The following is a 57,671-nucleotide window of genomic DNA, read 5'->3' on the forward strand; positions in this document are numbered from 1 at the left end:
CATGGCGCGCTGGTCCGGCAGTTCATGCAGGTGGCCGTGGCCCAAGTGCAATTGCTCGCGGCGGTTGGTGGTGGAGATCACCAGCATCGGCACCGAGTCGGCGTACGCCTGGCCCATGGCCGTGAGGATGTTGCTCATCCCTGGGCCGGTGATGATGAAACACACCCCGGGCTTGCCGCTGGCCCGGGCATAACCGTCGGCCATAAAGCCCGCGCCCTGCTCGTGCCGCGGGCTCACATGGCGCAAACGGCTGCCGTGCAGGCCGCGATACAACTCGACGGTGTGCACCCCGGGAATCCCGAACACGGTGTCTACGCCATAACCTTCGAGCAAACGAACCAGGGACTGGGCACAGCTGATCATCGACGAATCCTCTTGTTCTTTTGGGTCGAACGCCAGCCTGGGTTCGACGACTTTCAAGGGACCTTAGTCGTTAGGCGCAGCACCGAACAATCGAAAAAAATCCGCACGACTGCGCAATAAAATTCACGCTTTGCCGCCACGCCGAGGTTCCGGGTGCAAGCGGGTGATGCCATGCAACTGGGATTTGACCCACTCACTGAAGGCCTGCACCACCGGGCGCTCGGCCTTGAGCTGATCGGCCACCAGGTAGTAGCCGCGATTGGATTCGATGGCGGTTTCAAAGGGCTGCACCAGCAGCCCCTTGGCCAGGGCCTCGCCACTGATCAGGTTGTCGCCCATGGCGATGCCCTGGCCGGCGATGCAGGCCGACTGCACGAAGTGCGCATCGGCGAACACGATACCGCGACGGACCTCGACATTGGGCGCCCCGGCCGCCGCCAGCCAGACCCGCCAATCGGAATAGTCGAGCATGTGCAGGAGCAGCGCGCTGTCCAGGGCCTCCAGGCTGTTAAGGCCGCCCATGGCGTTCACCAGCCGCGGGCTGCACACCGGGAAATAGCGCAGGGAAACGATTTTCTGCACGTGCTGGTTGGGCCAGTCGCCCATGCCGTAGGCGACGAACAGGTCGGCGCTGCTGTCGCTGGTGTCCCCGGGGGTACGCGGCGATATCAATTGCAACTCGATCTGCGGGTACAGCGCCTGGAATTCGGCAATGTGGGTGCACAACCAATAGGTGGCGAAACCCGCCGGGCTGCTGATGCACAGCCGGCCGCTGACTTGCTGGCCATCGGAGCGCTGGCCGGCTTCGAGGATATTGGCCAGCAACAGGTGAATGTCCCGGGCGTAGCGCTCGCCCTGGTAGGTGATGCGGATGCTCCGGCCCTGGCGTTCGGTCAGGGCGAACCCCAGGGTCTGCTCCAGGCTCTTGATCTGGTGGCTGATGGCGCTGGGGGTGAGGTTCAGCTCGTCGGCGGCCTCGGCCACGCTGCCCAGGCGCGCCACTGCATCCAGTGCACGCAACGCTGTCATGGAGGGATAACGCATCACCGATCAAACCTCGAATAGCCGGAAACCAGGCCCGCACGATAGCCGCAATCGGCCCCCGGACAAAGCCTGGGGATTTTTTGATCACGGGCCTGATTGCTGAAAAAAATTACCGGGTCCGGCTAAAAAACCTCGATTGACCCCTCGCCCGCCATGGCTAATTCTCAAGCCCTGTCCCCGGCCAGCTCCCCCCGGCCATCGCACAATAACAAGAGGGTCGAGCCTTGCAATCGCAGCCCAATTCCGTCAATCCCGTGGTGGCGATCGACGCTCTGCACAAGAGCTACGCCGATCACCATGTGCTCAAGGGCATCGACCTGCGCGCCAATGAAGGTGAAGTGGTGTCGCTGATCGGCTCCAGCGGCTCGGGCAAAAGCACCCTGCTGCGCTGCATCAACCTGTTGGAAATTCCCTGCAGCGGCAGCTTGCGCATCAATGGCGAAGAGGTCCGCCTCAAGCACGACCGCGCCGGTAACCCACGGGTGGCCGACCCGGCCCAGGTCGCACGCCTGCGCACCCAATTGAGCATGGTGTTCCAGAGCTTCAACCTGTGGCCCCATCGCAGCGTCCTGGAAAACGTCATCGAGGCCCCGGTCTACGTGCTCGGGGAAGACCGCAAGGACGCCATCGCCCACGCCGAACACCTGCTGGAAAAAGTCGGCCTGGCCGACAAGCGCCACGCCTTCCCGTCCTTCCTCTCTGGCGGCCAGCAACAGCGCGTGGCCATTGCCCGGGCCCTGGCCATGCGCCCGCAAGTCTTGCTGATGGACGAGCCGACTTCGGCCCTGGACCCGGAACTGGTGGGCGAAGTGCTCAAGGTCATCCAGGGCATTGCCGAGGAGGGCCGCACCATGATCCTCGTGACCCACGAAATGGCCTTTGCCCGGGACGTCTCCAGCAAAGTGATGTTCCTCCACCAAGGCCTGGTGGAAGAAGAAGGCCCGCCGCAACAGGTGTTTCTCAACCCCAACAGCGAACGCTGCCGGCAATTTGTCATGGCCCAGGACAACCGGGTCTGAAACGCCGCCGTACGCCGTGATAACAACAACTTCGATAAAGGGTAAAAACCATGAAAAACCTGCTCAAGGTCCTCGCCACGGGTTGCCTGTTCAGCGCCCTGGCCAGCCACGCCGTGGCCGCCGACAAGATTGTTTTCGGCATTGCCCTGGAACCCTACCCGCCGTTTTCCATGAAGAGCGGCAACGGTGACTGGAGCGGCTTCGAGCCGGAACTGATCAAGGCCCTGTGCGAGCGTATGCAGGCCCAGTGCCCACTCAAGGAAGTGGCGTGGGACGGTTTGATCCCGGCCCTGCAATCGAGCCAGATCGACGTCATCCTCAACTCCCTGAGCATCACCGAAGAACGGCAGAAGGTCATCGATTTCTCCGAGCCCTACTACCAGACCCCGGCCATGTGGGTCGCCGATAAGAGCCTGGAACTGGTCACCACCCCCGAAGGGCTCAAGGGCAAGCTGATCGGCGTGCAGGGTTCTACCTCCAACGCCACCTTCGCCAAGGCCTACTACGCCAAGGGCTCGACCCTGCGCTACTACGCCACCCAAGACGACATGATCGCCGACCTGCAAAGCGGCCGGATCGACGTGATGCTGGCCGACGCCCTGACCATCGAACCCATCCTCAAGTCGACCGCCGGTGCGGGCCTGGCAGACAAGGGCCTGGCGCCCAAGGACCCGCTGTTCGGCTCGGGCATCGGCGCGGCCATGCGCAAGGGTGACAGCGCCCTACAACAGCGGATCAACACGGCCCTGGCCGCCCTCAAGGCCGACGGCACCTACGACCAGATCCGCAGCCGCTATTTCAGCGTCGACATCTCCGCCAACTGAGGCACCCGGCGAGCCCGCTGTGGCGGGCTCCTGGCCGTGACTGGATAGCTCATGATCGCTTTGTCCGACCTTTCCCAACTGTTTATCGCCGACGGCTGGCTCGGTGCCCTGGCCCAGGGCGCCCTGGTGTCGCTGCAGATTTCCGCCGGCGCCTTCGTCCTCGGCCTGGGCATCGGCCTGCTGGTGGCGATGATCAAGCTCAAGGGCCCGCGTTGGCTGGTGAACCTGGCCAACGTCTACACCACCCTGTACCGGGCGATGCCGGAGCTGCTGCTGATCCTGCTGCTCTACTACGCCGGCACCGACCTGTTGAACCTGGCGATGGCCGCCATGGGCCAGCCCAGCGTCACGGTCAACGGTTTTATCGCCGCGGTGCTGGTGCTGGGCATTGTCCAGGGCGCCTATTCGGCGGAGATCATCCGGGGCGCGATCCTGGCCATTCCCTACGGCCAGATCGAGGCCGCCCGCGCCTACGGCATCGAACGCTGGTTGCTGCTGCGGCGCATCCTGCTGCCGAGCATGCTGCCCTACGCCATGGCCGGCCTGACCAACCTGTGGCTGGTGCTGGTCAAGGACAGCGCGCTGATCAGCATCGTCGGTTACAGCGAACTGCTCTCGGTGGGCAAGCAGGCTGCCGGCTCCACCAAGCATTACCTGGTGTTCTACCTGGCGGTGGCGGCCTTCTACTTCGTCATCACCCTGGTCTCCGGCGGCGTGTTTCGTCTCCTCGAGCGTCGCACCAATCGCTGGCTGCCCCAGCACTAGGAGGCTGTGATGGATTTTTCCTGGATTCACGGTTTTGCCGGCGAGCTGGTCCACGGCCTGGGCATCACCCTCAAGCTCTTGGCCCTGAGCGGCCTTTGCGGGTTTGCCCTGGCGGTGCTGGTGGGGCTTGGGCGCATGTCCCACAACCCGCTGATCAGCGCGCCGTTGCGCTTCTACATCAGCGTGTTTCGCGGCACCCCGTTGCTGGTGCAGATCTACATCCTTTACTACGGGGTGGGCAGCCTGTTCGCCGCCTACCCGCCAATTCGCGGCAGCATGCTCTGGCCTTACCTGCGCGAAGGCTTCTGGTACGTGGCCCTGGCGCTGACCCTGAGCGTCGGCGCCTACGTCGGCGAAGTGCTGCGCGGCGGCCTGCGTGCGGTGCCCCGGGGCGAACTGGAAGCCGCCCGCGCCTACGGCATGGGCCGCTGGCTGGTGCTACGGCGGGTCTGGCTGCCCCGCGCCCTGGAGCTGGTGCGCCCGACCCTGGTGGGCGAATGTGTGCTGCTGCTCAAGGCCACCGCCCTGGCGTCCACCGTGGCGGTGACCGACCTGCTGGGCGCCGCCAACCTAGTGCGGGCGCAAACCTTGAACGTCTATGAACCCTTGCTGGCCGTGGCCCTGATCTACATCGTCCTGGCCTTTGTCATCGAAAAACTTTGTGCACGCCTGGGCCAGGTTCCACAGCGCCAGGCCTGACTTTACTTAGCGACGCGGGCCCTGACGCCCGTGAGGAGCACACATGCGTTACTCACCTTTTGTCCAGCGCATCAGCGGCGAATCCGTCAGCGCCTGGGATATCCACTACGCCGCCATCGACGCCCGCGGGCGGGGCGAGGATGTGATCGTCCTCAGTGTCGGTGACCCGGACTTCGCCACCGACAGCCGCATCAGCGCTGCGGCCACCGCGGCCCTGGAGCAAGGCGACACCCACTACACCCACGTGCTGGGCCGGCCGTTGCTGCGTGAAGCCATCGCCGCCAAGCAGAGCGCGTTGCTGGGGCTGCCCGTCACGGCCGACAACGTGGCCCTGGTGGCCGGTGCGCAAAACGGTCTGTTCGCCACCTCGTTGTGCCTGTTCGACCAGGGCGATGAAGTGCTGGTGCCAGAGCCGATGTACCTGACCTACGAGGCCTGCATCCATGCGTCAGGGGCGCGTATCGCCTGTGTCGAACAACCCGCATCTGGGGGCTTTCGCCTGACCGCCGGGGCCCTGGAAGCGGCCTTGAGCGACAAGACCCGGGGCATCGCCCTGGCCACGCCGTGCAACCCCACCGGCAACGTCTACAGCCGTGAAGAGCTGGAAGCGGTGGCGGCAGTCGCACTCAAGCACGACCTGTGGGTGATCTCCGATGAAGTCTATGGCCAGCTGACCTACGACCGCCCGCACCTGAGCATCGCCTCGTTGCCGGGCATGGCCGAGCGCACTGTTGTCCTCAACAGCCTGTCGAAAACCCACGCCATGACCGGCTGGCGCGTCGGCTGGGTCGTTGCGCCGCCAGCCCTGGTCGGGCACCTGGACAACCTGCTGTTGTGCATGCTCTACGGCCTGCCGGGGTTTGTTCAGGAAGCCGCGCTCAAGGCCCTGGAACTGGATGAAGAGGTGGTCAGCGAGGCTCGCCGGATTTACCGCCGGCGCCGCGACCTGGTGGTGGCGGGCCTGAAACAGGTGGCGCTGCTGGACTGCCGGGAGCCTGAAGCCGGGATGTTCATGCTGGTGGACGTACGCCGTACCGGCTTGTCGAGCATGGACTTCGCCTGGCAGTTGTTCCGCGCCACCGGGGTTTCGGTGCTCGACGCCCAGGCGTTTGGCAGCAGCGCCCAGGGTTTTGTGCGGATCTCCTTCACCGTCGCCGACGAAGTGCTCAAGGACGCCTGCCAGCGCATCGCCGCCTTTGTCGAGGGCCTCGGCGCCCCACGCTGATTCAATCGCGAGGGAGCCCGCTCCCTCCACGGTCGCACCCCGACCCCTTATAAAAATACTGTTGCGCCTGACTTTTTCGCCCCCTTTTGAAGGGTACCCCTGCTTGAGAGGTTGACCCCAGTGACTGCTTCCGACCAATTCACCTCCACCCACAGTGCCCTGGATCAGTACGCTGAACGGGTGCTGCACAACGGCCGCTTCTACACCCTGGACCCGGCGCAACCCTGGGCCGAGGCCGTGGCGATCCGCAATGGCCGTTTGCTGGCCGTGGGCAGCCGCCAATCCCTCGCCTCGCTGATCGGCCCCAACACCCACGAACTGGATTTGCACGGGGCCTTTTGCATGCCCGGGCTGCACGACATGCACACCCACCCGGACCTGGCCCTGGCACCGCGCTACGCCGACGATTTGGACGTGGGTATCGAAGACCCGACCCCGGAACAGCTGGCGGCGGCGATCCACGCCTACGCCGACAGCCACCCGGGGGACGGCTGGATCTATGGTCAGTACTGGGTGCGCTACACCTTCCGTGAAGCCGGCCTGACCCCGGGCCGCGACTGGCTCGACAGCGTGATGCCGGACCGTCCGGTGGCCCTGCTGGACCGCATGTGGGGGACCATGATGGTCAACTCCAAGGCCCTGGAGCTGGCGGGCATCGACCGCCACACCAGTGACCCGCGCAACGGTTACCTGGAGCGTGACGAACTGACCGGCGAGCCCAACGGCCTGATGATTGACGGCGCTTACGCACTGATCCATGCCGCCATGCCGCCGACGCCCGTGGCGGTGCTGCGCCGTGCCTACCGCGATGGCGTGCACTTCCAGACGTCCCGCGGGGTCACTGCCACCAAGTACGTGCACGTCTGTGAAAACCGCCTGCAGGCTCTCAAGGAACTGGACGATGCCGGTGAACTGACCTTGCGGGTCGAGGCGGCCATCAGTTGGCAGGACGACATCTTCCCGGTGCGCCGACGCTGGGAACTGCTGAGTGGCGAGCGACATTTCTATCGCAGTGCGCGCTTGAACGCCAACGCGGTGAAATTCCACTTCGACGGCACCGTGGAACCCAAGTCCTCGTACCTGTTGACGCCCTGGCCACAAGAATCTAGCTGGCGCGGCAAGCTCAACCTGACCCCGGAGCACATCACCGACATGGTGGTGGACATGGACAAGCGCGGCCTGCGGGTGATTGCCCACTGCACCGGCGACGGCGCCTCTGATGTGTTCCTCGACGCCGTGGCCGAGGCCCGGCGGCGCAACGGCTACAGCGGCATCCGCCATCAGTGCGCCCACAGCACCCTGCTGCACCCGGGCAACCTCAAGCGTTTCCAGGAACTCAACGTCATCGCCGAGTTTTCCCCGGCGGCCTGGTACCCGACGCCCTTCGCCAGCGGCGCACGCTCCGGCTACGGCCAGGAACGCCTGAAACGCATCTACGACTTCAAGGGTGTGCTGGCCGCCGGTGGCATTGCGGTGATGGGCACCGACTGGCCGGTGGCGTCCATCGACCCCTGGCTGGCCCTGGAAACCATGGTCACCCGGCAGAACCCGTGGAACCAGGAACCCGAGACCTTCGGCGAGCCCATCAGCCTGGAGCAGGCCCTGCAAGTGGCGACCCTCAACGGTGCCCACGCCATGGGCCTGGAGCACCTGACCGGCAGCCTGCAAGCCGGCAAGTCGGCGGATCTGATCGTCCTCGACCGTGACCTGTTCGCCCAAGAGCCGCGCAACTTTATCCACCGCACCCAGGTGGAGCTGACCTTTATCGAAGGGCAACTGGTCTATGACCGCCAGGGCAGCTTTGCCGACACACCGTTGCAAGCGGTGTGGCAAGGCGAGCCGCCAGTGATCGAGAGCACTCCATCATGAGCAGCCCGAACAGCATTCCGGTCACCGTGGTCGCCGGCTTTCTCGGCGCCGGCAAGACCACCCTGCTCAACCGCATGGTGCAACGCGCCGATGCCGGGCGCATGGCGGTGATCGTCAACGATTTCGGCGAGCTGAACATCGATGCGGCGATCATCGCCGAGGTCACCGACGCGGTGTACAGCCTGCAGAACGGCTGCATCTGCTGCACTGTGCAGGAAGACTTGCTGGCGCAACTGGTGAGCCTGTCGAAACTGCGTCCGGCCCTGGAACGCATCGTCATCGAGTGCAGCGGCGTGTCCGACCCGCAGCGCATCGTGCAAACCATCGGCTACCCGCAACTGCGCGGTCGCCTGCACCTGGACGCCGTGGTGACCCTGGTGGACGCCAGCGGCTACAGCCAGCTGGAAGGCGAATTCGCTCGCTTGTCCCGGGCCCAGGTGGCGTGCGCCGATTGGGTGCTGCTGAACAAGGCCGACCTGGTCAGCCCGGAACAGTTGCAGAGCATCCGTGCCGGCATGGGGCGCGGCGCCCAGGTGTTCGAGACCGTGCAAGCGCAATGGCCCGACGACGTGTTGCTGTCGGCACCGGAGCGCTCCAGCGAGGTCTTGTTCCGGGCCCTGCCCCAGACCCACGACCAGTTGTTCGAAAGCTGGGTCTGGACCGGCAACCGGCCGCTGCCGGCCAAGGCCCTGCGCGACTGGCTGGCGCAATTGCCACCGGAGCTGCTGCGCCTCAAGGGCCTGGTACGCCTGGAAGGCAACGAACAACCCTACTGGCTGCAACACGTGGGCAGCCGCAGCCAGTTCAGCCTGGCCACTGGCCAACCCATGGAACAGGCCGCGCAATTGGTGTTCATCGCCCGGCACGGCAGTGAGCTGCGGGCCGATCTGGAGGCCGGGCTCAGGGATCTCCAGGCGCTGTAACTTGGAGCATTGGCAGTGCCCCCCCTCTCAGTCAGCGCCTGGCGCTGGCGGGGTCGAGGGCTTCCAACCGAGCAGGGCCAGCAGCAGCGAGAGCAACTGGAAGCCGATGATCAGCGCCACGCAACCTGGCCACCCCCAGTGGTTCCAGAGCACGGCCGGCAGCACCGCACCGACACTGCCCCCCAGGTAATAGCAGGTCAGGTAAATCCCCACGGCGCCGGCCTTGTTGTGGCGGGCGGTGGCGGTGGTGAACGCGCTGGCGGCGGCTTGGGCAAGGAAGACCCCGGTGGAACTCAAGGCCAGGCCGAGCACAATCAACCACAACGAGGGCAGCAAGGTCAGCAGCGAACCGCTGACCCCGAGCAAGGCCGCCAGCCGCAATAACTGCGACTGCGGCCGGGCCTTGCTCAAGCGCCCGGCGATGGGGATCACCACCAGGGCCAGGAGGAACACGGTGTAGATCGATCCCAGCGCTGCCGTGCCCAGCTCAAAGGGCGCCTGGCTGAGGTACAGGCCCGCGTAGGTGAAGGTCGCGACTTGCGAGAACAGCACGCAGAAACCTACGCCATAGGCCGCCAGCAAGGGTGGGCTGCGCAGTTCTCGGGCAGCGGCTCGCGGCGCCACTGGCGCTGGCAGCGCTCGGGGTGGATTGGCCGGCAGCAGCCCGTAAATTCCCAGGCTCAGGAGCAGACTCAGGCCGGCCAACAGCTCAAAGGCCATGTGCCAGTCGGCGTACTCGGTCATCACCCCGGTGATCAAGCGCCCGGCAAACCCACCCAACACCGTCCCGGCCACATAGAGACTGGTGACTTCGGTCACGCTACCACCGCTCCAGCGTTCGCCGATGTAGGCCACGCTGGTGGCAAACACCACGGGGATCAGCAAGCCAATTACGAAACGCCACCACAACAGCTCGCCAAAACTGCCGGCATGGGCCGCCAGCAGAGCCGGCAGGGCCAGGGCCAAGGCGGCACCGGTAATCACCTGTCGCTGCGGCAGATGCCCAAACACTCGGCTGACAAAGGGCGCGCCCAGCGCCACCCCGAGCGTGGTGGCCGTGATGCTCCAGCCGGCCTCACGGATGCTCACCTGAAAGCCGCTGACAAATTCCTGGAGAATGCTCTGGGTCGAGTACAGATTGAGAAACGCCGCACAGCCGCAGAGAAACAGGGCGATGCGGGCAGAGCCGGCACGGGGACGCATAAAACCACTCGTTGAAAGACCAAGCGCCTTTATAGAATGCAGCGGTTGTGGATCACCAATACCGAATTCGGACCGATCAATACCACAGGGATCAGCATGCTCGACTTACGCCGCTTGCGTTACTTTCTGATGGTGGCCCAGGAGCTGCATTTTGGCCGCGCGGCCCAGCGGCTGCACCTCGCGCAACCGCCCCTGACCCGGCAGATCTCGGCCCTGGAACACGACCTGGGGTTTCGCCTGTTCGATCGCAGCAGCCGTGCCGTGACCCTCACCGCCCAGGGGCGCTGCTTCCTGCCCTACGCCCGGGCGGTGCTGGAACAGGTCGAGCAGGCCAGCCACATGGCCCACAAGCTGGCCGCCGGAACCGCCGGCCAGCTGACCCTGGGCTACGCCAGCTCGATCGCCCTGGCGGACGGTTTCAGCCAGGCATTGCAGGTGTTCGGCCAGCGCTTTCCGGACGTGCAATTGCGCCTGGTGGAAGGCGCCTCGGCAGGCCAGTGGTCACAGATTCTCGATGGCCGCATCGACATCGGCCTCAGCCGCCTGCTGCCCCCTGGCGAGCAGAACGAGGTCCAGGTACTGACCCTGGAAGCAGAACCCCTGTTGGCGGCGCTGCCTGCCGATGACCCCTTGGCCGGGCATGGGCCACTGACCCTGGCCCAGCTCAGCGAACGGCCCTTGATCCTCTACCCTGCCGACTACGGCTCGGGCTTGAACCAGTCCATCGAAACACTCTTCCAGCGCGCGGGCCTGACGCTGAAGACTGGCCCCCGTGGCTTGCAGATCACCTCGATCATCGCCCTGGTCGCCGCCGGCCAGGGCGTGGCGCTGGTGCCGGCATGCACCCAGGCCCTGGCGAAGGCCGGCGTGGTCTACCGCCCCGTGGCCGATCAGGCCGCCGTCGCGCCCTTGTTGGTGCTGACCCGAGCCCGGGAACGCAGCGTGCTGGTGGAGGCGTTCCTGGCGGTGATCGAGCAGTGCCTGGGCGCCCACTGAAGCCTTGCGCCATGGGGGCTGCCGGGCATGCTGGCCCCTTGACCCGGCGCGGCCCTCCATCATCCATTTCCCCGGTTGTCCTGTTGCTCCGTGACAACACCGTCCCCGTCCAATAGATTAGGCGCCCGAAAATGCCCCCGGGCTTTTCGTGCCTTACACCTGGTTAAACGAAGCAGTGGATTTTCAATGCCTGACTCCAACATCGATGCATCCGTAAGCGCCCTGTCGAACAAGGCCGAGTACGAAAACGCAATCAACCTTTCCCAGCACGTGCCCCAGGCCAAGACCATCAGCGAGATGGTCCTCGACGCCTTTCACAGCACCAAGGAAAGCGAGCAGATTCGCGAGCTGCGCGCCGCGATTCGCCAGGCCCACGACAGTTTTGACGACGACACCGCCTATGACCTCATGGGCCAGCTGAAACAACTCAAGGACGCCGAAGCCTCGGACATCGCCGCCCTGGAGAACCTCAGCAGCCAGTTCCCCATCAGCCGCATCCTGTCCAGCTACAAGGACGACCCGGCCTTCCAGGAACTGGTCTACGGCCTGGCCCTGAAAGTGCTGAACCAGACCCACCAGGCCATCAGCAACCCAAGCGGCAGCAAGGGCAAGGCCGCACGGCCGAAGAAAGAAATGGAAGTGTTCGCCATCAGCAAGGACGGCATCAGCGTCACCCTGCCGATGCGCCCGCGCTCCAAGGCCAACGTGGACCGTGAAGCCTACGAGTTCCTCGGCTTTGCCTTTGTCGGCGAAGGCGACGAAGCGGAACTGGAAAGCGAAGTGTTCTTCGACAAGGACGGTAATGAACAGCCGGCCACCCGCAAGGCCATCGTCACCGCGATCCAGCAGCAGACTGCCTTCGAAGGCTATAGCGCCGCCCAGCAGTAAGCCCCGCGAGCAGCAACCGACCCCGAACTTCCTTGCGAAGTCGGGGCTCGGCCTCGCACCTCAACGCTCCCCGTAATCCGCGATGGGGTACATCGCACACAAGGCCTCGGTCTGTCGGCGGAACTGCGCCTGCACGGCGGGCTCCAGGCCGTGCTTTGGCTCGCTCTGGGACATCACCTGGTCCAGAATCCGCGCAATCAGCTCGACGACCTGGCGGCAACCCTGGGGATCGATACGACGCTGGGCCAAGGAGCCCGTACCGATGCACAAGCCATTGGCGACAAACGACGATCGGTTTTCCCCGGGTGCGCGCTTTTTTTCCACGATGATGCCGCACCCTTCCAATGCCGCCTGCGCAACGGAACCGGTGATGCCCCCACGCAACCGCAGCACAATCGCATGGTTCTCCGTGCCCCCTCCCACCACCTCGTAGTCCTGCGCCATGAACGCGCGGGCCATTTCATCCGCGATGGTCCGCACCCGCTCCATGTCGGCATCGAACGCCGGAGACAGGGCGTACCCAAAGGCAGCGGCCTTGGCAGCAATCATGTTGACTGCCGGCGCCCCCTGCATTCCGGGAAATACCGCTTGATCGAGGATGCGACTGAAGGTCGACCGCAAACCGGGCACCTTGGTGTGGGCGTCCCGCCCCGAAAGAATCAGGCCACCGCGAGGCCCGGCGAGTTGCTTGTGGGTGCAGGTGATCGTGACGTGCGCCAGATCGATAGGGCTCGGATGCCGCCCCGTGGCCACCAGCCCCGCGATGTGGGAGATGTCCGCGAGCAGGATCGCCCCTGCCTCATCGGCAATCCCACGCAAGCGCTGGAAATCCACGGCCCGCGAATAGGCCGTCGCACCGCACATGATGATGCGCGGCCGATGGGCAAGCGCCAGTTCGCGCACTTCGTCGTAGTCGATGACGCCCTGAGAGGTGGTGCCGTAGCGGATCGCCTTGTAGTTGGCTCCCGTAAACGCAAGAGTGCTGCCATGGCTAAGGTGCCCGCCATGATCAAGGGCCATGCCCAGAACCGTATCCCCAGGCTCTAGCAGGGCGCCCAGCACCTGGTAATTGGCGCTTGAGGCCGAGTGTGATTGCACGCCCGCGTATTGCGCAGCAAACAACTCTCGCGCCCGGCGGACAGCCAGGGCCTCGACCCGATCAACGTTCTCGCAACCGGCGTGATTGCGCCTGCCGGGAGTGCCCTGCGCGGTGACATTGACCAGCGCCGAGGCGGCGGCGGCCAGGGTTCGGGGGCTGGCCGCGCAGGAAGATGAAACCAGTGACAGCGTGCCGTGTTGACGCGTCACCTCAGCGTCCAGGATCGTTGCCAGTTCGGGGTCTTCTGCTTGCAGATCGGCCAAGCCACGCCGCAGCAGGTTGGCCTGGTTCCTGAGTGGTTCAGTAGGGGGGGTCATTATTCTGTGTTCCGTCCTTGTGTCTTGCGTGCCACGAACGACAGCACGCTTCCTGGGTTTCACGTTCGTTGATGCAAATCAGGCTGAGCCGAGCCTTGGCTCAGCCTGTATGAGGCGCAACAGAATTAATCAAAAAATTAAACACAACACAAATTAAATGATGCTTTTCTTTGAAGCGGAGCAACATTTACCCTGTGTTGTCGCTGAACCTTCACCAGCGAAACCATGAAGACCAGTGCCTGGGGCTTTATTGTCATGGCTGGCGCATGCAACACTTATCCGCCTCGGCGCCCCCCCCAATCGGCCTCCCCACGAGTTGAGTGCCCAACATACCGACAGCGACATATCCCAGGACGGATATCGGCTGGCTAAAGGAGTAGCAGCGAGTGGCTAAACACAACGAAAACGCCTGACAAACTCTTGTCGCAATGTTTGAGCTATCGGCCCTGAGTAGCTGAATGCCATGCACGGCACCCTCGTGATGAACGACTGAATGCGTAATGACTATAAGGAAGTGGTGAGCATTTTATGCACAGAAGAGAAAGGACAGCGTATTTAAAGAGCAATATTAAATACCTGATAAAAAGTCGCGGTGAAACGCAACTGTCTTTATGCAACGCCAGTGGCCTGACCAGAACCACCATCTACAACATTCTGGAAGGCAAAGTTACCAATGTGCAGCAATCCACCATTCGCAAAATCTCTGACTTCTTCGGTGTGTCCTACGGAGAAATAGAAACCGTCGACTTTGAAGAGAAAGAGATTATCGAGAGCAGTATTTCTCCTCAAGGCAACATGAACCCCGCGGCCGTCCCGATTATCAAGGAAAGCCTGTTGATGGCCAACATGGACAGGCGGATTGGTGAACTGGCCACGCTGTACCCATTGACCTATTACTTCGGCACCTGCTGCAACTTGATAGCAGTACTGCTGGAGAACGACATCAGCGATGTGAATGAGCCTGGTGATCTGTTGATCGTTCAAAAAGGTTCGTCGACGGATGACAGAGAAAAACTGGCTTACGACAGACTGACGAAGAAACTGATCATCATGAATACGCCGTGCTCCGACTCTGATCGCATGTGTGTAGTGGGCGATATCATCGAGGAGCGATTCAATGACAGCGTATGAAGGCGAGTTCGAGAACAGCAAATACAAACTGCTGGGTTTTGAAAACAATAAAAACCTGGCGGTGATCATGGTCATCGCCACGGGCAAGGTCATCAAAATCAAGCTACGCGAAGTACTGAACAGCGAAATAATGGACAATTTGAATAAAGCGGAAATCAAGAATCTGTATAAAAAGTTTTATTCCCAGGGAGGGGCTCTGACCGCTTACGACCTGAACGACCGCCACGAAAACTCATGGATGATTTACATCATCCTGAACCTGCTGCTGTTTACGTTTTATATTTTCACCAGCATTGCTGCGACCAAACCGATTTACCTGGAGTCGCTTGATATCATTATCACTCCGGGCACCTTTCTGTATCCCTTGACCTTTCTGATCGTTGACTTATTGAACGAGAACTTTGGACTCAGGCTTGCAAGAAAGGCCATTTTATTTGCATTTGCAAGTAACGCCATGATTATCATCTTGCTCTACGGCTCGACGTTTCTTCCCGGTTTGCCAGGCTGGAAACTCGACACGCCTTATAACGACGTGATCCTCCATGTGTCTTCTGTTTTGGTCGCCTCTTCGGTCTCTTTTCTCGTTTCTGAAAATATAAACTCATACCTGTTGTGCAAGATAAAAGAGCTGACCAACTCCAGGTTCCTCTTCCTCCGAATATTCTTGAGCACTTTATTTGCGGTCATCATCGACAGCTTCCTGTTTTGCTACATCGCTTTTTATGGCGCCATGCAAAACAGCGATATCCTGAACATGATCTATGTGCAGATTGCCATCAAAGTGTGCTTCGCGTTTTTCAATATCTTGCCAGCCTACGGTGCAAGGTCGTTGTTCAGACGCTACATCACAGACGGCCAGACAAAGTAATACGACGTAATCACCCTCCTCAACACTCGCCTGCCAGGCAGGCGCAGTGTTGAACTCCATCAACGCGCCATAAACCCTTACTTCAGCGCCAGCTTGTCTTTCAAGCTGTTCAGGGTCTCGGATCGGCTTTCAAGATACTGATTCAAGCCTTTCATTCGAAGGTTGCACGCATCGCAGTTGCCGCAGCCGCTGCCCATGATGCCGTTGTAGCACGTCAGCGTCTGCTCACGAATCAAGTCCAACTGGCCGTGGTAATCCGCAAGCGCCCATGTCTCTGCCTTGTTCAGCCACATCAGCGGCGTCTCAAGGCGCAGTTTGTATTCCATGCCCAGTTCAAGGGCCTTGTTCAAGGCTTTTACAAACTCATCCCGGCAATCCGGATAACCCGAGAAGTCGGTCTCGCATACACCGGTAATGACGCTTTCAGCCTTTACCTGATAGGCATAAATAGACGCCAGCGTCAGAAACAGAATATTTCTTCCTGGCACAAACGTACTGGGCAAGCTTTCGCCGGAGCTGTTCACCGTCGGAACCGGAATATTGTCCCGGGTGAGGCTGCTGATCGCCAATTCGTTCAGCAACGAAGCATCCAGTACCTTATGGACGGTCGCCCCCAGGTGTTTTGCAAGCCGCTGGGCTGTTTCTATTTCCGCGTGGTGACGCTGACCATAGTCAAATGTAATGCAGTGCACCTCGTCGTAGAGGGGCAATGCGTGAATCAGGCAGGTGGTCGAGTCCTGTCCGCCACTGAAAACAATCACGGCTTTTTTCTTCATCATCGTGCTTCCTGCATCTCTAGAGCCATTTGAATAACGTAAACAGCCCACGGATGGGCTGCTCATAAAATACCCCGCACCTCTCTCGAAGGCGGGGCTTTTTTGTCCTCGGGCGACAGGCTCAGGCCTTCGAAGCCCGGCCAGCCATGCGCAGGAGGATCTGCCGATCACCCTTGACGCAGTGCAGGACCACCGCGCCAATGTGGCCGACGATCAGCACCAGCAGGGTCCAGCCCAGCAGGCTGTGGAAGTTGCTGCCCAGGTCGATCATCCACTGCACTTTCTCCCCCTCGAACCCCGCCATCACCGGCAGGCCGAACGCCGAAAACGCCCGGCCCGAGCCGTACTGGCGCAACAGCCCGAGAAACGGGATGGCGAACATAAAGCCGTACAGCACCAGGTGCCCCAAGTGGGCGCCGAGGTTGATGCTCGGTGGCCGGCGGTGCCGGTTCAGCAGGCTCCAGACCACGCGCAGCACCAGCAGGCCCATCAACAGCAGGCCCACTTGTTTGTGGGTCGGCCAGAGGAACTTGTCCAGCGCCGAATCGGAGAGCAGGTAATGGGCGCAGGTGGTGCAGTAGATCCAGGTAAAGGCCAAGGCCATGGCCCAGTGCAAGCTGCGACTGACGACGCCGTAGCGGGCCTTCGAGTCGGTCATTTCAACGCTGTTGTCCATTGCATCCACTCGGTTTTCAAACTCAAGGCCGCAATTTTACGGGAGCCGGGTAGGTGCTTGGGAGCTAAAAGATATAAATGATGTAAACCCCAGCAGGCTCACGATTCAACCAAGGAGCTGGCAAGGGGACAAAAAACGCGCAAAAAAAACCCCGCACTTCTGTCGAAGGCGGGGTTTTCATCGGCCGGTGCAGCTTAAGGCGCGTAGGTCAGCAGCAGTTCAGTCGGTACCTTGAAATCCAGGGACATCATCACGCTCAGCGCGGTGATGGTGAAAATCGAGAAGACGAAGAGCTTGCGGGCCCAGACGGTGTCATCCACCGCCTTGTAGCCGGTCCAGGCCATGTACAACCAGTACATGCCCATGGCGGCTGCCACAGCCAGGTAACTCATGCCGGCGTAACCACTGAAGGTCAGCATCAGCGTGGCAATCAGGAACGCCAGGATGTAGAGCAGGATGTGCTTCTTGGCCACCAGGATGCCGCGCTTCACCGGCAGCACCGGAATCGATGCGGCCAGGTAATCGTTGAAGCGGAAGATCGCAATGGCATAGGAATGCGGCATCTGCCACAGACTGAACATCACCAGCAGGGTCAATGCCGCCATGTCGAAGCTATTGCTCACGGCCACATAACCGATCACCGGTGGCATCGCCCCCGACAGACTGCCCACCAGCGTGCCGTGAACCGACTTGCGCTTGAGATACAGGCTGTAGAAGCCGACGTAGATGACAAAACCGATGACCGCGAACAGTGCGGCCAACGGATTGGCCACGCGGTACAACAAGACCACGCCAGCGATGCCCAGGATGGTCGCGTAGACCAAGGCCAATTTCAGGGAGATAAGGCCCTGGACCAGCACCCGGTTCTTGGTGCGTTCCATCTTCAGATCAATGTCGCGGTCAATGCAGTTGTTGAACACGCAACCAGAAGCGACGACCAGGGACGTGCCGATCATTGCAGCCAGGAAAATGGCCAGATCGACATGCCCCTTGGAGGCCAGGAAGAAACCGCCTGCCACAGAAAGCACGTTACCGAAAATGATCCCCGGTTTGGTGATTTGGATAAAGTGCTTGAGCGACATCGGTTCTTACCTCACTTCGCCATCATGTAGGTGTGGATGCTGAACATGATCCACAACGACAGGCCAACCAGCAGGACGATCACAATGGCCGTGAAGACAAACGCAATCACGTTGTTACGCTGAGCCTGGGAACGGTCCAGGTGCAGGAAGTAGTACAGGTGAACAACCACCTGGATCACTGCGAACAACAACACGATGGCCAGAGTGGTGGCCTTCGGCAGGGTCGGGTACATCACCAGGCCGAACGGGATGATCGTCAGGATCACCGACAAGATGAAGCCGATGGCGTAAGACTTTACGCTGCCGTGGCTCGCATCATGGCTGTCATGGGAGTGTGCATTAGCCATTACAGAGTCCCCATCAAGTAGACAACGGTGAAGACGCAGATCCAGACCACGTCCAGGAAGTGCCAGAACAGGCTCAGGCAGCTCAGGCGGGTCTTGTTGGTCGACGTCAGGCCATGCTTGTTGACCTGGTACATCATGATCGCCATCCAGATCAGACCCGCACTCACGTGCAGACCGTGGGTACCGACCAAGGTGAAGAACGCCGACAGGAAGCCGGAACGGCTAGGACCGTAGCCCTCGGAGATCAGCAGGTGGAACTCGTTGATCTCCATGGCGATAAAGCCAAGGCCGAGCACGAAGGTCAGGCCCAACCAGGTCAGGACGCCCTTCTTGTTACCCCGGTAGAACGCCAGCATGGCGAAGCCGTAGGTGATCGAACTGAACAGCAGCAAGGCGGTTTCGCCCAGTACGTAAGGCAGTTCGAAGATGTCGTGGCCCGACGGGCCACCCGCTACGTTGTTTACCAGTACCGCGTACACCGCGAAGATCGACGCAAACAGGATGCAGTCGGTCATCAGGTAGAGCCAGAAACCGTAGACGGTCATCTCGCCCGCGTCGTGGTGGTCATCGTGCCCATGGTCATCGACATGGGCGTGTCCAGCATTGGTCACTAAGTTCGACATGGTTTAAGCCTGTTCCAACGAGGTTTCAACACGGTTGGCCGGAATCTTCTTCTCGGCTACCAGGCGAGCGTGCTGCTCGGCTTCGATGCGTTCGATCACGTCGACCGGCACCATGTAGCCTTGATCATCACGAGCCGCGTGGATCACGAAATAGATCACGGTGCCTGCCAGGCTTGCGATGGCCAGCCACCAGATGTGCCAGATCATGGCGAAACCGAAGACCGTCAACAGAGCGCCCATGACCACACCGGTAGCGGTGTTGTTTGGCATGTGGATCGGCGAGTAGCGAGCCGGTTTCTGGTACGCGGTACCGTCTTCCTTGGCTTCGGTGAACGGGTCGATCGTGGTGGCTTTCGGCAGCACGGCGAAGTTATAGAACGGCGGTGGCGACGAGGTCGACCATTCCAGGGTGTGAGCATTCCATGGGTCGCCCGACACACATTCGTTCTGCTTGCGGTCACGGATACTGACGTACAGCTGGATCAGCTGGCAGGCGATACCGATAGCGATCATCACCGCACCGAACATGGCGACGTACAGGTACGGCACCCACTCAGGGTTGGTGGTGGCGTTCAGACGACGGGTCATGCCCATGAAGCCCAGTGCATAGAGCGGCATGAACGCGACGAAGAAGCCCGAGATCCAGAACCAGAATGCAGCCTTGCCCCAACCTTCGTGCAGCTTGAAGCCGAACGCTTTCGGGAAGTAGAAGCTGAAACCTGCGATGTAGCCGAATACCGCGCCGCCGATGATCACGTTGTGGAAGTGAGCGATCACGAACAGGCTGTTGTGCAGTACGAAGTCAGCACCCGGGATGGCCAGCAGTACGCCGGTCATGCCGCCGATAGCGAAGGTCACCATGAAGCCCAGGGTCCACAGAACCTGGCTGGTGATGCGCAGGCGGCCGTGGTAGATGGTGAACAGCCAGTTGAATAGCTTCACCCCCGTCGGGATCGAAATCAGCATCGTCGCCAGGCCGAAGAAGGCGTTGACGCTAGCCCCCGAACCCATGGTGAAGAAGTGGTGCAGCCAAACCATGAAGCCCAGTACCGAGATCGCGCCGGAAGCGTAGATCATCGAGTGGTGGCCAAACAGACGCTTGCCGGAGAAGGTCGAGATGACTTCGGAGAAGATCCCGAACGCCGGCAGAATCAGAATGTAAACCTCAGGGTGACCCCAAGCCCAGAACAGGTTGACGTACATCATTGGATTGCCACCAAGTTCATTGGTGAAAATGTGGAAATCCATGTAACGGTCAAGCGTCAGCAGTGCCAGGGTAGCGGTGAGGATCGGGAACGAAGCCACGATCAGCACGTTGGCCCAGGTGCAGGTCCAGGTGAAGATCGGCATGTCCATCAGCTTCATGCCAGGGGTACGCATTTTCAGCACGGTGGCCAGGAAGTTGACCCCCGTCAGCGTTGTCCCTAGACCCGATAGCTGCAGTGCCCAGATGTAGTAATCCATCCCCACGCCCGGACTGTATTGCAGCCCCGACAACGGCGGATAGGCGACCCAACCGGTCTTGGCGAATTCGCCGACGCCCAGGGACAGGTTGATCAGCACGACGCCGGAAACCAGCAGCCAGAAGCTCAGGGAGTTGAGGAATGGGAACGCAACGTCACGCGCGCCGATCTGCAGCGGCACTGCCAGGTTCATCAGGCCGGTGAAGAAAGGCATCGCCATGAAGATGATCATGATCACACCGTGGGCGGTGAAGATCTGGTCATAGTGTTCAGGCGGCAAGTAGCCCGGCGAACCCTCGGTGGCCATGGCCAACTGGGTACGCATCATGATGGCATCGGCAAAACCACGCAGCAGCATGATCATGGCGACGATGATGTACATCACACCGATTTTCTTGTGGTCGACCGAAGTCAGCCACTCGGTCCACAGGTAGGTCCACTTCTTGAAGTAGGTGATTGCCGCAAACAGCGCCAGACCACCCAGCGCGATCATGGCGATGGTCACCATCACGATCGGCTCGTGGAACGGGACCGCTTCCCAACTTAATTTACCAAACATCGTTTACTCCTCTGCCCCGGCAGCTGAATGCGAATTTGCGTCCGTCCCTTCCACAGCAGCCACTTCTTTCTTCTCGTGCTTGACCGGCGTGCCTGGTTTCATCCCTTCATACTTATCGATGATTTTCTGAAACAGGTCCGGCGCGTACGAGGAGTACAGCTCTACAGGGTTGTTCTGGCTTGGCTTGGCAAGGGCTTCGTATTCAGCTTTTTCAAGCTGTTTTGGTGAGCTCTTGGCTTCTTTTACCCAGGCGTCAAACTCTTCCTGGGTGGTGGCGATTGCTTTGAATTTCATGCCGGTAAAGCCCGCGCCACTGTAGTTGGCGGAGATACCATCAAGCTCGGCGTTCTGGTTGGCAATCAGGTGCAGCTTGGTCTGCATGCCCGCCATCGCGTAGATCTGGCCACCCAGGCCCGGGATGAAGAACGAGTTCATCACGGCGTCGGAAGTGACTTTGAAATTGATTGGCGTGTTGGCCGGGAACACGATCTTGTTGACCGTGGCGATCCCTTGCTCGGGATAGATGAACAGCCACTTCCAGTCCAGCGCGACCACTTCAATGGTGACCGGCTTGACGTCGGAATCCAGCGGACGGTAAGGGTCCAGGGCGTGGGTCGACTTGTAGGTGATGTAACCCAGGGCAATGATGATCAGCACCGGAACCAGCCAGACCGCAATTTCGATCTTGGTGGAGTGCGACCACTTAGGCGCGTAGGTGGCGTTGGTGTTGGACGCACGATACTTCCAGGCGAACGCGAAGGTCATCACGATCACCGGAACCACAACCAACAGCATCAGCAAGGTGGCAGTGATGATCAGGTTGCGTTGATCCAGACCGACCTGGCCCTTTGGATCGAGCAAGGTCCACTTGCAACCTCCCAGCAGCAACAGCATGCCGGCCAGAGGCAATAAGCCTAGTAATCGGGTGTACCTGTTTTTACTCATCTCACGACCTCTAAAGCAGCTTGCGCAATGCAGTTGGGTTTTGATCGCCAACACTTCACCCTGCCAAGGGTTGGCATTTCTCTTCGATTGAATAAGGGCCTGCCCATCGCGTTAATCGCTCAACGACAAATCCTGGGCCAGCAGTGAGTTCTTATTCGAATTCGTGGTCAAAGGCCTTGTTACAGACCAATTCCATTTGGTGCGGAAGTTTGGAAGGTGCCGACACCTGGGGCCTCAATCGAGCATTCTTCGCCCCGAGACCACCCTCGTATGCTCACGGGATGAGCAGCGCCGGGATTTAGTGCGGGCGATTGTAGATATGTCGCGTTTCATAAACCATGTCTCATCCCGAAATAAATCTTATCGAATGGCGCAACAATGCCTGACGACTGTTACGAAAGGCTCGGATAATAGCGATTTTCATTCGCAACAAAAAGCCCTAAAACGACCTTCAAAGCATTTATCCGAGCCGCCCCGAGAATACTCTGAGCAACCCCATGGCATGGCGCCACCCCTTGTAAAATGAGGGTTTAAGCCGGTTACTTCGATAGCAGGCTACGCTTATCGCCCCCCTCACCCGGCTGCACAAACTGACAGGCACCCGGGGTTCACATCGTCTCGAAACGCGCCCTGAAGCCTCACTTGAGCCACCCACTGCGACACCCTGCGTGTGACAACATGTCGCACTTTTTAGCCGCCTTTGTTTGCCCTGAATCACGACCCCTAGACCTGCGCGCCGAAGGCAAAAAAAAGCCTCGGCGCCCACTGTGGGGCCCAAGGCTTTTACGGAACGCTCAGGCGGTTTTCTTGCGATTGCGGACAACCCCCAGCGGTACCAGTACCACCGTCAGGACAAAGGCCACCAGCGCCCACTGCGCCAGGGACAAACCAAGCACTGGCGGGTAAGGCGTGGAGCAGAAGCCGTCTACCTGAAAGCCCAGGGGGAAGATCGTGGCCAGGGGCAGGCTGTCGACAATCGGCTGCAGCACATCGATGCCGCAACTCACCGCCGGGTAGAACTGGGTGTAGACGTGATGCCCCGCCACCGCAGCCCCAGCGATGGCACTGAGGACCACCAGGGTTTCGAGGATCGTGAGGCTACGTCGGGTTCTCATGGCCGCGCCGATAAAGGCGAACAGGGCGATCAGCAGCAATGCATAACGCTGCAGAATGCACAGCGGGCAAGGCGCCTCGCCCAACACCACCTGCATGTACAGTGCGCCGCCGATCAGCGCCAGGCAGATCACGCCCAGCAGCACCAGGAAACGCCGCTCGCGTCCCAAACGCAGTGTGTCGTCACTCATCCCAATTCCTTTCTTGTCTATGGTTCGGCCGCAGCGCGCCGCCGCCGAGAGGGTCTTCGATAGGCCTGTTTGCCGGGAAGTCTACACGCTGGCCAGGGGCTTTGAGCACCTGCCCGCAAACAGCATCGGAGGAATTAACGCTAGACAGGTTAAGGAGGGATTAATGCTGGCCGCCTCTCAGGCCAGCCCGCGTCCTGGCAGGAGCGGGCTGGCCGGCGCTGGTCGCCCCGTGCGCAAGCGGCACGGCAGCGCCAGGCGCTCGGTTACTCCAGGGCGGCGGCCGGGCCGAAGAACTCGTAACGGCTCTGCCGCTCCGGCACGCCCAGGGCTTTGAGATGCCCCTTGATCGCCGCCATAAAGCCTTTAGGGCCCAGGAAGTAGGCGTCCAGGTCACGCTGCTGGGGCAGCCATTGCGCCAGTTGCTCCTGGCTCAGCAGGCCCAGTTGGTCGCCGCCGGGCTGACGCCGTCGTCCTCGGCGTAACAGTAGAAGCGCTTGAGCTGGGGATGACGGGCGGCAAGCCCATCCACCCACTCACGAAACGCATGCACCCCGCCGTTGCGCGCGCAGTGGATAAAGTGCACCGGGCGCTGGCTGGCCAGGGCCGCTTCGAGCATCGGCAGGGTCGGGGTGATACCCACGCCGCCGCTAATCAGCACCAGCGGCTTGTCGCCGGCAGCCAGGGTGAATTCCCCTGCTGGCGGGAACAACTGGATCTCGGCGCCGACCTTTAACTGGTCATGCAGGTAGTTGGAGGCGCGGCCACCGGCTTCGCGCTTGACGCTGATACGGTACTGGCCGGCGTCGGAGAGGGCCGAGAGCGAGTAGTTGCGGCGGATTTCCTCACCGCCCAGGAACAGCTGCAAGCCGATGTATTGCCCCGGCTCTGCCACCAGGATCGGGCCTTTGTCCGCAGGTTCGAAGTAGAACGACGTGATTTCCGCGCTTTCTTCCACCCGTTTGACCAGGGTGAAGGGCCGAGCCCCGCGCCATCCACCGGGGGCACTGGCCTTCTGCTCGTAAATGGCCGACTCGGCACCGATCAGGATATCCGCCAACTGCTGGTAGGCCGCGCCCCAGGCCTGCATCACCTCGGGGGTGGCAATCTCGTCGCCCAGCACTTCAGAGATGGCCCGCAGCAGGCAACTGCCGACAATCGGGTAGTGTTCCGGCAGGATCTGCAGGGCCACATGCTTGTTGATGATTTTCGCCACCAGGTCGCCCAGTTGATCCAACTGGTTGATGTGCCGGGCGTACATCAGCACCCCATTGGCCAGGGCCCGGGGCTGGTCGCCGCTGGCCTGGTGCGCCTGGTTGAACAGGGGCCGCACCTGCGGATACTCGCTGAGCATCATCCGGTAGAAGTGGGTGATCAAGGCTTCACCGCCGCTTTCCAGCAGGGGAACCGTGGATTTGATAATGGCGCGATCTTGGACGCTAAGCATAAGGACAACTCCTGGGCTTTTAGGTATCTAGCAGGTTGCCTTGCTCTAATCAGATTTCATGCCACTTAAAAAACACATATAAATCATATACTTATAAAATACATAGTCATTAAGACCACAGACGCTTTATAGTCAAAACGACCAATAGGAGTCTTTATGACTGCAAAATCGTTGCTCACGACCCTGCTGCCCCTGGTGGCCGACCTGTCCCGCGAGCTGCCGGAAGGCGAACGCTACCGGCGCCTGCTGGAAGCCATGCGCGCCCTGCTGCCCTGCGACGCCGCCGCGCTGCTGCGCCTCGACGGCGACTGCCTGGTCCCCCTGGCGGTGGACGGCTTGAGCACCGATACCCTGGGCCGGCGCTTCAAGGTCAACGAGCACCCGCGCTTTGCCGCACTGCTAAGCAGCCCAGGCCCTATCCGTTTTGCCAGCGACAGCCCCCTGCCCGACCCCTATGACGGCTTAGTGGAAGGGCTCACCGAGCACCTGGAAGTCCACGACTGCATGGGCTGCCCGCTGTTTATCGACGAGCGCCCCTGGGGCCTGCTGACCCTGGATGCCCTGGACCCGCAGCGTTTCGAACCCATTGAACTGGACGCCCTGCAAGCCTTCGCCAGCCTGGCCGCGGCGACGGTCAACGTCGCCGAACGCATTGAACGCCTGGCCCTGCGTGCCGAAGATGAACACCAGCGGGCCGAAGTCTATCGCCAGGCCAGCGGCCAGAACCGCGAGATGATCGGCCAGAGCAAGGCCCACAAACGCTTGCTGGAAGAAATCCAACTGGTGGGCGGCAGCGAGCTGACGGTGTTGATCACCGGTGAAACCGGGGTCGGCAAGGAGCTGGTGGCCCAAGCCATTCACGCCGCGTCGAACCGTGCCAGCCGCCCCATCATCAGCCTCAACTGCGCGGCCCTGCCCGACACCCTGGTGGAAAGCGAACTCTTCGGCCATGTCCGCGGTGCCTTTACCGGCGCCACCGCCGACCGTCGCGGCAAATTCGAACTGGCCAATGGCGGCACCCTGTTTCTCGATGAGGTGGGCGAGCTGTCGCTGACGGTCCAGGCCAAGTTGCTGCGGGTCCTGCAAAGCGGCCAGCTACAGCGCCTGGGCTCGGACAAGGAACATCAAGTGGACGTGCGCCTGATTGCTGCCACCAACCGCGACCTGGCCGAAGAAGTGCGCAGCGGCCGTTACCGCGCCGACTTCTACCACCGCCTCAGCGTCTACCCGCTACGGGTCCCGGCCCTGCGCGAACGCGGGCGCGATGTGTTACTGCTCAGCGGCTATTTCCTCGAACAGAACCGATCGCGCATGGGCCTGGGCAGCCTGCGCCTGAGCGCGGACGCGCAAGCGGCACTGCTGGCCTATGACTGGCCGGGGAACGTACGCGAACTGGAACACCTGATTGGCCGCAGCGCCCTCAAAGCCCTAGGCAATTGCCGAGAGCGACCGAAGATCCTCAGCCTGGATGCCAAGGACCTGGACCTGCCCCACATCAGCGAGCAAGACTCCGCGACACCGGCCCTCCAGTTTGAAGCCGCCAGCGCAGCCCCCTTCCCTGGTGACCTGCGCCAGGCCACTGACGACTATCAACGCCACCTGATCAATGCCTGTCTTGAACGGCACCAACACAACTGGGCCAGCACGGCCCGTGAGCTAGGCTTGGACAGGGCCAACCTCAGCCGCCTGGCCAAGCGCCTGGGCCTGCGCCGGTAAACAGGCACTGCAAGACGACAGAAAGCCGGCTCGGCGCTAAAGCCAGCCCTGAATACGTCGATAACCCGTTATCAATGGTTGTCCGTGGGTCGAGCCACACACCAATTTTTCCCAAGAAGGTTTTTATGTCCTCCAACAAAGCCCGCGCAGACTCTCTATCGCTTCTGCTGTTTACCTTGCGCAGCGGCAAGCTGATGGCGATCAACCTGCTGAAAGTCAGTGAAATCATCCCCTGCCCGCCGCTGACCAAGCTGCCGGAGTCCCACCCCCATGTAAAAGGCATCGCCACGCTGCGTGGTGCCTCACTGTCGGTCATCGACCTGAGCCGAGCGATTGGCGAACGCCCTCTGGAAGACCCGGACGGTGGCTGCCTGATCGTCACCGACGTCAGCCGTTCCAAGCAGGGTTTGCATGTGCAGGCGGTGAGCAAGATCGTCCACTGCCTGACCACCGATATTCGTCCACCGCCGTTCGGTTCCGGCGGCGTCAAGTCCTACATCACTGGCGTGACCCAGGTCGACGGCACCCTGGTGCAGGTGCTGGATATCGAGAAAGTGATCCACGTGATCGCCCCGGCACAGATCGAAATGGCCCCCACTGAGCTGAACATGGAAGACGCCGAGGCCCTGGGCAACGCGCGCATTCTGGTGGTGGATGACAGCCAGGTGGCGCTGGCGCAATCGGTGCACACCCTGCGCAACCTCGGCCTGCAATGCCACACTGCCCGCAGCGCAAGGGAAGCCATCGAGTGCCTGCTGGAACTGCAAGGCACGGCCAACGAGATCAACCTGATCGTCTCGGACATCGAGATGTCGGAAATGGACGGCTACGCCCTGACCCGCACCCTGCGCGAGACCCCGGATTTCGCCCACCTCTACGTGTTGCTGCACACCTCCCTGGACAGCGCCATGAACAGCGAGAAGGCACGACTTGCCGGGGCCAACGCGGTACTCACCAAGTTCTCGTCGCCGGAGCTGACCCGCTGCCTGATTGAGGCGGCCAAAACCATCGAGACCCAGAGCGCCTGAACCTTGGCCGAGGACTACTGCCTGCTGCTGCGGTGCGACCTGGCCCCGGTACTGCCCGCCCCCGATTGGCCGGCGGGTATCCAGCTCCAGCCCTACCAGCCGCACCAGGCCGCGGCCGTGCACCAACTGCTGGTACTCGGCCAGGAAGAGGCCGGTGGCGACATGCCCGCGCTAGACACCTGGCGCCAACAACTGGAACAGGACGCCGAATACGATCCGGCGCTGTGCTTTGTCGCGGTCGACGCCCAAGGGCCGGTGGCCGTTGCCCAGTGCTGGACCAGCGCCTACCTCAAGGACTTGGTGGTACACCCGCGAGCCCGCCGCCAGGGCTTGGGGCGAGCCTTGCTGCAGCACGTGTTCCAGGTCTTCCAACAGCGTCGCGAAGGCTGGGTCGACCTCAAGGTGAGGGAAGACAACCAGCCTGCCCGGCACCTGTATGCCAGCGTCGGCATGCGCTTGGTACGGCGTGAACCGATCCCGCGGTAACCTGCGTCGTTGAGGCATACTGCCCGGCATCCAAGGGAACCCCGGGAAGCACCCACATGAAAAACCTCCTCGCCGCCCTCGCCTGCTCCTGCCTTCTGAGCCCGCTGGCACACGCCTCCAGCAGCGATGCCTGGGCCCAATATGACAAGGCGGTCATCGCCAGTTGCCTCAAGGCCAGCGGCCTGAAAAATCCCCAACCCAGCGGCCGTGCCGCGCAATTCGACGACAAGGTGGGCTACAGCGCCCTGCTACTACAGGGTCAGTACCCGCAAAAACACATGAAGGGCCAGAAAGGCATCGAGCTGTGCCTCTATCACAAAGCCAGCAAGACCGCCCATGTCAGCGAGTGGGACAGCATTGCCCCCACCCTGAAAGCCCGCTGACTGGCGCACAACTTGCTTCGACACTGCTCTTCTCGCGTCGACCGCTGTAATCCCGGCGCGCCTATGGCTTTCCGATCACGGCTTTTCGCTCAATGAATACACAGTTTTCCTGCGTCGGCTGCGGCAAGTGCTGCACCGACCATCACGTTCCCCTGACCCTCACGGAAGCCCGGGACTGGGCGACTGACGGCGGCCAGGTGATCGTCCTGGTGGAAGGGTTCCTGGGCAATGGCCTGGGGCTGCCGGTGGAACAGCGCGAACACGCCCAGCGCCGTTCCTGTATGGTGCCCAGCGGCCAGGCCCAAGCCTATGTGGCCATCACCTTTGCCGCCTTCAACCCGGGGCGCTGCCGGAATCTTGACGAAGAAAACCTGTGCCGCATCTACGAGCGACGGCCCTTGGTGTGCCGCATCTACCCGATGGAAATCAATCCCCACATCCCCCTCAAGCCTGATGCCAAGGAATGCCCGCCCGAATCCTGGGAACAGGGCCCGCTGTTGATCCTCGCCGACCAGTTGGTGGACCAGCCCCTGGCCGAGTTGATCCAACGCTCGCGCCAGGCCGACCGTGACGACATCCCGTTCAAGGAAGCGATCTGCGCCGCACTGGGTATTCGGACCACGGCGCTCAAGGGCGACGGGTTTACCGCCTACCTGCCCAACATGCAGGCGCTGGCCATGGCCATCGACCAGGTCAAGACCCAAGCCTTGCCGGAAAGCCGCCACGCCTGGCGCTTCCATGTTTCCGGTACGGACGTTGCCGAACAGGTCCTGGCGGCCGGGGCCGAAGTGACCCTGGACGCCGCGCTGGACTACACCTTCATTTCCCTGCGCGCGGCCTGAGTTCCGGGCAGCCAGTGACGGCCGGCCGATGATCGGCCTAGCCGCGCTTGTGCCAGAACTCCTGGGCCAGTTGCCGCAGGTCTCCCGCCAGCCCAGCCACATCGCCTGAGTTGATGTGGCTCTGCTGCCCGGCACTGACCGTCACGTCGCAGGCCTGGCGAATGCCGATGATGTTGCGGTTGATGTCCTCACTGACCGCACTCTGTTGCTCCACCGCCGAGGCGATTTGCAGGCTCATTTCAGTGATCTGGTTGACCCGCAGGCTGATGCCGTCCAGGGCCGCGGCCGCACGTTGGGCCTGATCCACACTGTTCTGCGCATGCTCGCTGCTCTGCTGCATGACCTGCACCGCGTCCCGCGCGCCGTTTTGCAGGGTGCTGATCATGCGCTGGATTTCCTGGGTCGATTCCTGGGTACGCCGGGCCAGGCCGCGCACTTCATCGGCCACCACCGCGAAACCACGGCCCTGCTCACCAGCCCGGGCTGCCTCGATCGCCGCATTCAGCGCCAGTAAGTTGGTTTGCTCGGCGATGCTGCGAATCACCTCCAGCACCCCGGAAATATCCGCGCTGTGGCTTTCCAGTTGATGGATCACTTCGGTGGCACGGGCCAACTCCCCCGCCAGGTACTGCGCAGCGCTGCGGCTTTCGCCCACCAACTGATGGCCTTCGCGGGTTTCATTTTCAGCCTGGTCGGCGGTGCGCGAGGCTTGCTGGGCGTGGCTGGCGACTTCAGCCACACTGGCGGCCATTTGCTGGATGGCGGCGGCCACCTGGTCGGCTTCTGCCTGTTGCTCCAAGGTGCTGCGGTGGCTGTGCTGCAGGTGCTCGACCAATTGCGCGGCGTGCCCGGCCAGGCGCTGGGACGCATCGCCGATACGGCCGACCACGGCACCGACCTGGGCTTCCAGCATGTGCAGCGCGAATTCAATCTGCCCAACGCTATCCCCACGCCCGGTATAAAGCCTTTGGCTCAAGGGGTTGTCGGCAATGTCCAAGGCCCGCTCAGTCAGGCGCTTGAGGGGCCGCAACAGCAGCACGACGCCCAAGGCACTGAGCGCGCTGCCGAGCCCCACCGCCAACACCGTCGCCAGGGCCGACCCTGGCAGCAGCGCCGTCGCCAGCCCTTGGGAACCAACGAACGCCAGGCTCACCCAGCCCCAAAGCTTGAGCGACAGGGATACAGATGGCAGCCGGCGCCAACGTGGCCCAGGCTTGAGCAGGCGCGCGTAGGCCTGTTCCGCTGCGGCTATCTGCCGGGTCGTGGGTTTGGTGCGCACCGACTGGTACTCCACCGCCACACCGTCCCGGGTGACCGGGGTGACATAAGCGCTGACCCAATAATGGTCGCCATTCTTGCAGCGGTTTTTCACCAGCCCCATCCATGAGCGCCCACTCTTGAGGGTTCGCCACATGTGGGCAAAAGCCGCAGACGGCATGTCTGGATGGCGTAACAGATGGTGCGGCGAGCCCAGCAGCTCTTCCCGGCTGTAGCCGCTGATCCTGATGAAATCGGGATTGGCGTAGGTGATCGCGCTGGTCAGATCGGTGGTCGAGAGAATGTTCGCATCAGGGGCAAAATCCACATTTCGCCCCGTTACCGGGAGATTGATCTTCATGGAAAGCGCGCTCGTATTATTGGAAGAGTCTCGGCAGGGCTGCTGACTCTAAGCGCACTGATTCCACAAATACTGATCCAGCTCAGGGTTAAAGCAATTAGCCATCATTGCCGGGAACTTCGGCAAACATGCGCCAATGCTCATCACCTGCAAGCGTTAGCGCTTGCCCATGGAGCGACGGGTGCCGGGTGGTGCAGCCCCTGGTGTCTTGGTATGGCCGTTGGTCGCGCCGTTCTTGTACCAAGGCTGCTGGGCGTTTTTCGCCTGGGCGAACGCCGACGGATTGAACGGAAACTTGAAGGCCGGGATGGCGGCACCGCCCTCAGCCTCGGCTGGGTGTTCGCTGGTCTCGGCAACCGGATCAGCGCTCAGGGCGTCGTCCACTGGCGGTTGTACAGGGGAATTCATGGAAGCTCCGGGGAGATAAAGAAGAACCGGGCCAAGGAACAGGCCACAGAAGGCGGCAGTATACCTGTGCGCTGCGGATCTTTAACCTGCGCCCATGCATTGGCTGCCTTTGCTGACAGCGCTGACAGGTAGCCGTCACGTTGCTGACCGGGTTAACACGCTATAAATGAGCCATTGCTATTGGCCGTTCCCCGACTTCAATTGCCCCCGGCGCTCTACTCCCATGCGAACCTCCTCAAGAACAGTCGTGATCGTCGGCGTGCTCGCCGTGATGCTGGCCGCCGGCCTGTGGCTGCTGAACAAACCGGCCAAGGCCAAACTGGCCGCCCCGACTGCGATCCCCGTGCGGGTGGTGGCTGTGCAGCAGCGCGACGTGCCGCGCTACACCACGGGTATCGGCTCGGTGTTGTCGCTGCACAGCGTGGTGATTCGCCCGCAGGTGGACGGCATCCTCACCAAGGTGCTGGTCAAGGAGGGGCAACGGGTCAAGGTCGGTGATCTGTTGGCAACCATTGATGATCGTTCGATCCGCGCCAACCTGGACCAGACCCGGGCGCAACTGGCGGAAAACCAAGCGCAACTGCAAGTGGCCCTGATCAACCTCAAACGCTACAAGTTGCTGTCCGTGGACGACGGCGTGTCGAAGCAGACCTACGACCAGCAACAAGCGCTGGTCAACCAGCTCAAGGCCACGGCCCAGGGCAACCAGGCCGCCATCGACGCCGCCCAGGTACAGCTTTCCTACACGCAGATTCGCTCGCCCGTCAGCGGCCGGGTGGGCATTCGCACCGTGGATGAAGGAAACTTCCTGCGCACCAGCGATACCCAGGGGCTGTTCACGGTGACCCAGATCGACCCCATCGCCGTGGAGTTCTCCCTGCCCCAGCAGATGCTGCCGACCCTGCAAGGGCTGATTCGGGCGCCTGAGCCGGCGGCGGTCAAGGCCTACATCGGGGCCGACACCCAGGCCGATACCGGCCAGTTGCTGGGGGATGGCCACCTGACCCTGATCGACAACCAGATCAATACCAGCACCGGCACCATCCGCGCCAAAGCCGAATTCGACAACGCCCAGCAGGCGCTCTGGCCCGGGCAACTGGTCACGGTGAAGATCCAGACCGCCGTGGACCCGAGCGCCCTGACCGTGCCGCCCGGGGTGGTGCAGCGAGGGCTGGAGCAGCCTTTTGTCTACCGTATCAAGGGCGACCAGGTGGAGGCCGTGACGGTGCAGCTGGTGTACCAGGACAGTGAGCTGAACATCATCAAGGGTGTGCAAGCCAATGACGTGCTGGTCAGCGATGGCCAGTCGCGGCTCAAGCCCGGCGCCCAGGTCCAGGTGCTCAGCGAGCCGCCGCAAGCGGTGGCCGTGGAGCCGCAGCCATGAAGGGGCACGGTTCGGTATCGGCCTGGTGCATCGACCATCCGGCCGCCACCGTGCTCTTGACCTTTGCCCTGGTGCTGCTGGGGTTGATTGCCTTCCCGAGGTTGCCGGTCGCGCCCTTGCCGGAAGCCGAATTCCCCACCATCCAAGTGTCTGCCGCCCTGCCCGGCGCCAGCCCGGACACCATGGCGTCATCGGTGGCAACGCCGCTGGAAGTGCAGTTCAGCGCCATCCCCGGCATGACCCAGATGACTTCCAGCAGCGCCTTGGGCACATCCCTGCTGACCCTGCAGTTCACCCTGGACAAAAGCATCGACACTGCGGCCCAGGAGGTTCAGGCAGCGATCAACACCGCCGCCGGCAAACTGCCCAAGGACATGCCGACCCTGCCCACCTGGCGCAAGGTCAACCCGGCGGACAGCCCAGTGCTGATCCTCAGCGTCAGTTCCACGCAAATGCCCGGCACCGAACTCAGCGACTACGCAGAAACCCTACTGGCCCGGCAGATCAGCCAGATCGATGGGGTCGGCCAGATCAACATCACCGGCCAGCAGCGCCCGGCCATCCGGGTCCAGGCTTCGGCTGACCAATTGGCGGCCATCGGCCTGACCCTGGCTGACATCCGCCTGGCCATCCAGCAAACCAGCCTCAACCTGGCCAAGGGCGCGCTGTATGGCGCGTCGAGCATTTCCACCCTGTCGACCAACGATCAGTTGTTCCATCCCGACGAATACGGCCAGTTGATCGTTTCCTACAAGAACGGCGCCCCTGTGCACCTGAGGGACGTGGCGCAGGTGGTCAGCGGCCCGGAAAACGATTACATCCAGGCCTGGTCCGGCGATCAGCCGGGGGTCAACCTGGTGATCTCGCGCCAGCCGGGGGCCAACATCGTCGAGACCGTGGATCGTATCCACGCCGCCCTGCCCGGGTTGGAGGCCATGTTGCCGGCGTCAGTGCAGGTCCAGGTGCTGATCGACCGCACCCAGACCATCCGCGCGTCGCTGCATGAAGTGGAGATCACCCTGTTGATCGCCGTGCTGCTGGTGGTGGCGGTGATGGCGTTGTTCCTGCGCCAGTGGTCGGCGACCCTGATTGTCTCGGCGGTGCTCGGGGTGTCGCTGATCGCCAGCTTTGCCCTGATGTACCTGCTGGGGTTCAGCCTGAACAACCTGACGCTGGTGGCCATCGTGGTCGCAGTGGGGTTTGTGGTGGACGACGCCATCGTGGTGGTTGAAAACATCCACCGTCACCTGGAGGCCGGTGACGGCATGCGCGAGGCGGCCATCAAGGGCGCCAGCGAGATCGGCTTTACCGTGGTCTCCATCAGCTTCTCCCTGATCGCCGCCTTTATCCCCCTGCTGTTCATGGGCGGGGTGGTCGGGCGGCTATTCAAGGAGTTCGCCCTGACCGCCACCAGCACCATCATGATTTCCGTAGTGGTGTCCCTGACCCTGGCCCCGACCCTGGCGGCGCTGTTCATGCGCGCACCGGTGCACCCGGAACACGCCAAGCCGGGCTTCGGTGAACGCCTGCTGGCGCTCTACGAGCGCGGCCTGCGCCGGGCCCTGGCCCACCAGAAACTGATGCTGGGGGTGTTCGGCCTGACCCTGGGCATGGCGGTGATCGGCTACATCTTCATTCCCAAGGGCTTCTTCCCGGTGCAAGACACCGGCTTCGTCCTCGGCACCACGGAAGCCGCCGCCGACATTTCCTACCCGGACATGGTGAAAAAGCACAAGGCGCTGGCCGAGATACTCGCCACCGACCCGGCGGTGCAGGCCTTCTCCCATTCGGTCGGGGTGTCGGGCAACAACCAGACCATCGCCAACGGCCGCTTCTGGATCGCCCTGAAACAACGGGGCGACCGCGACGTTTCGGCCGCCGGGTTCATCGACCGCATCCGCCCGAAACTAATGAAGATACCCGGCATCGTCCTGTACCTGCGGGCCGGCCAGGACATCAACCTCAGCTCCGGGCCAAGCCGGGCCCAGTACCAATATGTGCTCAAGAGCAACGACGGCCCGACGCTCAGCACCTGGACCCAGCGCCTGACAGAAAAGCTGCGCAGCAACCCGGCGTTCCGCGATATTTCCAATGACCTGCAACTGGGCGGCAGCATCACCCACATCGACATCGACCGTGTCGCTGCGGCGCGCTTCGGGCTCACCGCCAGTGATGTCGACGAGGCCCTGTACGACGCCTTCGGCCAACGGCAGATCAACGAATTCCAGACCGAGATCAACCAGTACAACGTCATCCTGGAACTCGACACCCGCCAGCGCGGCAAGGCGGAAAGCCTCAACTACTTCTACCTGCGCTCGCCGCTGACCGGGGAAATGGTGCCGCTGTCGGCCCTGGCGCGCTTCGATGCGCCCACCATCGGCCCACTGTCCATCGCCCATGACGGCATGTTCCCGGCGGCCAACCTGTCCTTCAACCTGGCACCTGGCGTGGCCCTGGGGGACGCAGTGATCCTGCTCAACCAGGCCAAGAACGAGATCGGCATGCCGGCGGCCATCAGCGGCAACTTCCAGGGCGCGGCCCAGGCGTTCCAAAGTTCCCTGGCCAGCCAGCCCTGGCTGATTCTCGCGGCGCTGGTGGCGGTGTACATCATTCTCGGGGTGCTCTATGAGAGCTTCGTGCACCCGCTGACCATTATCTCGACCCTGCCCTCGGCCGGGCTCGGCGCGCTGATGATGCTCTGGCTGCTCGGCCAGGACTTCTCGATCATGGCCCTGATCGGCCTGGTGCTGCTGATCGGCATCGTCAAGAAGAACGGCATCCTGATGATCGACTTCGCCCTGGAAGCCCAGCGCCAGCGCGGTCTGTCGCCACAGGACGCGATCTACCAGGCCTGTATCACGCGCTTTCGCCCGATCATCATGACCACCCTGGCCGCCTTGCTCGGCGCCCTGCCGCTGATGCTCGGCTACGGCGCCGGCGCCGAGCTGCGCCAACCCCTGGGCATTGCGGTGGTCGGCGGCTTGCTGGTGAGCCAGGCCCTGACGCTGTTCACCACGCCGGTCATATACTTGTGGCTCGAGCGACTATTCCACCGGCCCAAACCAGCCCCGGTGCTGGCGACCACTACCTGAGGCGGGTCATGCGCGTTCTGATTATCGAAGACGAAGAAAAAACCGCAGACTACCTGCACCGCGGCCTGACGGAACAGGGCTACACCGTGGACCTGGCCCGGGATGGGCTGGAGGGCCTGCACCTGGCCCTGGAAAACGACTACGGGGTGATCGTGCTCGACGTGATGCTGCCGGGCCTCGACGGCTTTGGTGTGTTGCGGGCCCTGCGCGCGCGCAAGCAGACGCCGGTGATCATGCTCACCGCCCGCGAGCGTGTGGAGGACCGCATCAAGGGCTTGCGTGACGGTGCCGACGATTACCTAGGCAAGCCGTTTTCCTTCCTTGAACTGGTGGCCCGGCTGCAAGCCCTGACACGGCGCAGCGGTGGCCACGAGCCGGTGCAAATCAGCATCGCCGACCTGTGGATCGACCTGATCAGCCGCAAGGCCAGCCGCGCCGGCAGCCGCCTCGACCTGACCGCCAAAGAGTTCTCCCTGCTCAGCGTGCTGGCCCGCCGCCAGGGCGAAATCCTCTCCAAGACCGCCATCGCCGAAATGGTCTGGGACATCAATTTCGACAGCGACGCTAATGTCGTCGAAGTCGCGATCAAGCGCCTGCGGGCCAAGCTCGACGGGCCTTTTGAAGAAAAACTGCTGCACACCATCCGAGGCATGGGCTATGTGCTGGAGAGCCGAAGTGCCCAGTAACTCCATCGCCCTGCGCCTGAGCGGCCTGTTCACCCTGGTGGCGCTGCTGATCTTCCTGTTGATCGGCGGTGCGCTCTATCAGCAGGTGGACAAGGGCCTGGGCCTGTTGCCCGAAGCCGAACTGGACGCCCGTTACAGCGTGCTGGAGTCGGCGCTGACCCGTTACGGCACGCCCGAGCACTGGGCAAAGATCAACGCCAAGCTCAAGCTGCTCAGCGAAGAAGACAAACGGATCCGCTTCTGGGCGGTCAGCGGCGACCCCGCCTATGAATACGGCAACCCTGACCGGCAGATCCGCGACCTGGCCGAGGGCCCTGCGGGCATGCACGACCTGACCCTGGCCGAGCATCCCTACCCACTGAAAGTGCTGGTCAGCCAACTGCCGGCCAAGGAACAGCGCCCGGCCCTGCGCTTTTTGATCGCCATCGACACCGAGACCTTCTACCAGACCCAGCATCAGTTGCTGATAGCCCTGATCGGCCTGGCCATCGTCGGCGTGTTGCTGGCCTCGGCCCTGGGCTACTGGGTGGCGCGGATCGGCCTCAAACCCTTGATCAAGCTGTCCCAGGAAGCCCAGCGCCTGGCGCCGCCACGGCTGTCCGGGCGCTTGCAGTTGTCGCCACTGCCGCCGGAGCTGAGCCAGTTCGTCAACTCGTTCAACTCCACCCTGGAGCGGGTGGAACAGGCCTATTCGCGGCTGGAATCCTTCAATGCCGATGTGGCCCATGAATTGCGCTCGCCCCTGACCAACCTGATCGGCCAGACCCAAGTCGCGCTGACCCGCGGGCGCTCGGCAGAACATTACTTTGAAGTACTGCAATCCAACCTCGAAGAGCTGGAGCGCCTACGCTCGATCATCAACGACATGCTGTTCCTGGCCAGCGCCGACCAAGGCAGCAAGGCCACCCACCTGACCAGCACCTCCCTGGCCGGGGAAGTGGCGACGACCCTGGACTACCTGGATTTCATCCTGGAAGACGCCCAGGTCCGGGTAGAAGTCGAAGGCGATGCCCAGGTGCCCATCGAGATCGCCCACTTGCGCAGGGCACTGATCAATCTGCTGAGCAACGCGGTGCAACACACCGAACCCGGGCAGGTGATCCAAGTGCGTATCCAGCGCCACGAACAACACGTGGCGATTGCCGTGAGCAACCCCGGCCTGGGCATCGCCAGCGAACACTTGCCGCGGCTGTTCGAGCGTTTCTATCGAGTCGATGCCTCACGCCGCAACAGCGGCGCCAACCATGGCCTGGGCCTGGCCATCGTCAAGGCCATTGCCCTGATGCACGGTGGCGAGGTGTTTGTGCGCAGCGAGCAAGGCATCAACACCTTCGGCCTCCACCTCCCCCTCTGATGCTGGCTCTGACGTTGACTCTGTGGGAGCCGGCTTGCCGACGATCACGCCAGCCCCTCAGCTGCAAACCGCGTTACCGCTATCGCTGACAAGCCAGCGTCCACTTTTGTTTATTTGGTAATAGTCCTTTTACGCTTGAGCTCTTTTTCCTCGAGGCGCGGCGCTATATTTTTGCCACACCGAATTGAACTTGCTCCGCAAGAAGGTCTGCCAACGATGTCAAACAGCATGGGTATCGCCAGCGCTTTTATCCTGTCTTCCCTGTTCCTCAGCCCCCTGGCCATGGCCGAAGAGTCCCAGGCTTTCGTGGCCCGCAATGCGGCACGCGACGCAGCGTTCCAGGACGCTCAGGTGGCCCAGGCAACCCGCCAGAAAACAGGTGAAAGTGCCCAGAAAATCACGGCCGAACACAACCAGGCCGACACCCGGAAAGACAGCTGAGGCAGCCCGTTAGAACGTTTCCCTCGACAAGGCCGCCGCGTTCAACCAGGGCGAGCATTGTCTTAAAGCCGCTGCTTGCAGCGGCTTTTTTTTGCCCTGTAGAAAACTGGCGACGGTGCAGAATAAAAAACGCCGCCATTGACCCAAGGAGCCCCGATACGATGAAGGCAGCGATAAAGGCAACACGAACACTCACCCCCCTGTTCATTGCATTGACTGCAACGATGGCGTGTACCGCCCACGCAGCGGACGACAGCACGGCCGAGGGATTCGTCGAGGGTTCGAGCCTCAAGCTCAATGCCCGCAACTACTACATGAATCGCAACCGACAACAGCACAACGACGACAACATCGAATGGGGCCAAGGATTCCTTGGGGTATTCGAATCGGGCTACACCCCGGGCAGCGTGGGGTTCGGCCTGGACGCCAATGCCATGCTCGGCCTCAAGCTCGATGGCGGTGGCGGCACCGACAGTTCGAGCATCCTGCCGGTCAGCGACGGCAGCGGCAAAGCACCGGGGTCGTTCTCTACGGCGGGCGCAACCTTGAAAGTCCGGGCCTTCGACACCGAGCTCAAAATCGGCGACTTGTTCCTCAACAACCCGGTGATCGCCGGCGGCCAGACTCGCATGCTGCCCCAGACCTTTCGCGGCGTGAGTCTGAGCAACCACAGCTTCGATGGCTGGCTGCTCGAAGGCGGCCAGGCCAGCTTCACCAAACCCTATAACCAGAGCGGCCACGTGCGCATCGGCAGCAGTTACGGAACCCTGGGTGACGGCGACAAAAGCCGACACCTGAACTGGGCCGGCGCGGCCTGGAGCGGCGTTCCCGGGTGGACCAGCAGCCTGTATGCCTCAGAGCTCAAAGACATCTGGAACCAGTACTACTACGACCTCGACTACCGCTACGCGCTGAACGAACTGGTCATCAACCCCGGCCTGCACCTCTACCACACCCAGGACACCGGCCAGGCGTTGCTGGGCGATATCGACAACACCACCTACAGCCTGCACCTGACGGTTGGTGTGGGTCACCACAGCGTCACGGCCGCCTATCAGCGGGTCAACGGTGACACGCCCTTCGACTACATCGCCCAGGGCGACAGCGTGTACCTGGACAACTCCCAGCAATACTCGGACTTCAACGGCCCCCATGAACGCTCCTGGAAGCTCAAGTACGCATACGATTTCGTCGGCCTGGGCGTGCCTGGGCTGACGTCGGCCCTGTCCTACTCCCGTGGCGAACTGGACTTGACCCGGGTTGATCCGCAGAGCCGTGGCTACGCCAGCTGGTACAGCGCAGAGGGCAAGCATGCCCGGCATTGGGAGCGCGACCTGGACCTGCAATACGTGGTGCAAGGCGGCGAAGCCAAAGACCTGGCCCTGCGCCTGCAGTGGGCGACCCATCACGGCAGCGGCGGTTATGCCGCCCTGGACAACGACACGGATGAATATCGCCTGATCGTCGATTACCCGCTCAACCTGTTCTAAGCTCAGCGAAGTAAAAGGCCAGCACGTTTTGCTGGCCTTTTTTGTGCCTGGGATTTATACATGCGCCGCAGGGATGGCCGGCCCTTGCCAGCGCGTCGGCGTTATCCAAAAGGATTCTTATCAACTCACCCAACGGCCGTAATCAGAACCGTGGGCGAAGGGAGTGCGATACCTCGCAATATGATGCTTTCAACACGCTCGGAACGGATGCTGATCGCTGGAAGCTCACTGATGGTGATCGCCATCCTGGGCATCGTGACGTTTTTACTGATCCGCGAATACGCCAGCGCCGAGCAGGCAGCGGCCCGTTCGGCCAACAACATTGTGCAACTGATCGACGCCGACGTACTGCGCAACGTCGAACTCTATGACCTGTCCCTCAAAGGCCTGATTGCCGCGGCCGGACGTGAAGACCTGCAAAAAGTGTCGGCTGAGATCCGCCATCTGGCGCTCTTCGATCGCGCCACTGCCGCGCCCTACAAGGGCGACATCCTGCTGTTGGACAAACACGGCGACGTCCTCGCTGACTCGGCCTCGGTCACGCCCAGGACGGGCAACTACGCCGATCGCGAGTACTTCCGCTCCCATGTGCAAAACCCCAACCAGGGCATGACAATCAGCCCACCGTTCCGCACCCGCACCGCAGACCATGACTGGCGCATCAGTTTCAGCCGCCGAGTGGTGGACGAGCAGGGACAATTCTTCGGTGTCGCCGAAGCGCCCATGCGCCTGAACTACTTCAACCAGCTGTTCAAAAACCTCGATATCGGACGCAACGGCTCGATCAGCCTGGTCAGCCACGACGGCATACTGCTGGCCCAACAACCGCCCCTGGCCGACGATCTGATCGGCAAGGACTTCAGCCAGCGGCCGAACTTCGTGCGCATCCTGCGCGAGGGCAACGGCAGCTTCAGCGGCATCTCCAGCGTCGACCGAACGCCGCGCCTGTACACCTTTTCCCAAGTGGGCGACTTGCCGCTGATCGTGGTGGTGGCACTGTCCTCGGCTGAGGTCTACGCCTCCTGGCAGCGCACGGCCTGGCTGGTGAGCGGCGCCACCGGCGCCCTGTGCATTGGCCTGCTGTGGCTGACGTTGCTGCTGTGCAACGAACTCAGGCGGCGCCATCGCGCCGAGCAGGAGTTGGCGCAACTGGCGGCCATTGATGCCTTGACCGGCCTGGCCAATCGCCGAACCCTGGACGAAACCCTGGCCCGCGAATGGGCCAGGGCCCAGCGCTCGGGCACGCCGCTGTCGTTGCTGATGATCGATGTCGACCACTTCAAGCAATTCAATGACCGCCATGGTCATCAGCTTGGGGACACAGCCTTGCAGGTGGTCGCCCAGTTGATCGCGGCCAATGTGCGCCGCCCTGCCGACCTGGCGGCACGCTACGGCGGTGAGGAGTTCTCGGTGATCCTGCCCGACACCGACGTGATGGGGGCCTTGGCCCTGGCGGAAAAGATTCGTATCGCCATTGAACAACTGGCACCGATCGGCCCCCAAGTGTCGACGTTGACCGCCAGCATCGGCACCAGCACTTGGTCGGGAACAACCGGCGCCACCCTGGAGAACCTGCTCTACAACGCCGACAAAGCGCTTTACCGAGCCAAGCACAATGGCCGCAATCGCGTGGTGCCGGGTTAATAAACAGGCATAAAAAAAGGCCACCCTAAGGGCAGCCTTTAAAAACAAAAGGAAAGAGAGAGTAAATTACACGGCCGCAACCGGACGCATGTAAGAGATCGGTGCAGTGCTGGCGTCTTCGAAAGTCACAACTTCCCAGGCATCTTTCTGCTCAATCAACTTGCGCAGTAGCTGGTTGTTCAGGGCATGGCCCGACTTGAAGCCTTTGAACTCACCTATCAGGCTGTTGCCCAGCAGGTAGAGGTCACCAATTGCATCGAGGATCTTGTGCTTCACGAATTCGTCTTCATAGCGAAGGCCGTCTTCGTTCAGTACACCATCCGCGTCGACCACGATGGCGTTTTCCACGCTGCCGCCGAGTGCGAGGTTGTGCTTGCGCAGGTACTCGATATCACTCATGAAACCAAAAGTCCGGGCGCGGCTGACTTCCTTCACGAACGACGTGCTGGAAAAGTCCACGCTGGCACTCTGGGTGCGGTCACGGAAAACCGGGTGATCGAAATCGATCTCAAAGCTCACTTTAAAACCATCGAAAGGCACGAAAGTGGCGCGCTTGTCGCCATCTTCCACAGTCACTTCACGAAGGATGCGGATGAACTTTTTAGCTGCGTCCTGTTCTTCCAGGCCGGCAGATTGAATCAGGAATACGAAGGGTCCAGCGCTACCATCCATGATCGGGACTTCGGACGCGGAGAGCTCGACGTAGGCGTTATCGATGCCCAGGCCAGCCATGGCCGAGAGCAAATGCTCCACCGTGTCCACTTTGGTGTCACCGTTGACCAATGTGGTCGACATCGTGGTTTCACCAACATTTTCCGCGCGAGCAGGAATCTGCACCACAGGGTCCAGGTCGGCACGACAAAACACAATGCCGGTGTCGACAGGCGCAGGCTTGAGAGTCAGGTAAACCTTCTCCCCGGAATGCAGGCCTACACCTGTGGCACGGATAATATTCTTCAGGGTGCGTTGTTTAATCATGGCTTGGGCCGCTTCAGCGCAAATTGCGAACTGGTATCAACAAAGGCTGGCGATAATAGCAGACCATGCCTTTGCTGAACACCAATCACCCTAATACCCCTGATACATTCCATCAATCGGCCTGGCGACGCAGAAAGGCCGGGATGTCCAGGTAATCCAGATCATCTTGCGGATTCAGCTTCGCCGCAGTCGCAGCACTGGCCTGAGCCTGGTTGCGCATAACGGTCGGACGGTCCAGATCACGGTAGTTCACCGACGGCAGTTCCTGGCGCGCAGGCGCTGGAGCGGCAGCCGACTGGCTGGCGTGGCTGGTGTGAACGGTATTGTCGATGACCTTTACAGGCTTCTCGATTTTCGCGCCCAGACCGGTGGCAACCACGGTGACATGCAGCTCATCACGCATGTCCGGATCGATAACGGTACCGACCTTGACCATGGCGTGTTCGGAAGCGAAGGCTTCGATGATGCTACCCACGTCGGAGTACTCACCCAGGGACAGGTCAGGACCGGCGGTGATGTTCACCAAGATGCCGCGTGCGCCTTCCAGGTTCACGTCTTCCAGCAACGGGTTGCGGATGGCCGCTTCAGTGGCTTCACGTGCACGGTTCGGACCGCTGGCGCAGCCAGTGCCCATCATCGCCATGCCCATTTCGCTCATCACGGTACGCACGTCGGCGAAGTCGACGTTGATCATGCCCGGACGCTTGATGATGTCGGAGATACCGCGAACGGCACCCGCCAGCACGTCGTCAGCCTTGGCGAACGCCGACAGCAGGCTGGCGTCTTTACCGAGGATGGTCAGCAGCTTCTCGTTGGGAATGGTGATCAACGAGTCGACGCTTTCGCTCAGCGCGCGGATGCCTTCATCGGCGATCTGCATACGCTTGCGGCCTTCGAACGGGAACGGACGAGTCACCACCGCAACGGTGAGGATCCCCATTTCCTTGGCCACTTCGGCAATGATCGGCGCAGCACCGGTACCGGTACCGCCGCCCATGCCTGTGGTGATGAACACCATGTTGGTGCCCTGCAGGACTTCAGCGATGCGCTCGCGGTCTTCCAGAGCGGCCTGACGACCGACCTCAGGATTTGCGCCGGCACCCAGACCCTTGGTAACACCAGTACCCAGTTGCAGGATGGTCCGCGCGCCGATGTTTTTCAGCGCTTGAGCATCAGTGTTGGCGCAGATGAATTCCACGCCTTCGATGTTGCTCTTGACCATGTGATTGACGGCGTTGCCGCCGCCACCGCCGACACCGATAACCTTGATTACCGGGCTTTGCGGGACGTTGTCTACGAGTTCAAACATTTTCCCTCTCCTTTCATTTCTCTAGTTTTTCGCCTACTGCCTACTGCCTACTGCGTTTACTGCCTGTTGCTTGAAACGTGTCGCGTGAAACTGTTGCTTAGAAGTTGCCTTGCACCCAGCTCTTGATGCGATCAAGCAGGGCCGCTTTCGGCTCTTCATTGCTGTAGCTGTCGCGGCTGCCGATCCCGGAGAACGAGATGCCGTCGGACTGTTTCTGCAGCCCGTACAACAGCAAGCCGACGCCGGTGGAATAGATCGGGTTGCGCACCACATCGGCCAAGCCTTTGACGGAGTGCGGAACACCCAGGCGCACCGGCATGTGGAAAATCTCTTCGGCCAATTCGACCGCGCCTTCCATTTTCGACGTGCCGCCGGTGAGCACGATGCCCGCCGGGATCAGGTCTTCGTAACCGCTGCGACGCAGCTCCGCCTGGATCAGGGTAAACAGCTCGTCGTAACGTGGCTCGACCACCTCGGCCAGGGCCTGGCGGGACAGCTCGCGGGGCGGACGGTCGCCGACACTCGGCACCTTGATGGTTTCACCGGCACCGGCCAGCTTGGCCAGGGCGCAGGCGTAGCGAATCTTGATTTCTTCGGCGTACTGGGTCGGCGTACGCAGGGCCATGGCGATGTCGTTGGTCACCTGGTCGCCGGCAATCGGGATCACTGCGGTGTGACGGATCGCGCCTTCGGTGAAGATCGCGATGTCCGTGGTGCCGCCACCGATGTCCACCAGGCACACGCCCAGCTCTTTCTCGTCATCGGTCAGTACCGAGTACGCAGACGCCAGTTGCTCGAGGATGATGTCGTCGATTTCCAGGCCACAGCGACGCACGCACTTCTCGATGTTCTGCGCGGCATTCACCGCGCACGTCACCACGTGCACCTTGGCTTCAAGGCGCACACCGGACATGCCCAGAGGCTCGCGGACGCCTTCCTGGTTATCGATCACGTAGTCCTGCGGCAAGGTGTGCAGCACCCGCTGGTCAGCAGGGATCGCCACGGCCTGGGCGGCGTCCAGCACACGCTCCAGGTCGGCAGAGCTCACTTCGCGGTCGCGAATCGCCACGATGCCGTGGGAGTTCAGACTGCGGATGTGATTGCCCGCAACGCCGACGAACGCCGAGTGGATCCGGCAGCCGGCCATCAGTTGCGCTTCTTCTACCGCGCGCTGGATCGACTGCACGGTGGATTCGATGTTCACCACCACGCCCTTCTTCAGGCCGCGGGACGGGTGCGTACCGATACCGACGATTTCCAGCGTGCCATCGGCCGCGACTTCGCCCACCAGCGCCACCACTTTGGAGGTGCCGATATCCAGACCGACGATCATTTTGCCGCTTTGCACGTTTGCCATGGTCCTGCCTCTTCTTAATTCTTCGCGACAGCGGGTTCGGCTGTCGTGGGCGCTACAGGTTCCCGCCAGCCGACGGCCAGGCCGTTGGCGTAGCGCAGGTCGATGCGCGCAATGTTCGTAATCTGTTCTTTCAACGTCTTTTCATAAATGGCAATGAAGCGGCGCATCTTTTCCACCAGATGATCGCGACCCAGCAGCAACTCAATGCCGGGCCCGGCGCTGCCGGCACCGGTGGTCAAGAACCAGCTGCCACGCTCGCGCAGCTCCAAACGGGCAATCGAAAAGCCCATGGGCCGCAGCATCTGGCTCAACACCTGGTACTGCTGCATCACTTGCTGCTGGGCCCGCTGGGGTCCGAACAACTGCGGCAAGTGTTCATAGTTCGCCAGCTCACGCGGAGTGAACGCCTGGCCCTGGTTGTTCAACAGTGCCTCGTCGCCCCAACGGGCCACCGGCAGTTGCTCTTCCAGGCGAATCACCACCTGGTCCGGCCACACCCGACGCACTTCGGCGTGGGCGATCCAGGGCATCTGTTCCAGCTCGGTGCGCATGCTCGCCAGGTCGATGGTGAAGAAGCTCGACGCCACGTAAGGCGCGATCCGCTGCTGCACCGCCTGCTGGCTGATGTAACTCAGGTCACCCTGGACCGCGACCTTGGTGATCGGCCGGTCCGCGTAAGGCAGCAGGCGCTGGGCGCCTTCGTAGGTGCCAAAACCCAGCACCACCAACAACACGGGCCAGAACAGGCTTTTCAGAAAGCCGAAGTTGGCTTTCGGCAGGCGCACCGACATCGGCTCTTTAGCCACCATCCGGCTGGCACCCCGCGGCACCGGCTTGCGGCCGGGAGCGGGTTGCTGATGACGTAGCGATGCGCCTTGCATGGACTTAACCTCGTGCCTCGACACTGGCGGCCAGAATGGCCAATACCAACTGCTGGAAATCCAGACCCGCAGCACGGGCCGCCATCGGCACCAGGCTGTGATCGGTCATGCCTGGGGCGGTGTTCACTTCCAGGAACCAGAACTGCCCATCGGCGTCCTGCATCACGTCGGCCCGGGCCCAACCGGCGATACCGAGCGCCTCGCAGGCTTTCGCCGTGAGGTCCATGAGCTCTTGTTCTTTGGCGCTATCGAGGCCGCAAGGGATCCGGTACTGGGTATCGGAAGCCAGGTACTTGGCGTCGTAGTCGTAAAATGTATGGGGGGTGCCCAGGGCAATGGGTGGTAACACCTGGTCACGCAGCGTCGCGATGGTGAACTCCGGACCTTGAATCCATTGCTCAACCAAAACTTGCGAATCGTAGGTACTGGCCGCCTTCCATGCGTCGATCAATTCAGACGCGGAAGTCACTTTGGCCATACCGATACTGGAACCTTCATGAGCCGGTTTGACGATCAAAGGCATGCCCAGTTCCGCAGCCGCAGAAATACAATCGGCTTCGGAGCTCAGGACGGCGTGGCGTGGCGTTGGAATCCCCAGGCTGTGCCAGACCTGCTTGGTGCGCAGCTTGTCCATGGCCAGGGCCGAAGCGAGGATACCGCTGCCGGTGTAGGGGATGCCCAGGCACTCCAGCAGGCCCTGCATGCTGCCGTCTTCACCGCCACGGCCGTGGAGAATGATGAAGGCACGGTCGATCTTCTCGCTCAGCAGGCGCTGCAGGAAATCGTCGCCGACGTCGATGCCGAACGCATCCACACCGCCACTTTGCAGGGCTTGCAACACGGCATTGCCGGACTTCAGCGACACTTCACGCTCGGCGCTCTTGCCGCCGAACAGCACAGCAACACGACCGAAGGCTTTCGGGTCGAGGGTAGAAAACAGGCTGGCGTAGGCAGCGGTCATTTCAACTTCTCCTGTCCAGCCACCACGGCACCGGCGAACAACGGACTTTTCAACAATTTGGGCGCAAGGCCGCCGATATCACCGGCGCCCTGGCACAGCAGGATGTCGCCGGCACGCAGCAGCGGCTTGACCAGAGGAGCCAGGTCGACACCCCGTTCGATGTAGATCGGGTCGAGCTGACCACGCTGGCGAATGCTGTGGCACAGCTGGCGACTGTCGGCACCCGGAATCGGTTCTTCACCGGCCGGGTAGACCTCCATCAACAGCAGCACGTTGGCGTCGGCCAAGACCTGCACAAAATCGTCGTACAGGTCGCGGGTGCGGCTGAAGCGGTGCGGCTGGTAAACCATCACCAGACGGCGCTCCGGCCAGCCACCACGAACCGCCTTGATCACTGCGGCCACCTCGGTCGGGTGGTGACCGTAGTCGTCCACCAGCATCACGTTGCCGCCTTCCACTGGCAGCTCGCCGTAGACCTGGAAGCGTCGGCCCACACCCTGGAAGCCCGACAGGCCCTGGACGATGGCTTCGTCGCTGATGCCTTCATCGGTGGCAATGCAGATGGTCGCCAGGGAGTTCAGGACGTTGTGGTTGCCTGGCATGTTCACCGAGACGTCCAGCGGCTCACGGTCGCGACGCAGCACGGTGAAGAACGTCTGCATGCCTTGCTGGCGCACATTGATCGCACGTACGTCGGCTTCTTCGCTGAAGCCATAAGTCACGGTCGGACGCTTGACCAGCGGCAGAATCTCGCGCACCACCGGATCGTCCAGGCACATCACCGCCAGCCCATAGAACGGCAGGTTGTGAAGGAACTCGACGAAGGTTTTCTTCAGTTTGTTGAAGTCACCGTCGTAGGTCGCCATGTGGTCGGCGTCAATGTTGGTGACCACGGCCACCAGCGGCTGCAGGTGCAGGAAGCTGGCATCACTTTCGTCGGCTTCGGCGATCAGGTAACGGCTGGTACCGAGCTGTGCATTGGTACCGGCTGCATTCAGCCGGCCACCGATGACGAAGGTCGGGTCCAGGCCGCCAGCGGCGAACACCGAGGCCAGGAGGCTGGTGGTGGTCGTCTTGCCGTGAGTACCGGCAACGGCCACGCCGTGGCGGTAGCGCATCAGCTCGGCGAGCATCTCCGCACGCGGCACCACGGGTACGCGGCGCTCCAGGGCGGTGGCGACTTCCGGGTTGGACGTGTTCACGGCACTGGACACCACCAGCACATCGGCATTGGCGGCGTTTTCGGCACGGTGGCCGATAAAGATCTGCGCACCGAACGACTCCAGGCGCTCGGTAACCGGCGACGCCTTGAGGTCGGAACCCGAGACGTCATAGCCCAGGTTCAACAGCACTTCAGCGATCCCGCACATGCCCACGCCGCCGATACCGACGAAGTGGATACGACGGATGCGGCGCATCTCCGGATGCGGCATGGCTTTCTGATTCTCAACCATGGGCCACCTCCAGGCAGATATCGACCACGCTGCGGGTGGCTTCGGGTTTGGCCAGTCGGCGCGCTGCGTGCGCCATGTTGTCGAGTCGTTCCGGTTGCATCAAAACCTCTGTCAGGCGAGCGGCTAGATCCGCGGCACCAGTCGTTCTTTGCGGCATCAGGAAAGCAGCGCCTTCACGAGCCAAATAGTCGGCGTTACGGGTCTGGTGATCGTCGATCGCGTGGGGCAAAGGCACCAGCATCGAGGGCAGACCGGCGGCAGCCAGTTCACTGACGGTCAGCGCACCTGCGCGACAGACCACCAGGTCGGCCCAGCCATAGGCTTGAGCCATGTCTTTGATAAAGGGCTGCACTTGCGCCTCGACACCAGCGTCGCGATAACGCTGCGCAGTCACTTCATCGTGGTTTTTGCCAGCCTGGTGGAAGACCTCCGGGCGCCACTGGGGATCGACCAGCGCCAGGGCCTCAGGCAGCAACTTGTTCAACGGTTCTGCACCCAGGCTTCCACCGAGGATCAGCAAACGCGCCTTGCGTCCGGCCAGGGCCTCGCGCGGTGTTTCGAGGAACAGTTCACCACGCACCGGGTTGCCCGTGGTGCGGCGGCTGGCGGAGGTGGCAAAGGTGTCCGGGAAAGCTTCGCAGACTCGCGCAGCCAACGGCACCAGCAGCCGATTGGCGGTACCGGCCACGGCGTTCTGTTCATGAACGATCACCGGCACACCGGCCAACTTGGCGGCGACTCCGCCAGGGCCCGTGACATAACCACCAAAGCCCAGCACACAGACCGGCTTCAGTTGGCGAATGATCTTGCGCGCCTGCAACACGGCCTTAATCAGCACAAACGGCGCCTTGAGCAGGGACAGCTTGCCCTTGCCCCGCAGGCCGGTGACGTTGATCAGGTGCAGGGGCAACCCGGCACCCGGCACCAATTCGTTCTCGATGCCTCGCGGGGTCCCGAGCCAATGCACGCTGTAGCCACGGGCCTGGAATTCCCGCGCACAGGCCAAGGCCGGGAACACGTGGCCCCCGGTACCGCCCGCCATGATCAGCACGTTAGCGCCCATGGATTGGCTCCTCGGCAAAATCACTTTCACTGAACTCCATCTCTTCACTGCCCAAGTGGGTTCGACTCTCCCACTCGATGCGCAGCAACAAGCCCAGACAGGCACAGCAGATCACCAAGGAACTGCCGCCATAACTGAGGAACGGCAAGGTCAGGCCCTTGGTCGGCAACAAGCCTACGTTCACGCCGATGTTGATCAGGAATTGACCAATCCACAGGAACGACAAACCGTAAGCCACATAAGCGGCGAAGTACTGCTTGGCCTTCTCGGCCCACAGACCGATGTACATGCCACGCACGCACACGAATACGAACAGCCCGACGGTGGCCAGGGAACCCACCACGCCCAACTCTTCAGCCAGCACCGAGAACACGAAGTCGGTGTGGGCTTCGGGCAGGTAGAACTGCTTCTGCACGCTGTTGCCCAGGCCAACGCCGAGCCACTCGCCGCGACCGAAGGCAATCAACGCCTGGGTCAACTGGTAGCCGGAGCCGAACTGATCGGCCCAGGGGTCGGTAAAGGTGATCAAGCGCGCCATCCGGTAGGGCTGGGCCTGAACCAGGATGGTGACCGCCGCCACTGCCAGCACCACCATCAAGGTGAAACGGAACAGCCCGACCCCGCCCAGGAACAGCATGGCCGCCGCAGCGCCCATCATCACCACCGTGGCGCCGAAGTCCGGCTCCATCAGCAGCAGGCCAGCCATGGGCAGCAGCACGATGAAGGGCTTGAAGAAGCCCATCCAGCTCTCACGCACTTCCTTCTGCCGGCGCACCAGGTAACCGCCCAGGTAGATCACCACGAACACCTTGGCGATCTCGGAGGGCTGCACGTTGAAGAAGCTGAAGCCGATCCAGCGCATCGAGCCGTTGACCTCACGACCGATCCCCGGCACCAGCACCATTACCAGCAGGCCAAAGGCACCGATCAGCATCAACCAGCCCAGGCGCTGCCAGGTGGCGATGGGAATCATCATGGTCACGACACAGGCACCCAGGCCGATGACCAGGTAAACCAAATGGCGAATCATGTGGTACAGCGGGTTACCCGACTGCACGGCGGCCACTTCCGAAGAGGCGGAGGTGATCATCACCAGCCCGAGGCCCAGCAGTGCCAGGCAACCGGCAAGCAATGGGAAGTCGAGGTCGATGCCACGACCGGTAATCAGCGGCGACGGATAAGGCTTGATGATGTTGCGCAGGTTCATGCCAAGCCCTCCACAGCCTGGGCAAACAGCTGCCCACGCTCTTCGTAGTTCTTGAACATGTCGAAACTGGCGCACGCCGGCGACAGCAACACCGCATCGCCGGGCTGGGCCACGGCCTTGCACTGGGCGATGGCGTCGTCCAGGGACGTGGCGCGTACTTGCGGCACGGCGTCGCCCAGGGCAGCAGCGATCAAATCGGCATCGCGGCCCATCAGCACCACCGCGCGGCAGTGCGCGGCCACGGGTGCTTTAAGGTCTTTAAAATCGGCGCCCTTGCCGTCGCCACCGGCGATCAGCACCAGCTTCCCGTCGATATCAGCCCCCAGGCCTTCGATAGCGGCCAATGCAGCGCCCACGTTGGTGGCCTTGGAATCGTTGTAATAGCTGACACCGCCCAGGTCGCGCACCCACTGGCAGCGATGTTCGAGACCGCCGAAGGTGCGCAGGCTCGAGAGCATGGCATCGAACGGGAGGCCCACCGCATGCCCAAGGGCCAAGGCCGCCAGGGCGTTGGACTGGTTATGCGCGCCACGGATCTTCAGTTCACGTACCGGCATCAGGTTCTGGAATTCGAAGGCCAGGTACTTCTCGCCGTTCTCTTCGCGAATGCCAAAGGCCTTAAAGTCGGGTTTGCCCAGGCCGAAGGTCCAGCACGGCAGGCCTTCGCCGATCAGCGGACGGGTCAAGGCATCCTGACGGTTGAACACCACTTGCCGCGCCCCGCGGAAGATCCGGTGCTTGGCCAAGTGATAGGCCGGCAGGCCGCTGTAGCGGTCCATATGGTCTTCACTGATGTTCAACACGGTCGCCACTTCGGCACCCAGGTCGTGGGTGGTCTCCAACTGGAAGCTGGACAACTCCATGACGTACAGCTCGACGTCGTCGCTGAGCAGGTCGAGGGCCGGGGTCCCCAGGTTCCCGCCCACCGCCACACGCTTGCCCGCCGCAGCAGCCATCTCGCCGACCAGGGTGGTGACGGTGCTTTTGGCGTTGGAGCCGCTGATGGCGACGATCGGCGCCTTGGCGTTACGCGCGAACAGCTCGATGTCACCCGACAGCTTGACGCCACGGGCTGCTGCCGCTTGCAGGGCGGGCGTGGCCAGGGCCAGGCCAGGGCTCACGTAGAGCTCGTCGGCACGGCACAGGAATTCCACGTCCAGTTCGCCACAACGCACTTCCACATGAGGGTAGTCACGGCGCAGCGTGGCCAGCTCAGGTGGATTGTCCCGCGTGTCGGCCACTGCAAACGCCACGCCCCGGCTCGCCAGGAAGCGAACCAGGGACATGCCGCTCTTGCCGAGGCCGACAACGATGCGGAAGTGGTCAGAAGCGATCAGAGACACTCGTTCTACCTCAGCTTCAGGGTGGCAAGGCCGACCAACACGAGAATCACAGTGATGATCCAGAAACGGACAATCACGCGCGGCTCGGGCCAGCCCTTGAGTTCAAAGTGGTGGTGGATCGGCGCCATGCGGAACACACGACGACCGGTGAGTTTGAAAGAGGCCACCTGGATGACCACCGACAGGGTCTCCATCACAAAGACACCGCCCATGATGAACAGGACGATTTCCTGGCGAACGATTACCGCGATGGTGCCCAAAGCCGCGCCCAGCGCCAGTGCGCCGACGTCGCCCATGAATACTTGGGCCGGGTACGTGTTGAACCACAAGAAACCCAGGCCGGCGCCAATCAACGCGCCACAGAACACAATCAGCTCACCAGCGCCCGGTACGTAAGGGATCAGCAGGTACTCGGCAAACTTCACGTTACCCGACAGGTAGCAGAAGATGCCCAGAGCACCGCCCACCATCACGGTCGGCATGATCGCCAGGCCGTCGAGGCCGTCGGTGAGGTTGACCGCGTTGCTCGATCCGACAATAACGAAGTAGGTCAGCACCACGAAGCCCACGCCCAATGGAATGCTGACGTCCTTGAGCATCGGGATCAGCAGGGTGGTTTCCACCGGACTCTGCGCGGTCATATAAAGGAAGATCGCCGCACCCAGGCCGAACACCGACTGCCAGAAATACTTCCAGCGGCTCGGCAAGCCTCGGGAGTTCTTCTCGATCACCTTGCGGTAGTCATCCACCCAACCGATGGCACCAAACGCCAGGGTCACCAACAGCACAACCCACACATAGTGGTTGCGCAGGTCTGCCCACAGCAGGGTGCTGACACCAATGGCAGAAAGAATCAGCGCACCGCCCATGGTGGGGGTGCCAGATTTGGACAGGTGAGACTGCGGCCCGTCGTTACGGACGGACTGACCGATCTGCCGGCTCTGCAACGTGCGGATCATCCACGGCCCCAGGCACAGCGACAACGACAACGCGGTCAGCACACCGAGAATCCCGCGCAGGGTCAGGTACTGAAAGACCGCGAAGCCTTTGTAGAACTGTTGCAGGTACTCCGCTAGCAGCAGCAGCATTAATGTTTCACTCCGTTCTTTTCTTGAAGAAGGGGACCGCACAACGCCACGACGATGTTTTCCATCACCGCACTGCGCGATCCTTTGATCAAAATGGTGGTATTGGGGTCTTGCTCGACGTCCAGAGCGGCAATCAGGTCAGCCTGGCTGGCGAAATGGCGCGCATGTTCGCCAAAGGCGTCCACGGCATGGGCCATCATCGGACCTACGGCGTACAAGGCCGAAACCTTGCCGGCGGCATATGCACCCACTTCGCGGTGCCCCTGCTCCGCCCACTCGCCCAACTCGCCGACGTCTCCGAGCACCAGGACGGTGCGGCCGGAAAAGCCGGCGAGTATATCAACGGCGGCGCACATGGAGGTGGGGTTTGCGTTGTAAGTGTCGTCGATCACACGAATGCCGTTTTTCGCCAACTGCGCCACCGTGCGCCCTTTTACTGGCTGCACAGCGTTCAAGCCCGTGGCGATACCAAACAGCGAGACGCCCATGGCGTGGGCGGCAGCAGCGGCCGCCAAGGCGTTGGCCACGTTATGGGTGCCCAGCAAGTTCAGCTGCACCTGCTCCACGCCTTGCGGGCTGTGGAGTTTGAACGAAGGGCAGCCCCGCGCATCGCGGTCTATATCCGACGCATGGAAGTCTGCACGAGGGTCGCTCAAAGCGAAGCTCAAGATCTGCCGGCCAGCAGCCCGGGCTTTCCAGATCGCAAAGGCCTTGTCGTCAAGGTTCAGCACGGCGACGCCAGAAGCGTCCAGCCCTTCAAGAATCTCGCCCTTGGCTTCGACAATCTTCTCCGGGCCACCGAACTCACCGACGTGAGCGGTCCCTGCATTGTTGATGACCGCGACTTGAGGCCGGGTCATGGCAACGGTGTAGGCGATCTCACCGATCCGCGAAGCGCCCAGCTCAATGACCGCGGCGGTATGTTCCGGAGCCAGTTCGAGCAAGGTCAGTGGCGCACCGAGGTCGTTGTTCAGGTTGCCGCGTGTGGCCAGCACCGGGCCGCGAGTACGCAGAATACTGGCGAGCATTTCCTTGACCGTGGTCTTGCCACTGGAGCCGGTAATAGCCGCCACCGGCTGAGTAAACGCCGAACGATTGAGCGCGCCGAGTTGCCCCAGGGCCACACGGGTGTCGCTGACCAGCAGTTGCGGCAGGGTGGAGTCCACGACTTCACGCTCCACCAAGGCTGCGACCGCACCCTTGGCAGCGACTTCATTCAAATAGTCATGACCGTCGAAACGCGGGCCGGCCAAGGCAATAAACAACTGCCCGGGCTGGATGGCACGACTGTCGATGCTGACGCCATTAAAGGAGGCATCGGCGGCAACCAGGCGCCCGGCCAAGACGCGGGTCAGTTCGCTCAGTTTCAAAGCGTTAAGCATGGGCGACCTCCCAGGCAGTCAGGGCTTTGTCGGCTTCCACCAAGTCGGAAAACCCGTGGCGTTCACCGTTGATTTCCTGATAGTCCTCATGGCCCTTGCCGGCCAGAACGATCACGTCCTCTGCCGAAGCACTGGCAATCAGCTGGGCGATGGCCAAACCACGACCGGCGACAAACTCGACCTTGTCCGCTGCAGCAAAACCACCTCGGATGTCGTCGAAAATCAGCGCAGGGTCTTCAGTACGAGGATTGTCATCGGTGACCAGCACCGCGTCCGCCAGGCGCTCCACCACTTGCGCCATCAACGGCCGCTTGCCGCGATCACGATCGCCGCCGCAACCGAACAGGCACAGCAAGCGCCCCTTGGCGTGGGGACGCAGGGCCAGCAAAACCTTTTCCAGCGCGTCCGGGGTGTGGGCGTAATCGACCACCACCAGCGGCTGATTACCGCCCCCCAAACGCTGCATGCGCCCGGCCGGGCCTTCGAGCTTGGGCAGCACGGCGAGGATTTCATCCAGCGCGTAATCCAGGCCCAACAAGGCGCCGACCGCCGCCAGAACGTTGCTCAGGTTGAAACGCCCGAGCAAGGTGCTACACAAGTGATGCTCGCCCTGGGGGGTGACCAGTGTGGCGCGCACGCCCTCATCATCGAACCGCGCCTCGCGGCAATACAGGTAGGCGCTGGCATCTTCCAGGCTGTAAGTGATCAGGCGCGAGTCGTGCTTTTCAGCGGCCAACCGACGACCGAAGTCGTCGTCAAGATTGATCACCCGGCACGCCAGGTCGGTCCAGTTGAACAGCTTGGCCTTGGCCGCGCCGTACGCTTCCATGGTGCCGTGATAATCCAGGTGGTCCCGGGACAGATTGGTCAGCACCGCCACATCGAAGGCCAAGGCCGCGACACGGCCCTGATCCAAGCCGTGGGACGACACTTCCATGGCCACCGCCTTGGCACCGGCCTTTTTCAGGTCGGCCAGGGTGGCTTGCACCGCAATCGGATTCGGCGTGGTGTGCTGGCCGCTTTGCAGCGCGCCATAAAAACCGGTGCCCAAGGTCCCCACCAGGCCGCAATGCTGGCCAAGCAGGTCCAACGCCTGGGCGACCAATTGGGTCACGCTGGTTTTACCGTTGGTACCGGTCACACCCACCAGGTTGAGCTGGCGGCTCGGGTCGCCATAAAAGCGCCCAGCGATATCGGACAGTTGGGCGGCCAGGCCTTTGACGGGAATCAAGGGAGCATCGGTGATCGGCAGCACCGTGGCGCCATCGACTTCATAAGCCACGGCGGCCGCACCGCGCTGCAGTGCATCGGCAATGTGCGCACGCCCGTCGAACTTACCGCCAGGCACTGCCAAAAACAGATCACCGGCGCGCACTTGGCGGCTGTCCAGTGTCAGTTCACGAATCAGCAAATCACGGCCGGCATGGGCGAAAATCTTGTTCAGGCTAAGAGACATCAGCCGCGCCCTCCTTTGGCTGGAGTTGCATTGACTTGTTGGGTCGGTGGCAAGTTGTCGGGCGTAATGTTCATCAGACGCAGGGTGCCGGACATGACTTTGCTGAACACCGGGGCCGAGACCAGGCCGCCGAAGTAACCCGCCTTGCTCGGCTCATCGATGACCACCACGATCGCGTAACGCGGATCGCTCATCGGGCCAAAGCCAGCAAACAGGGAACGGTAGGAGTTCTCGGCATAACCCTTGGTGCCGACCGAAGTCTTACGCGCGGTACCACTCTTGCCAGCCACGTGATAAGCCGGAACCTGGGCACGGAACACGCCGCGTGGGGCCTCGATGACCTGTTGCAACATGCCCTGCATGGTCTTGGCGACGTTTTCCGGAATCACCTGGGCAGTGTCCGGAACCTTGTCGGTTTTGATCAGAGTCAGGGGCGCAATACGTCCGTTGTTGGCCAGTGCCGAGAACGCATGAACCAGCTGGATGGCGGTGACCGACAGGCCGTAGCCGTAGGACAGCGTCGCAGTCTCGGCTTTACGCCACTCCCGGTAGTTCGGCAGGTTGCCCACACGCTCGCCCGGGAAACCCAGGCCCGTATCCTGGCCGAGGCCGACCTTCTGCATCAGCCGGAAAATGGCTTCGCCGCCGATATCGAAGGCGACCTTACTCATGCCCACGTTACTGGAATTGATCAGAATGCCAGTCAGGTCCAGGACTGGACCTTCGGTCTTGGATACGTCACGAATGGTGTACTTGCCGATCTGCAGGGTCCCCGGGTACACCTCGACGGTGTCGCTGGGTTTCCAGCGGCCGGTTTCCAGTGCCGCACTCATGGAGATCGGTTTCATGGTCGAACCGGGCTCGAACACATCGATCATGGCGCGGTTGCGCATCATCGCCGGCTGCAGGTTACGACGGTTGTTCGGGTTGTAGGTCGGCTGGTTGACCATGGCCAGAATCTCGCCGGTCTTCACGTCCATGATGACCAGGCTGCCGGCCTTGGCGCCATTCTCGACAATGGCGTTACGCAGTTCACGGTTGGCCAGGTATTGCAGGCGCAGGTCAATGGACAACGCCAAGGGCTTACCGGCCTTGGCGTTTTTGGTGACTTGCACATCCTTGATCAGCCTACCGCGCCGGTCCTTGATGACCTGGCGCTTGCCGGCGACCCCCGCCAGCCATTCGTCATAGGCCAGTTCGACCCCTTCCCGCCCTCGATCATCGATATCGGTAAAACCAACCATATGGGCGGTGACTTCACCGGCAGGGTAGAAACGCCGAAACTCTTCGATGCCATAGACACCGGGTACTTTCAGGTCGAGCACCAGTTGCCCCTGCTCAGGGGTCAGGCCGCGAACCAGGTAAATGAATTCTTTGTTGGCCTGGGCTTCAAGACGCTCGGCCAGGGCTTTAGGGTCTTGGCCAAGAGCGGCAGCCAAGGCCGGCCACTTGTCTTTTGCCAGCTGCATTTCCTTGGCATTGGCCCATAGGGTGGTCACTGGGGTGCTCACGGCCAATGGCTCGCCGTTACGGTCGGTGATCAGACCACGGTGAGCCGGGATAGGAATATGTCGAACGCTGCGCGCGTCGCCCTGGCCTTTGAGAAAGTCACGGTCGACAACTTGCAGGTCAATGATGCGCCAGGCAATCGCCGACACCATCACTGCCAGCAGGCCGAGCACTAGGCGGAAGCGCCATGGATAGAGCGCACCCTCGAGCTTCATGGGGCCACCATTTGCACTTCGGCAGCGCCAGGAATGCGCATCTTCAGCTGCTCGGTCGCCAGGACTTCGATACGGCTATGGGCCGTCCACGTGCTTTGTTCGAGAATCAGTCGCCCCCACTCAGCCTGGGCTTTGTCGCGCACACTCAACTCGCCGTAAAGCGTGTTGAGCAACTGACGATTCCAGTGGGCGCTGTAAGACACCGCGATCGCGGAAACCAGTACGCCGACAAACAGCAGCAGCATGAAAAAGCTTCCGCCTGGAAGTGGCTTGGCGAAAAGCTTGCTCACCGCAGCTTCTCCGCAACGCGCATGACAGCACTGCGGGAGCGTGGGTTGGCTTTGAGTTCGGCCTCGGAGGCGAACTGCGCTTTGCCATGGACTTTGATTTTCGGCACGAAGGCTTCAAAACGTACCGGCAGGTTGCGCGGCAGGTTATCGGACT

Annotated in this window: 52 protein-coding genes and 2 pseudogenes (1 of these 54 running past the window's edge); 23 read left to right on the plus strand and 31 right to left on the minus strand. The window is 61.8% G+C overall.

Features of this window, described 5'->3' with window-relative positions; all coding sequences use genetic code 11:
- Together M1B34_RS08195 and M1B34_RS08200 are read right to left on the minus strand one after the other, a co-directional pair.
- The coding region (locus tag M1B34_RS08195) for a thiamine pyrophosphate-binding protein (protein ID WP_268264831.1) at positions 1-363 on the minus strand (363 nt) is incomplete at its 3' end.
- A gap of 123 nt (positions 364-486) precedes the next feature.
- The gene (locus tag M1B34_RS08200) at positions 487-1,407 is read right to left on the minus strand and encodes a LysR substrate-binding domain-containing protein (protein ID WP_268264832.1); all 921 of its coding nucleotides are present in this window, start codon (positions 1,405-1,407) and stop codon (positions 487-489) included.
- A gap of 224 nt (positions 1,408-1,631) precedes the next feature.
- Between M1B34_RS08200 and M1B34_RS08205 the strand changes: the two genes are divergently transcribed.
- The 7 genes from M1B34_RS08205 (at position 1,632) to M1B34_RS08235 (ending at position 8,731) form a co-directional block, all read left to right on the plus strand.
- Positions 1,632-2,426 carry an ABC transporter ATP-binding protein gene (locus tag M1B34_RS08205; RefSeq protein ID WP_123337636.1) on the plus strand — a complete coding sequence of 265 codons (795 nt, stop codon included), beginning with the start codon at positions 1,632-1,634 and terminating at the stop codon, positions 2,424-2,426.
- 50 nt (positions 2,427-2,476) lie between these two features.
- Entirely contained in the window at positions 2,477-3,250 is a 774-nt protein-coding gene (locus M1B34_RS08210) for a transporter substrate-binding domain-containing protein (RefSeq protein ID WP_123337638.1), read from the plus strand.
- Between the two features lie 51 nt (positions 3,251-3,301).
- A complete protein-coding gene (locus tag M1B34_RS08215; protein ID WP_123337640.1) occupies positions 3,302-4,015 on the plus strand; it encodes an ABC transporter permease in 714 nt (237 codons plus the stop codon).
- 9 nt (positions 4,016-4,024) lie between these two features.
- The gene (locus M1B34_RS08220) at positions 4,025-4,714 is read left to right on the plus strand and encodes an ABC transporter permease (RefSeq protein ID WP_123337642.1); all 690 of its coding nucleotides are present in this window, start codon (positions 4,025-4,027) and stop codon (positions 4,712-4,714) included.
- Between the two features lie 43 nt (positions 4,715-4,757).
- Positions 4,758-5,939: a pyridoxal phosphate-dependent aminotransferase gene (locus M1B34_RS08225; RefSeq protein WP_268264833.1), complete on the plus strand. Its 1,182-nt coding sequence runs from the start codon at positions 4,758-4,760 to the stop codon at positions 5,937-5,939.
- A 120-nt stretch (positions 5,940-6,059) separates the two neighbouring features.
- Positions 6,060-7,808, plus strand: a complete 1,749-nt coding sequence (locus tag M1B34_RS08230; RefSeq protein WP_123337654.1) for an amidohydrolase — start codon at positions 6,060-6,062, stop codon at positions 7,806-7,808.
- The gene (locus M1B34_RS08235) at positions 7,805-8,731 is read left to right on the plus strand and encodes a CobW family GTP-binding protein (protein WP_123337656.1); all 927 of its coding nucleotides are present in this window, start codon (positions 7,805-7,807) and stop codon (positions 8,729-8,731) included. The genes M1B34_RS08230 and M1B34_RS08235 overlap by 4 nt, the downstream gene beginning before the upstream one ends.
- A 27-nt stretch (positions 8,732-8,758) precedes the next feature.
- Here M1B34_RS08235 and M1B34_RS08240 read toward each other — a convergent pair whose 3' ends face one another.
- Entirely contained in the window at positions 8,759-9,934 is a 1,176-nt protein-coding gene (locus M1B34_RS08240; RefSeq protein WP_268264834.1) for an MFS transporter, read from the minus strand.
- Positions 9,935-10,030: 96 nt separating this feature from the next.
- Between M1B34_RS08240 and M1B34_RS08245 the strand changes: the two genes are divergently transcribed.
- Both M1B34_RS08245 and M1B34_RS08250 read left to right on the plus strand, forming a co-directional pair.
- Positions 10,031-10,930: a LysR family transcriptional regulator gene (locus tag M1B34_RS08245; protein WP_268264835.1), complete on the plus strand. Its 900-nt coding sequence runs from the start codon at positions 10,031-10,033 to the stop codon at positions 10,928-10,930.
- A 186-nt stretch (positions 10,931-11,116) separates the two neighbouring features.
- Positions 11,117-11,818: a hypothetical protein gene (locus M1B34_RS08250; RefSeq protein WP_268264836.1), complete on the plus strand. Its 702-nt coding sequence runs from the start codon at positions 11,117-11,119 to the stop codon at positions 11,816-11,818.
- Positions 11,819-11,878: 60 nt separating this feature from the next.
- On the opposite strand, the gene M1B34_RS08255 is transcribed toward M1B34_RS08250, so the two are convergent.
- Positions 11,879-13,234, minus strand: a complete 1,356-nt coding sequence (locus tag M1B34_RS08255; protein WP_268264837.1) for a serine hydroxymethyltransferase — start codon at positions 13,232-13,234, stop codon at positions 11,879-11,881.
- A gap of 528 nt (positions 13,235-13,762) precedes the next feature.
- On the opposite strand from M1B34_RS08255, the gene M1B34_RS08260 reads away from it, so the two are divergent.
- The gene (locus tag M1B34_RS08260; RefSeq protein WP_268264838.1) at positions 13,763-14,365 is read left to right on the plus strand and encodes a helix-turn-helix transcriptional regulator; all 603 of its coding nucleotides are present in this window, start codon (positions 13,763-13,765) and stop codon (positions 14,363-14,365) included.
- Complete coding sequence (locus M1B34_RS08265; RefSeq protein ID WP_123337666.1) at positions 14,352-15,233, plus strand: queuosine precursor transporter; 882 nt, start codon at positions 14,352-14,354, stop codon at positions 15,231-15,233. Before M1B34_RS08260 ends, M1B34_RS08265 begins: the two co-directional genes overlap by 14 nt.
- A 77-nt stretch (positions 15,234-15,310) precedes the next feature.
- Here the strand turns inward: M1B34_RS08265 and queC are convergent, their stop codons facing one another.
- The 9 genes and pseudogenes from queC to hmpA form a co-directional block, all read right to left on the minus strand.
- Positions 15,311-16,009 (minus strand): 7-cyano-7-deazaguanine synthase QueC, encoded by a 699-nt coding sequence (queC, locus tag M1B34_RS08270; protein WP_123337954.1) that lies wholly within the window; start codon positions 16,007-16,009, stop codon positions 15,311-15,313.
- A gap of 121 nt (positions 16,010-16,130) precedes the next feature.
- Complete coding sequence (locus M1B34_RS08275; RefSeq protein ID WP_123337668.1) at positions 16,131-16,685, minus strand: cytochrome b; 555 nt, start codon at positions 16,683-16,685, stop codon at positions 16,131-16,133.
- A 194-nt stretch (positions 16,686-16,879) separates the two neighbouring features.
- Positions 16,880-17,767 (minus strand): heme o synthase, encoded by an 888-nt coding sequence (gene cyoE / locus M1B34_RS08280; protein WP_123337670.1) that lies wholly within the window; start codon positions 17,765-17,767, stop codon positions 16,880-16,882.
- A gap of 11 nt (positions 17,768-17,778) precedes the next feature.
- Positions 17,779-18,114, minus strand: coding sequence for a cytochrome o ubiquinol oxidase subunit IV (gene cyoD, locus M1B34_RS08285; protein ID WP_123337672.1), 336 nt, complete (start codon positions 18,112-18,114; stop codon positions 17,779-17,781).
- Positions 18,114-18,737 (minus strand): cytochrome o ubiquinol oxidase subunit III, encoded by a 624-nt coding sequence (locus M1B34_RS08290; RefSeq protein ID WP_268264839.1) that lies wholly within the window; start codon positions 18,735-18,737, stop codon positions 18,114-18,116. Before M1B34_RS08290 ends, cyoD begins: the two co-directional genes overlap by 1 nt.
- A gap of 3 nt (positions 18,738-18,740) precedes the next feature.
- Complete coding sequence (cyoB, locus tag M1B34_RS08295) at positions 18,741-20,759, minus strand: cytochrome o ubiquinol oxidase subunit I (RefSeq protein ID WP_268261291.1); 2,019 nt, start codon at positions 20,757-20,759, stop codon at positions 18,741-18,743.
- 3 nt (positions 20,760-20,762) lie between these two features.
- A complete protein-coding gene (cyoA, locus tag M1B34_RS08300; RefSeq protein ID WP_123337678.1) occupies positions 20,763-21,704 on the minus strand; it encodes a ubiquinol oxidase subunit II in 942 nt (313 codons plus the stop codon).
- A 794-nt stretch (positions 21,705-22,498) separates the two neighbouring features.
- Positions 22,499-23,008 (minus strand): disulfide bond formation protein B, encoded by a 510-nt coding sequence (locus M1B34_RS08305; protein WP_123337680.1) that lies wholly within the window; start codon positions 23,006-23,008, stop codon positions 22,499-22,501.
- 263 nt (positions 23,009-23,271) lie between these two features.
- Positions 23,272-24,452: pseudogene (gene hmpA, locus M1B34_RS08310) on the minus strand (NO-inducible flavohemoprotein).
- Between the two features lie 156 nt (positions 24,453-24,608).
- On the opposite strand from hmpA, the gene norR reads away from it, so the two are divergent.
- The 5 genes from norR to M1B34_RS08335 all read left to right on the plus strand — a co-directional run bounded on the left by norR (position 24,609) and on the right by M1B34_RS08335 (position 28,907).
- Positions 24,609-26,168, plus strand: a complete 1,560-nt coding sequence (gene norR / locus M1B34_RS08315; RefSeq protein ID WP_268264840.1) for a nitric oxide reductase transcriptional regulator NorR — start codon at positions 24,609-24,611, stop codon at positions 26,166-26,168.
- A gap of 125 nt (positions 26,169-26,293) precedes the next feature.
- Positions 26,294-27,196: a chemotaxis protein CheV gene (locus tag M1B34_RS08320; RefSeq protein WP_123337686.1), complete on the plus strand. Its 903-nt coding sequence runs from the start codon at positions 26,294-26,296 to the stop codon at positions 27,194-27,196.
- Between the two features lie 3 nt (positions 27,197-27,199).
- Positions 27,200-27,682 carry a GNAT family N-acetyltransferase gene (locus M1B34_RS08325; RefSeq protein WP_268264841.1) on the plus strand — a complete coding sequence of 161 codons (483 nt, stop codon included), beginning with the start codon at positions 27,200-27,202 and terminating at the stop codon, positions 27,680-27,682.
- Between the two features lie 56 nt (positions 27,683-27,738).
- Positions 27,739-28,065: a hypothetical protein gene (locus M1B34_RS08330; protein WP_123337690.1), complete on the plus strand. Its 327-nt coding sequence runs from the start codon at positions 27,739-27,741 to the stop codon at positions 28,063-28,065.
- Between the two features lie 92 nt (positions 28,066-28,157).
- Positions 28,158-28,907, plus strand: a complete 750-nt coding sequence (locus tag M1B34_RS08335) for a YkgJ family cysteine cluster protein (protein WP_123337692.1) — start codon at positions 28,158-28,160, stop codon at positions 28,905-28,907.
- Positions 28,908-28,944: 37 nt separating this feature from the next.
- On the opposite strand, the gene M1B34_RS08340 is transcribed toward M1B34_RS08335, so the two are convergent.
- The 3 genes and pseudogenes from M1B34_RS08340 to M1B34_RS08345 all read right to left on the minus strand — a co-directional run bounded on the left by M1B34_RS08340 (position 28,945) and on the right by M1B34_RS08345 (position 30,933).
- Entirely contained in the window at positions 28,945-30,000 is a 1,056-nt protein-coding gene (locus M1B34_RS08340; RefSeq protein WP_425273502.1) for a methyl-accepting chemotaxis protein, read from the minus strand.
- 243 nt (positions 30,001-30,243) lie between these two features.
- Positions 30,244-30,525 (minus strand): annotated as a pseudogene (locus M1B34_RS34010) (PAS domain-containing protein); the annotation flags it as partial.
- Positions 30,526-30,681: 156 nt separating this feature from the next.
- Positions 30,682-30,933, minus strand: a complete 252-nt coding sequence (locus M1B34_RS08345; RefSeq protein WP_123337696.1) for a hypothetical protein — start codon at positions 30,931-30,933, stop codon at positions 30,682-30,684.
- A 223-nt stretch (positions 30,934-31,156) separates the two neighbouring features.
- On the opposite strand from M1B34_RS08345, the gene M1B34_RS08350 reads away from it, so the two are divergent.
- The 7 genes from M1B34_RS08350 (at position 31,157) to M1B34_RS08380 (ending at position 41,024) form a co-directional block, all read left to right on the plus strand.
- Complete coding sequence (locus tag M1B34_RS08350) at positions 31,157-32,317, plus strand: efflux RND transporter periplasmic adaptor subunit (protein ID WP_268264843.1); 1,161 nt, start codon at positions 31,157-31,159, stop codon at positions 32,315-32,317.
- A complete protein-coding gene (locus M1B34_RS08355) occupies positions 32,314-35,409 on the plus strand; it encodes a multidrug efflux RND transporter permease subunit (protein ID WP_268264844.1) in 3,096 nt (1,031 codons plus the stop codon). Before M1B34_RS08350 ends, M1B34_RS08355 begins: the two co-directional genes overlap by 4 nt.
- An 8-nt stretch (positions 35,410-35,417) precedes the next feature.
- A complete protein-coding gene (locus tag M1B34_RS08360; protein WP_123337702.1) occupies positions 35,418-36,095 on the plus strand; it encodes a heavy metal response regulator transcription factor in 678 nt (225 codons plus the stop codon).
- Positions 36,085-37,449 carry a heavy metal sensor histidine kinase gene (locus M1B34_RS08365; RefSeq protein ID WP_268261284.1) on the plus strand — a complete coding sequence of 455 codons (1,365 nt, stop codon included), beginning with the start codon at positions 36,085-36,087 and terminating at the stop codon, positions 37,447-37,449. Before M1B34_RS08360 ends, M1B34_RS08365 begins: the two co-directional genes overlap by 11 nt.
- Before the next feature lie 216 nt (positions 37,450-37,665).
- Positions 37,666-37,890, plus strand: a complete 225-nt coding sequence (locus M1B34_RS08370) for a hypothetical protein (protein ID WP_123337706.1) — start codon at positions 37,666-37,668, stop codon at positions 37,888-37,890.
- Between the two features lie 161 nt (positions 37,891-38,051).
- Entirely contained in the window at positions 38,052-39,380 is a 1,329-nt protein-coding gene (locus tag M1B34_RS08375; protein WP_268264845.1) for an OprD family porin, read from the plus strand.
- Positions 39,381-39,530: 150 nt separating this feature from the next.
- The gene (locus M1B34_RS08380; protein ID WP_425273500.1) at positions 39,531-41,024 is read left to right on the plus strand and encodes a diguanylate cyclase; all 1,494 of its coding nucleotides are present in this window, start codon (positions 39,531-39,533) and stop codon (positions 41,022-41,024) included.
- Between the two features lie 66 nt (positions 41,025-41,090).
- Here the strand turns inward: M1B34_RS08380 and lpxC are convergent, their stop codons facing one another.
- From lpxC to rsmH, 15 genes are all read right to left on the minus strand, one after another.
- Positions 41,091-42,002, minus strand: a complete 912-nt coding sequence (lpxC, locus tag M1B34_RS08385; RefSeq protein ID WP_009045509.1) for a UDP-3-O-acyl-N-acetylglucosamine deacetylase — start codon at positions 42,000-42,002, stop codon at positions 41,091-41,093.
- Positions 42,003-42,114: 112 nt separating this feature from the next.
- A complete protein-coding gene (ftsZ, locus tag M1B34_RS08390; RefSeq protein ID WP_123337711.1) occupies positions 42,115-43,311 on the minus strand; it encodes a cell division protein FtsZ in 1,197 nt (398 codons plus the stop codon).
- Between the two features lie 97 nt (positions 43,312-43,408).
- Positions 43,409-44,668: a cell division protein FtsA gene (ftsA, locus tag M1B34_RS08395; RefSeq protein ID WP_123337713.1), complete on the minus strand. Its 1,260-nt coding sequence runs from the start codon at positions 44,666-44,668 to the stop codon at positions 43,409-43,411.
- 14 nt (positions 44,669-44,682) lie between these two features.
- Positions 44,683-45,549: a cell division protein FtsQ/DivIB gene (locus M1B34_RS08400; protein ID WP_123337715.1), complete on the minus strand. Its 867-nt coding sequence runs from the start codon at positions 45,547-45,549 to the stop codon at positions 44,683-44,685.
- A gap of 4 nt (positions 45,550-45,553) precedes the next feature.
- On the minus strand, positions 45,554-46,510 hold the full coding sequence (locus tag M1B34_RS08405; RefSeq protein WP_268261282.1) for a D-alanine--D-alanine ligase: 957 nt from the start codon (positions 46,508-46,510) through the stop codon (positions 45,554-45,556).
- Positions 46,507-47,964, minus strand: a complete 1,458-nt coding sequence (gene murC / locus M1B34_RS08410; protein ID WP_123337719.1) for a UDP-N-acetylmuramate--L-alanine ligase — start codon at positions 47,962-47,964, stop codon at positions 46,507-46,509. The genes M1B34_RS08405 and murC overlap by 4 nt, the downstream gene beginning before the upstream one ends.
- Positions 47,957-49,027 (minus strand): undecaprenyldiphospho-muramoylpentapeptide beta-N-acetylglucosaminyltransferase, encoded by a 1,071-nt coding sequence (gene murG, locus M1B34_RS08415; protein ID WP_268264847.1) that lies wholly within the window; start codon positions 49,025-49,027, stop codon positions 47,957-47,959. Before murG ends, murC begins: the two co-directional genes overlap by 8 nt.
- On the minus strand, positions 49,017-50,234 hold the full coding sequence (gene ftsW, locus M1B34_RS08420; RefSeq protein WP_425273501.1) for a putative lipid II flippase FtsW: 1,218 nt from the start codon (positions 50,232-50,234) through the stop codon (positions 49,017-49,019). The genes murG and ftsW overlap by 11 nt, the downstream gene beginning before the upstream one ends.
- Positions 50,231-51,577: a UDP-N-acetylmuramoyl-L-alanine--D-glutamate ligase gene (murD, locus tag M1B34_RS08425; RefSeq protein ID WP_268264848.1), complete on the minus strand. Its 1,347-nt coding sequence runs from the start codon at positions 51,575-51,577 to the stop codon at positions 50,231-50,233. The genes ftsW and murD overlap by 4 nt, the downstream gene beginning before the upstream one ends.
- Before the next feature lie 5 nt (positions 51,578-51,582).
- Entirely contained in the window at positions 51,583-52,665 is a 1,083-nt protein-coding gene (gene mraY / locus M1B34_RS08430; RefSeq protein WP_123337727.1) for a phospho-N-acetylmuramoyl-pentapeptide-transferase, read from the minus strand.
- The gene (locus M1B34_RS08435; protein ID WP_268264849.1) at positions 52,665-54,047 is read right to left on the minus strand and encodes a UDP-N-acetylmuramoyl-tripeptide--D-alanyl-D-alanine ligase; all 1,383 of its coding nucleotides are present in this window, start codon (positions 54,045-54,047) and stop codon (positions 52,665-52,667) included. Before M1B34_RS08435 ends, mraY begins: the two co-directional genes overlap by 1 nt.
- A complete protein-coding gene (locus M1B34_RS08440; RefSeq protein WP_268264850.1) occupies positions 54,040-55,503 on the minus strand; it encodes a UDP-N-acetylmuramoyl-L-alanyl-D-glutamate--2,6-diaminopimelate ligase in 1,464 nt (487 codons plus the stop codon). Before M1B34_RS08440 ends, M1B34_RS08435 begins: the two co-directional genes overlap by 8 nt.
- The gene (locus M1B34_RS08445) at positions 55,503-57,227 is read right to left on the minus strand and encodes a peptidoglycan D,D-transpeptidase FtsI family protein (protein ID WP_268264851.1); all 1,725 of its coding nucleotides are present in this window, start codon (positions 57,225-57,227) and stop codon (positions 55,503-55,505) included. Before M1B34_RS08445 ends, M1B34_RS08440 begins: the two co-directional genes overlap by 1 nt.
- Positions 57,224-57,517, minus strand: a complete 294-nt coding sequence (gene ftsL / locus M1B34_RS08450) for a cell division protein FtsL (protein ID WP_123337735.1) — start codon at positions 57,515-57,517, stop codon at positions 57,224-57,226. The genes M1B34_RS08445 and ftsL overlap by 4 nt, the downstream gene beginning before the upstream one ends.
- On the minus strand, positions 57,514-57,671 hold the 3' end of the coding sequence (gene rsmH, locus M1B34_RS08455; RefSeq protein ID WP_425273383.1) for a 16S rRNA (cytosine(1402)-N(4))-methyltransferase RsmH. The gene runs 790 nt beyond the window's last position; 158 of the gene's 948 nt are visible here — the last part of the coding sequence; the start codon falls outside the window, past its right edge; its stop codon occupies positions 57,514-57,516. The genes ftsL and rsmH overlap by 4 nt, the downstream gene beginning before the upstream one ends.

Origin of the sequence: Pseudomonas morbosilactucae, from assembly GCF_023241715.1 — a bacterium.
Classification (GTDB): domain Bacteria; phylum Pseudomonadota; class Gammaproteobacteria; order Pseudomonadales; family Pseudomonadaceae; genus Aquipseudomonas; species Aquipseudomonas morbosilactucae.

What these genes read in the sequence shown, in the direction of transcription:
- M1B34_RS08200 (WP_268264832.1), bottom strand. Translation starts at nt 1,407, where the DNA reads ATGCGTTATCCCTCCATGACAGCGTTGCGTGCACTGGATGCAGTGGCG.
- M1B34_RS08210 (WP_123337638.1), top strand. Translation starts at nt 2,477, where the DNA reads ATGAAAAACCTGCTCAAGGTCCTCGCCACGGGTTGCCTGTTCAGCGCC.
- M1B34_RS08215 (WP_123337640.1), top strand. Translation starts at nt 3,302, where the DNA reads ATGATCGCTTTGTCCGACCTTTCCCAACTGTTTATCGCCGACGGCTGG.
- M1B34_RS08220 (WP_123337642.1), top strand. Translation starts at nt 4,025, where the DNA reads ATGGATTTTTCCTGGATTCACGGTTTTGCCGGCGAGCTGGTCCACGGC.
- M1B34_RS08225 (WP_268264833.1), top strand. Translation starts at nt 4,758, where the DNA reads ATGCGTTACTCACCTTTTGTCCAGCGCATCAGCGGCGAATCCGTCAGC.
- M1B34_RS08235 (WP_123337656.1), top strand. Translation starts at nt 7,805, where the DNA reads ATGAGCAGCCCGAACAGCATTCCGGTCACCGTGGTCGCCGGCTTTCTC.
- M1B34_RS08240 (WP_268264834.1), bottom strand. Translation starts at nt 9,934, where the DNA reads ATGCGTCCCCGTGCCGGCTCTGCCCGCATCGCCCTGTTTCTCTGCGGC.
- M1B34_RS08245 (WP_268264835.1), top strand. Translation starts at nt 10,031, where the DNA reads ATGCTCGACTTACGCCGCTTGCGTTACTTTCTGATGGTGGCCCAGGAG.
- M1B34_RS08250 (WP_268264836.1), top strand. Translation starts at nt 11,117, where the DNA reads ATGCCTGACTCCAACATCGATGCATCCGTAAGCGCCCTGTCGAACAAG.
- M1B34_RS08255 (WP_268264837.1), bottom strand. Translation starts at nt 13,234, where the DNA reads ATGACCCCCCCTACTGAACCACTCAGGAACCAGGCCAACCTGCTGCGG.
- M1B34_RS08260 (WP_268264838.1), top strand. Translation starts at nt 13,763, where the DNA reads ATGCACAGAAGAGAAAGGACAGCGTATTTAAAGAGCAATATTAAATAC.
- M1B34_RS08265 (WP_123337666.1), top strand. Translation starts at nt 14,352, where the DNA reads ATGACAGCGTATGAAGGCGAGTTCGAGAACAGCAAATACAAACTGCTG.
- queC (WP_123337954.1), bottom strand. Translation starts at nt 16,009, where the DNA reads ATGAAGAAAAAAGCCGTGATTGTTTTCAGTGGCGGACAGGACTCGACC.
- M1B34_RS08275 (WP_123337668.1), bottom strand. Translation starts at nt 16,685, where the DNA reads ATGGACAACAGCGTTGAAATGACCGACTCGAAGGCCCGCTACGGCGTC.
- cyoE (WP_123337670.1), bottom strand. Translation starts at nt 17,767, where the DNA reads ATGTCGCTCAAGCACTTTATCCAAATCACCAAACCGGGGATCATTTTC.
- cyoD (WP_123337672.1), bottom strand. Translation starts at nt 18,114, where the DNA reads ATGGCTAATGCACACTCCCATGACAGCCATGATGCGAGCCACGGCAGC.
- M1B34_RS08290 (WP_268264839.1), bottom strand. Translation starts at nt 18,737, where the DNA reads ATGTCGAACTTAGTGACCAATGCTGGACACGCCCATGTCGATGACCAT.
- cyoB (WP_268261291.1), bottom strand. Translation starts at nt 20,759, where the DNA reads ATGTTTGGTAAATTAAGTTGGGAAGCGGTCCCGTTCCACGAGCCGATC.
- cyoA (WP_123337678.1), bottom strand. Translation starts at nt 21,704, where the DNA reads ATGAGTAAAAACAGGTACACCCGATTACTAGGCTTATTGCCTCTGGCC.
- M1B34_RS08305 (WP_123337680.1), bottom strand. Translation starts at nt 23,008, where the DNA reads ATGAGTGACGACACACTGCGTTTGGGACGCGAGCGGCGTTTCCTGGTG.
- norR (WP_268264840.1), top strand. Translation starts at nt 24,609, where the DNA reads ATGACTGCAAAATCGTTGCTCACGACCCTGCTGCCCCTGGTGGCCGAC.
- M1B34_RS08320 (WP_123337686.1), top strand. Translation starts at nt 26,294, where the DNA reads ATGTCCTCCAACAAAGCCCGCGCAGACTCTCTATCGCTTCTGCTGTTT.
- M1B34_RS08330 (WP_123337690.1), top strand. Translation starts at nt 27,739, where the DNA reads ATGAAAAACCTCCTCGCCGCCCTCGCCTGCTCCTGCCTTCTGAGCCCG.
- M1B34_RS08335 (WP_123337692.1), top strand. Translation starts at nt 28,158, where the DNA reads ATGAATACACAGTTTTCCTGCGTCGGCTGCGGCAAGTGCTGCACCGAC.
- M1B34_RS08345 (WP_123337696.1), bottom strand. Translation starts at nt 30,933, where the DNA reads ATGAATTCCCCTGTACAACCGCCAGTGGACGACGCCCTGAGCGCTGAT.
- M1B34_RS08350 (WP_268264843.1), top strand. Translation starts at nt 31,157, where the DNA reads ATGCGAACCTCCTCAAGAACAGTCGTGATCGTCGGCGTGCTCGCCGTG.
- M1B34_RS08355 (WP_268264844.1), top strand. Translation starts at nt 32,314, where the DNA reads ATGAAGGGGCACGGTTCGGTATCGGCCTGGTGCATCGACCATCCGGCC.
- M1B34_RS08360 (WP_123337702.1), top strand. Translation starts at nt 35,418, where the DNA reads ATGCGCGTTCTGATTATCGAAGACGAAGAAAAAACCGCAGACTACCTG.
- M1B34_RS08370 (WP_123337706.1), top strand. Translation starts at nt 37,666, where the DNA reads ATGTCAAACAGCATGGGTATCGCCAGCGCTTTTATCCTGTCTTCCCTG.
- M1B34_RS08375 (WP_268264845.1), top strand. Translation starts at nt 38,052, where the DNA reads ATGAAGGCAGCGATAAAGGCAACACGAACACTCACCCCCCTGTTCATT.
- lpxC (WP_009045509.1), bottom strand. Translation starts at nt 42,002, where the DNA reads ATGATTAAACAACGCACCCTGAAGAATATTATCCGTGCCACAGGTGTA.
- ftsZ (WP_123337711.1), bottom strand. Translation starts at nt 43,311, where the DNA reads ATGTTTGAACTCGTAGACAACGTCCCGCAAAGCCCGGTAATCAAGGTT.
- ftsA (WP_123337713.1), bottom strand. Translation starts at nt 44,668, where the DNA reads ATGGCAAACGTGCAAAGCGGCAAAATGATCGTCGGTCTGGATATCGGC.
- M1B34_RS08400 (WP_123337715.1), bottom strand. Translation starts at nt 45,549, where the DNA reads ATGCAAGGCGCATCGCTACGTCATCAGCAACCCGCTCCCGGCCGCAAG.
- M1B34_RS08405 (WP_268261282.1), bottom strand. Translation starts at nt 46,510, where the DNA reads ATGACCGCTGCCTACGCCAGCCTGTTTTCTACCCTCGACCCGAAAGCC.
- murC (WP_123337719.1), bottom strand. Translation starts at nt 47,964, where the DNA reads ATGGTTGAGAATCAGAAAGCCATGCCGCATCCGGAGATGCGCCGCATC.
- murG (WP_268264847.1), bottom strand. Translation starts at nt 49,027, where the DNA reads ATGGGCGCTAACGTGCTGATCATGGCGGGCGGTACCGGGGGCCACGTG.
- ftsW (WP_425273501.1), bottom strand. Translation starts at nt 50,234, where the DNA reads ATGAACCTGCGCAACATCATCAAGCCTTATCCGTCGCCGCTGATTACC.
- mraY (WP_123337727.1), bottom strand. Translation starts at nt 52,665, where the DNA reads ATGCTGCTGCTGCTAGCGGAGTACCTGCAACAGTTCTACAAAGGCTTC.
- M1B34_RS08435 (WP_268264849.1), bottom strand. Translation starts at nt 54,047, where the DNA reads ATGCTTAACGCTTTGAAACTGAGCGAACTGACCCGCGTCTTGGCCGGG.
- M1B34_RS08440 (WP_268264850.1), bottom strand. Translation starts at nt 55,503, where the DNA reads ATGTCTCTTAGCCTGAACAAGATTTTCGCCCATGCCGGCCGTGATTTG.
- M1B34_RS08445 (WP_268264851.1), bottom strand. Translation starts at nt 57,227, where the DNA reads ATGAAGCTCGAGGGTGCGCTCTATCCATGGCGCTTCCGCCTAGTGCTC.